This is a genomic window from Paenibacillus elgii NBRC 100335, from assembly GCF_004000865.1.
Classification (GTDB): Bacteria; Bacillota; Bacilli; order Paenibacillales; family NBRC-103111; genus Paenibacillus_G; species Paenibacillus_G elgii.
On sequence record NZ_BIMB01000017.1, the window covers coordinates 57,672 to 114,174 of the forward strand.

A 56,503-nucleotide genomic window follows, 5' to 3' on the forward strand; every position below is an offset into this window, starting at 1 on the left:
GATCGTCTCGCGAACAAGCATGGCCTGTTGTACGAAACGATCTCCGGCAAAGAGGTAGCCGTATCCTACACGACGTCAGACAGCACGGGCTGGAAATACGTTTCGATGATTCCCGCTGAGCTGTTCGACGACAAGATGAAAACGATGAAGCTGCTCATCTATTCCAGCATCGGGCTAAGCCTCGTTATCGGCGGAATCGTGACGTTCTTGTTTTTGCGGAAAAATTACAATCCGATCAGCGTGCTGATCCGCAGCCTTTCCGTAAAATCGGGCATCTCCTTCGACGAAGGATCGAACGAGTATGGGTACTTGGAGGAGGCGCTCAATACGACGTTTGCCGAGAAGGAGAAGATCGACCAGCGGCTTCGCCGGCATCGCGACGCGATTCGTTCCCATTTGTTCCAGAGTCTGCTGAAAGGCCGGCTGGAGCAAAACGTCCCGGTACACGAGTCGCTCGCCGCCCACGATATCCGGCTGGCTTCGCCCTACTTCGGCGTCCTTCTGTTTCACGTCGATCATTACGGCAAGCTTGATTCGTCCGGTTATCCTGATCCCCGGATGGGCAGGCTGCTGCATTTCATCATCATGAACGTGGTGGAGGAAGTGGCGGGCAGCCGCCATCACGCTTTCACGACGGAAATGGACGATATGCTGGCATGCATCGTTAATTTCGGGACGGAGCCCGATGAGGAAGAGCTGCGGCGAATCGCGGAGCAGGTCAAGTCGTTTCTGCTTGATCATTTCCATATCCGCCTCACGGCAGCGATCAGCGGTATCCATCAAGAGCTGTATGGGATTCCGCGAGCGTATCAGGAAACGCTGGAAGCGCTGGAATACCGTCTCGTGATGGGAAGCGGGGAAATTATCCGGTACGGCGATCTGCCCGGTTCGGATACGGCGCGTCCAGCCGGCAGCTACTACTATCCTTTGCATGTGGAGCAGCAGCTGATTAATTTCGTCAAGACGGGCGATCACGAGAAATCGAGCGCGATGATCGACGAAATTATCGGCATGAACGTCTCCGGCGCGTCCCTGTCCGTACCGCTGGCCAAATGTCTCATGTTCGATATGATCGGCACGCTTCTGAAAACGATGGATGAAATCGGCGCGGGCGGCAAACGGGATTTCCTTGAGCGGGTCAATCCGGTGGATCGGTTGACCGGCTGCGAAACGATCATGGAGATGCAGGTGCAGCTCCGCGAGGTGCTGGGCGAGGTATGCCGCTTGATTCAGGAGGAGCGCAGCCAAGAGCAGAGTAGCTTGCTGAGTCAGCAGATCCTCTCTTACATAAGGGATCATTACAACGATGAAAACCTCAACATCTCGATGCTCGGCGAAGCGTTCGGGTTGACCCCGTCTTATTTGTCGAAGCAGTTCAAGGCGCAGACGGGTAAGGCGCTGCTCGACGTGATCAGCATGACCCGGCTGGAGGAAGCGAAGCGGCTGCTTCCGGATGCGAAGCTGTCGGTTGCGGAAATCGCCAGAAAGGTCGGATACGCCGACATTAATACGTTCAACCGGATTTTCAAAAAATTCGAAGGCATTACGCCGGGAAAATACCGAGAGCTCTGACGTTACCGGCCTCGTCCGAAAAAAGCCGTTCAAGCATGCTTGCGCGGCTTTTTTCGTTTTTTGTATAGGGAGTAAGAAAAAGCATGGCGCCATACTGCCGGTTTTAACGGTGGAGTTTCGATTTTGCATATAGCCTTCAAGGTGCGCTTCGTAGCATAATGACGCTAAGGTGCAGCAACCCGGAATGCACACTTTCTTAACTCATAGGGGGATTCGCATGAAACAAAGCTCTGCCGGTAAATCGTTTCGCGCTGCGGCATGCGTCGTCTTGGCTTCCAGCCTAATCGTCGCATGCACCAAACCGAATAGCGGGGATGGTCAGAATACGCCGACAACGCCGGCGTCATCATCCGAAGCTGGCAAGTATCCTATCCAAACGAAGGAATCGTTGACCTCGTGGGAGCTGATCAATACGAACCTGATCACCTTTGTGCCCAACCTGGCCGACTCGCCGTTCGGCAAACAGCTGGAGAAGGAAACCGGCGTGAAAGTCAAGTATGCGCACCCGGCCGACGGACAGGCGAAGGAGCAGTTCAACCTGTTGATCGCGTCGAACAAATTGCCGGACGTCATCGAATACGACTGGAACAGCTCCTATCCCGGAGGAGCGGAGAAGGCGATCGCCGATAAGGTCATCCTGCCGCTCAACGATTATATTGACAAGTATGCGCCCAATCTGAAAAAGCGGCTGCAGCAGGACAAAGAGCTTGACAAGATGGTGAAGACGGACAGCGGCAAATATTATGTATTTCCGATGATCCGACCCGACAACGGGCTTGTATTCCGCGGGCCGATGATCCGCAAAGACTGGCTGGACGAATTGAAGCTGCAGGTGCCGACGACGATCGACGAATGGTACACCGTTTTGAAAGCGTTTAAAGAACAGAAGGGAGCGTCGGCTCCGTTCACCTCGCTGTACAGCAATGAGTTTAATATTCAAGACGCGTTTATCGGCGCCTACCGTACGGCGAACCGGTTCTACATCGACGATCAAGGTAAGGTAAAGTACGGGCCGATTGATCCGCAGTTTAAGGAAGCGCTTGCGCTTCTACGGAAATGGTATGCGGAAGGGTTGATCGATAAGGATTTTGCCTTGAACACGGATTCAAAGACGCTGGACAACAAAATGATAGGCGAAAATTCGGGGGCCACCGTTTCTCTGCTCAGCGGCGGTATGGGCCGTTGGATGGAAACCGGGAAGAAGAAAAATCCGAAATTCCAGCTCGTTGCCGCGCCGTATCCGACCTTGAAAAAAGGGGAGCGGGCTTTCATCGGGCAGCGTGATTTCAAATACAATCCGTCCGCCAGCAAGGCGGTAACCGTCGACACGAAGCATCCCGAGCTGGCCGTCCAATGGCTGGACTACGCTTTCAGCGAGAAGGGCAGTCTGCTGTTCAACTTCGGGATTGAGGGCGAGAGCTATTCGATGAAGGACGGCGCACCGCAGTTCACCGAGAAGATAACGAAAAACGAGAAATACAATCTCCAGCAAATGGTGTCTCAATATACGAAGCCGAACGGACCGTTTCCGGGAGACAGCCGGAAAAGCTTCAACACGTTCCCGGAGCAGGATGAAGCCATAAAGATATGGTCCGAAACCGATGCCGCCAAGCATGTGATGCCGCTGTTCATTACGCCGACGGTCGAGGAGAGCAAGGAAGTAGCCAAGCTGAATACGGCGATTGCGAGCTACAAGGAAGAAATGTTCGTGAAATTTATTATGGGCAAGGAACCGATTGACAAATTCGACGATTACGTGAAGCAGATTCAATCGATGGGAATCGACAAGGTGACGAAAATTTATCAGGAAGCGCTGGACCGGTACAATAAGCGATAAATCGGGCCAGGAAGGGAGAGAGAACATGAGCGCCATGAACCCGGAAACGACGATGGCCGTGATTCCGAAGAAGCGCGCACGCATCGGCTTGCTGGTCGATATCCGGAAAAATAAGCTGCTGTACGTCATGCTGCTTCCGGTGCTGCTCTTTTACGTGATATTCCACTACGCTCCGATGTATGGGGCCGTCATCGCGTTTAAAGATTTTTCGCCCCGGCTTGGCATAGGGGACAGTCCATGGATCGGCTTCGAGCATTTCAAGACGTTTTTCACCGGGGCTTATTTCTGGAGAACGATCAAAAATACGCTGCTGATCAGCTTCTACGAGCTGCTGTTCGGCTTTCCGGCGCCGATCGTGCTTGCTCTGCTGCTTAATGAAGTGAGACATACGCTATTCAAGCGCACGGTGCAGACGGTCACCTATTTGCCGCACTTCATCTCGCTCGTCGTAATCTGTGGCATTGTGAAGGACTTTACAGCCAGCGACGGCGTTATTAACGATATCCTCGTCTACTTGGGGGGAGAACGTCTGTCACTGCTCCTTGAACCGGATATGTTCCGCACGATCTACGTCTCGTCTGGGATATGGCAGCATATTGGCTGGGGAACGATCATCTTTTTGGCCGCCCTGACCGGCATCGATCCCGAGCAGTACGAAGCCGCCAGAATGGACGGCGCCGGACGGTGGAAGCAGATGCTGCATGTCACGATTCCTGGCTTGATGCCGACGATCGTCATTCTGCTTATTTTGAGTATCGGACGGCTAATGAATGTCGGATTCGAAAAGATCATCCTGCTGTACAATCCGAGCACGTACGAGACAGCCGACGTCATCTCGTCGTATGTGTACCGGGTCGGCTTGCAGGATTTCAATTACAGCTTCAGCTCGGCGGTCGGGTTGTTCAACTCCGTCATCAATTTTATGCTTGTGATCTTTTCCAACTGGCTGAGCCGCAAGCTGAACAATACGAGCTTATGGTAGAAAGGAGGAATGGCCAATGCTGAACCGGCCCACCGTTTCGGAAAAATGCTTCGATGCCGGCAACGTCGTCTTTTTGACCTTGCTGATGGTGCTCACCGTATACCCGATCTTGTACGTAGCCTTCGCTTCCGTCAGCGACGCCGCAAGCTTGATGGCGCACAAAGGCATGCTGTGGAAGCCGCTCGGATTTTCACTCGAGGCGTACGCGAGTGTGTTTAACAATCCGATGATTTTGAAGGGCTATGGGAATACGCTGTTCGTCGTCATCGTCGGCCTTGCGTTCAACCTGTCGCTTACGGCCTTCGGGGCGTATGCCTTGTCCCGCAAAAGCTTGCGCTACCGCAAGCCGCTTATGCTGTTCATCGTCTTTACGATGTTCTTCAGCGGAGGACTGATTCCGTTTTATTTTACGGTCAAAGGCATCGGGCTTGCCGACTCGCTCTGGGCGCTTATTATTCCACATGCGATCAACACGTTCAATCTGATCATCATGAAAACGTCGTTTGAGGCGATCCCCGATAGTCTGGAAGAGTCGGCCAAAATCGACGGTGCGAACGATTTCGTCATCCTATTCCGCATCATGCTGCCGCTGTCCATGCCCGTCATCGCGGTCATGATGCTGTATTATGGCGTCAGTCACTGGAACTCTTGGTTCCATGCGATGATCTTCCTGCAGGACCGGTCGCTGTATCCGCTGCAGCTCGTGCTCCGCGAAATTTTGCTGCAGGGCGAAGCGAGTTCGATGGCCGTCGGCGCGACGGAGGGCGATGTGGCGATGCTATCGGTTACGCTGAAATACGCGACGATTATCGTTGCGACGGTACCGATTCTTCTCGTGTATCCGTTCCTGCAAAAGTACTTCGTGAAGGGCGCGCTGGTCGGCGCAATCAAAGGATAAGGAGCGGAACCCGCAGCATGAGTGGAAACGAAACGGAAAATGTTCGCCTGGAGCTCGATTGGGAGCGGTTTATGGCCGATAATGATATGGAATGGGTCGTCAAGCCCGTCAGCTGGGACGAAGGGGCCTTTATCGGCAACGGGCTGATCGGCGCGATGATTTATGGAGAGGAGAATGCGAAAAAGCGGAATGTGCTGCGGTTCGTTGCGGGCCGGACGGACGTGACGGCGACCCGGACGGACGGTCCGGGCTTCCGCCCGCGCGTACCGGTTGGCGAGCTCGATCTGGAGCTGGAAGGGATGATTTATCATCCGACTTCGATGCGGCTGAATTTGTGGAATGCCGAGCTGCGGGCCGTATTGACGACGACCCGCGGAGAGGTTCGGGTCCGGGCATTCGTCCACAGCGAAGCGGAGGTTATGGCCGTCGAGCTTGAGACGACGGAAGGGGAAGAGGGCGCGCATTTGGCGTGGTATGCGAATTCCGAGGTGGATCCGGTGCTCAAGCATGCCGATGGCATCAATACGAACCAGTACATTCCGGAGGAAGAGGTGGACAAAACGACGGGGAAGGACGGCATATCCTTCTCTATCCAGCGGTATGCCCCGAATGAAGGCTGCGTCGCAGCCTGGAAGGAAGTGCGGGCATCCGAAAGCCGCCGCAGCATCTGGTATGTCAGCATCGTCAACGGCCATGATGAGAAGGCGAAGGAACAAGCTGCGGCTGCGGTGAGGAACGCTTCGGAGAGCGATTTCGGCGCGTGGGTCGACGCGCATCGCCGATGGTGGCATCGGTATTACAGGCAAAGCTTCGTTTCGATCCCGGACGGTCGGCTGGAAAGCTTTTACTGGATTCAGATGTATAAGCTGGCCTCGGCCACGCGGGCCGACCGGCCGCTGATCGACAATCAGGGACCGTGGCTTGCCCCGACGCCTTGGCCGGGGATCTGGTTCAACATGAACGTGCAAATGAGCTACTCGCCAGTCTATACGGCGAACCGGCTGGAGATCGGGGAATCGCTCGTACGGGCGCTCGACGAGAACAAGGAGCATTTGATCGGAAACGTGCCTGAGCGGTTCCGGCACGATTCGGCGGGATTGGGCCGAAACAGCAGCTATGATCTGAAAAGTGAAGTGAACGACGAGGTCGGCAACCTCGCCTGGATCTGCCACAACGTTTGGCGGCATTATCGGTACGCTATGGATGACGAGATGCTGAGGAACGTGCTGTATCCGATCTTGCGAAGAAGCATGAATTATTATTTCCACCTTCTGGAGGAAGAGGAAGACGGCAGACTGCATCTGCCGCCGACCATTTCCCCCGAATACGGCTCGTTTATGCGGACGAAGGTACGCGATTGCCATTACGATCTGGCGCTCATCCGCTGGGGCTGCGAAACACTGCTGGCCATAAGCGAACGGTTGGGGGAAGCGGACCCGACATGCTGGAAATGGCTGCACGTTCTTGACCGGCTGGCGCCGCTGCCGGTGGAAGAGACCGGCTTCATGATCGGCCGCGACACGCCGCTTGCGTACGGCCACCGGCATTTCAGCCATCTGCTCGCCGTCTTTCCACTGCACCTGATCGGCTGCGACAGGGAGGAGGACCGGGAGCTGATCGCGACCTCACTTCGCCATTGGATCGGCAAGGAGGGCGATCTGCGCGGCTTCAGCCTGACCGGCGCGGCATCCATCGCCGCTACGCTTGGCTGGGGGAATGAAGCGCTTCGCCTGCTGCAAGCGCTGCTGCTGATCGTCAAGCCGAATACGATGTACAAAGAGGCAGGGCCGGTCATCGAGACGCCGCTTGCGGGAGCGGAGGCGATTCATGACATGCTGCTGCAAAGCTGGGGCGGCACGATCCGCATCTTCCCGGCCGTCCCGGACGAATGGCGGGATGCGACGTTTCACGATTTGCGGGCCGAAGGGGCCTTTCTCGTCAGCGCCGTGCGCAGGGACGGCATTACCCGGTTTATTCGCGTGAGAAGCTTGGCCGGGGAGCCGTGTATTATCCGGACCGGATGGACCGGTGTCGTCCGGTGGCGGAAAGCCGGAACAGCCGCCCCTGAAACATTGGTCGACGTGGGAACGCAGGAAGGGGATATCGCAGTGGATTTGCAAAAGGGAGAGGAAGCGATCCTTTATCCGGACGGCGAGCTTCCGGATCTGCGCATACAGCCGGTATCGCCGTCCGTAAGACCCGTCCGTTATTTCGGCGGGCATAAGCCTTGGCGGCTTTACGGCTTTCCGTTCTGAGAGGCCGGAAATTGAAGATTTTAATGATCTTTTCGGCATTTTGATGATTTCTTTTGCCCCGTTTTTCTATGTAAAATGAAACCGGAGTGCACTCTATAATTAAAAAAACGAAGGAAACGAAGGAGAGATGAAATGATAAGACAAACAAAGCGGTTTTCGGTTTTGGCATGCACTTGCTTGCTTCTTACACTTGTTCCTGACGCACCCGGTTATGCAGCGGATGCCAAGCTGCCGTTTCCGGCATCTGCCGTAACGGCGAGTAAGGACGACGGCAACGTTCCTGCCAATGCGGTAGACGGCAATCTGGCCACACGCTGGTCCGCCAACGGTGACGGGGAATGGATCAAATTCGATCTAGGCGCCAACAAGAAGGTCAGCTATTTGAAAATGGCATTTCTAAACGGAGATTCCAGAACCTCCAAGTTCGATATTCAAACCTCGACCGACAATGTGAGCTTTAAGACGGTTAAGGCGAATGTGACCAGCAGTTTGAATGCGGGCCTGCAAACCTTTGATTTTCCCGATGTCAATGCGGCCCGGTACGTAAGAATTATTGGGCACGGCAACTCGGCTAATGCCTGGAACAGCTACACCGAAGTGGAGATTTATGGGGAGGGTGCCGAAGGTGGCCAAGGTGTGCCGGTTTCCAGCTCTGCCGAGCTGACTGCGGCCATTAGCAAAGCGGTTCCCGGCACGACGATTGTGCTCGCCGACGGTACCTACACGCAGGATGCTCCCTTCGTCGTAAGCGGCAAGAACGGCACGGCGAACAGCCCGATTACGATCAAAGCGGCAAATCCGGGTCAGGCCGTCATTTCCGGCGGGGCATCGCTCAAAATTCAAAAATCGTCCTACGTTACGATTGAGGGCTTGAAGTTTACGAACACCGGCAACACGGCGCTCCTCTTGGACGGCTCCAACAATATCCAGGTGACCCGGAATCGATTCGCTTTGCCGGCAACCGGAAAAGAGTTGTTCTGGCTGCAGGTGAGCGGAGCGAACAGCCATCACAATCAGATTGACCATAATGATTTTGGTCCCAAGAGCGACACTGGCCCGCTCATTGCCTACGAAGGCGACGGCAAGGGGAACATCTCGCAGTACGACGTGATCGAATACAACTACTTCCATGATGTCGGCCCGTGGGTAGACAACGGCAAGGAAACGATACGTCTGGGGCTATCCAAAGTCTCGTTGTCCAACGGGTACAACACCATTCAATACAATCTGTTCGAGAACTGCGACGGCGAGCCCGAAATCGTCTCCGTCAAAAGCAGCGGTAACACGGTCCGCTACAATACCTTCAAAACCTCAAAAGGAGGACTGACTTCGCGGCACGGCCATAACAACGAGTTTTACGGGAACTTCTTCCTTGGCGACGGCGTAGAACCGGAGAAAAAGGGAATGGAGCAATCGGGAATTCGGGTGTATGGCAACGACCATAAAATTTACAACAACTACTTCGAGAAGCTTACCGGGACGGCCATCTATCTCGATAGCGGCAGCTTTGACGGCGGCACCGGCGGGTATCCGCCCAATCCGACGATCGACCAATTGAGAGCGCATTGGAAAATTTACCGCGCCCAAGTCGTCAACAATACGATCGTAGGCAGCAAGGCGGGTATTGTTATCGGGTCGGGGAAGGCATACGCTCCTCAAGACAGCGTCGTGGCAAACAACATCGTGAAAAATTCCACGGGCACGCTTTATAACGAAGCGGCCACCAGCAACACCGTATTCGAAGGCAACCTCGGGTATGGCAGCACGCTGAGCAATAAGTCGAGAACGGCTTCGGAGATTCGCAACGCCGACCCGTTATTTCAAACCGTGAACGGATTGCAAAAATTATCCTCCGCCAGTAAGGCGGCGATTGACACCGCAGTTGGAACGTACAGCTATATCAAGGAGGATATGGATGGGGAGGTCCGCTCATCCGCCCATGATATCGGAGCGGACGAATATTCCACGGCTTCGTCCTTCAAGAATCGCCCGTTGCAGAAGGCCGACGTAGGGCCGAACGCGCCATAACTTAAATTTTACATTTGCCGCAGAAAAAAGGAAAAGTGCCATCCCCGCGGGGAGAGGCACTTTTTCTCATCCAGAGCCGCCTGATGGCGGCCTTACTTCGAGATGTAAAAGGCGTTATTTTCAAACTTTGTCGTTAAGCCTAAGTCCTCGACAGCCAATTTCCAGGTCATTGGGAAATAGGTCACATCATTTAAAACAAGCAGCGGATACGCTTCGGTCGAGTTGTCGAACCAGGCATCGTTTACAAATACGTTGAAATCGGGAAGCTTGGCGTACAGCTTTGCAGGCGGCGTGCCAAGGTCGGGGTTCAGCTTAGCTGCTTTGTTGGCCGTCTTCCGGATCACAAATCCCGTCTCTTTATCCCACTTGGTTTCGAGTCCCAAAGCCTGCGTGTAGCTCCAAGTCATCGGGAAATAGGTAATGTCTTTGTAGGTAATGACCGGATACTGCGCAGAAGCATTGGAAACTTCCTGATTATTTACATAGACCTTAAAAGCGGGCACATTCACCTTGATCATGCCGTCCGGAACTTCTTCTTTTGCCGGGGAAGAGGGAGTCGCCTTCGGCGAGCTTGACTTGCTGCCAGAGTCGCCGCTTGAGGTGCTTCCTCCATTATGATAATGATATTCTCCGTCTTCAAGCCCCCATTTTGCACAATTGGTTCTGCACGTGTGCCCTCCATTTTTATCCGTTCTGCCGGGATGAGCGCTTGCGATCGATGCGATCGACGAGAACGTAAGACTGAACAAAGCAATCCCTAACACAGCTTGTTTTAGTTTCATGAACATGGCCCCCTACTAGTTAGTTCTATCTTCTTGTAATTCTACCATCAATAGGAATATAGGACAATTGCCTCAAGCGAATTTGATCCATGATGATATAGCTTCAATCGCATGGCGGGTTTTCACACATCATTCAACAACAAACTGTGAAAAAGTTATCATTTGCATGAATGTGGTACGATTTAGGAGAAATCAACTTTTTAACCAAAGGATGGTGGATGCTATGAAACTGAATCATATCAATTTGACGGTCACGGACGTGCCGGCCGCTCAACAGTTTTTGGAAACTTATTTCGGACTTAAACCGATGGATACGAGCGGAGATGCGCGCGGCAATTCATTCGCTGTGCTGTTTGACGATAACGGAATGGTGATCACGTTAATGAAAGGAGCCGAGGTTCAGTACCCCAAGACGTTTCATATCGGCTTCATCCAGGGGAGCGAAGAGAAGGTGAATGAGATCAACCAACGGATGAAGGACGACGGATTCGATGTTAAGCCGCCGCAAAGGTCACATGGATGGACGTTCTATGTGAAAGCCCCGGGCGGTTTTACCGTTGAGGTCCTCGCTTAAGTGAAGCCGCGATAAAGGAAAAGCACGAACCGGTTGGAGGCGCAGTCCTTCAGCTGGTTTATTTTTTTGTCGAATAATGTCATGAAATATGTGTCTTTCGTTTCGTTTTTCTCTTGTAGAAACAGGACAATAGGCGGATAGTTTATCGATTTCTAAGTCTATCGGTTCAAATACGTTGGCATAACTTGTCATCGGAATCGTTTGAATGGAATAATGAAAGGGGTGTACCGGGGGCTTCGGACCCTTTGGTAACGGAAATCGGAGAATCACGAACAAGAGGAGCGAACGAAATGACGGAGCTGGAAGACCGATTCGAAGAGGATGGAAACGAACAAGAGGAGCAGGACGATTCCGGCTTTGCCCGGGTTTATATGGTGGAGCTGCTATACAAGTCGAAGCCGGAGCTGTCCCGCGAGGCGCTGTACGAGAAGATGGAAGCTTACACGGGGCAGGTTGACGTTCCGGATGATGAGGATGCCGAGGATGAAGAGGAGAAGGCCGATGTTCCCGGTCTTGCCGTCTGGGAAGCGGAAGATCCGGACCCAAGCAACGATACGTTGATGTTTTTTCATCTTAACTATAAAGTCGCTTATGCGGAAGGTGAACTTCCGGCGCAAACGTGCATATTCCAGACCAATGAGGAGACGAAACCGGAAAAGTACGAAACGGCTTTGCAGCAAGCATGGGATTGGCCCGAAGCCCGCGAGATGGTGGGAGCATGCCGCTATTCCATGCTGCTTACCGATTTCTGCGCCGCAGGCCTTCCTTATAAAGAACGGCTGGAGCTGTTCCAGAATGCGCTGCGGGCTCTGCTGGAGGTTGCTCCGTGCGACGCCCTCTATTGGAGCGCAAGCGACAAAATCGTAGATCCAAGGCAGTATCAGAGTGCTCTGGCGGAAGGGCAGACGCTGTATGGAGCGATGAACGTCAGATTTTATAACGTTCAGGGCAGGGGAGCGGAGCGCCGGGAGTTTTTGATGGATACGGCCGGACTCGCTGCGTTGGGACTGCCGGACCTGCAGTGTCATTTTTACGATATGGAGCCGGGAGAAGTCGCCTCCGTCCTGGGTGATCTCGGCTATTACCTGTATAACCGGGGAGATGTCATCCAAGACGGCGAGACGGTTGGCTGGACGGAGCAGCAGCGCTGGCGCTGCGAGCATCAATACGCCTTGGCGGCGCCGCGCCGTTACGTGCTGGACTTGGACCCGGGCGAGCCTTACTATGCGGGCAGACAGCATCACGACGAAAACCGATAATGCGGGAGGCGAGACGATCAAATGGATAACATGCTGGAAGAGCTCATTAACGAAATGAAGCAAGCCATTGTGCAATGGTTCGAATTCATTGGCGATAAGGATGCGGAACAAATTGTGAAGCGTACCCCGCTGCAGGTCGGGATTCATGATTACGGCCTGCTGGAGTACGCCAAGGGCAGAGTCAGCGTGACGGACACGGAGCTCGATTTCTTGTCACCGGAAGTCAAGACCGGGCTGGGCGAGCCTGCCGAGCTATTGTCGGAGGAACAAGTCCGGGAGCAGATCGTCCCGCGCTTGGCTGCATTCATGCAGCAGCAATTGGACAGCCTTCCGTCCCCGGCTTTAATCGATTATAACTTTTCGTTCTGGGGAAAGTTTCGCGTGCGGGAAGGCGAAGTGACGCTCCCGATTCTCCAGTATATCGACGAGGCGAAGAAGGAACGGCTGCTGAATGCCATCGCTTCTTATATCCAAACGAAGCTCGACGACGGGAAATACCCTACCAAGCCGCTGGAGACGTTCTTTCTCTCCAGACATCTGCTCGATGAGAACTTGTTTCCCGAGCCGGATGCAGGGCGGATCATTTCCGTGTTCGAGAACATTTTGGAGCTGAATAAAGCGAAGAAAGAACGGCTTGCCGAGCATCGTTCGAATATCGTGAGAGCTCTGCGGAATTGGGCGGAGGAGACGTTTCTTCCCCGCTATTTCGAGATTCATAAGGAAGGGTGGAGTCAAGCCGAGTATACGAGAAAAGGCGATATTCAGCTCGAAGATACCGAGCAAGGGCCGATTGAACTGCTGTTATATGCGGCGGTGTCCATCATCAAGTATGAGCCTTCTTATAGCAAAAGCACAGGGCTTGCCTTCCTGGAACGGGCCGTCGAGCTGGGAAGCGCCCGGGCATCCCGCTACATGAAGGAAGGCAGCGGAACGTTGGCCAAGGAAGACGTGCACCTCTGCAATGAGCTTATGGAATGCAAGGCCAATGACGTATTCGCTACCGTAACGATTACTATTAAGCAGGAAGCCGAGGAGAGCTATGCGTGTGCGCTCCGGTTTATTTGCCGCTTGCTGCAGCAAGGGTTCCCCAAAAGCTATCAGATTAAGCTGAAATCCAGCGTTAAGCAGTTTTTGCCCGTCAAGGGATTAGCGAAGTCGGGGACACATCGTTTCTTCGCGAACGCTATGGAATATCCGAAGCTGCACCCGCTGCTTGAGGAATATGCCCGCGCAGCGATGGAAGAGTTCGAATGGTATGCGGATACGGAAGGCGAGAAGTGCTGCATGCCGGGCAGCTATGCCGTCTTCGGCCTCGGATTGGCGGACCGGAGCTATTTTGCGCTGGTAGAGGATTATATGAAGCAAGTAGATGACGAGCACCAGTCCGTGCAAAATGACTTCACGACCGCTTTCATCGAACGGTACGGCGTGAATGCGGAGACCATCCCTACGCTGGTGACGTGCTTGCTGCACAGCACCGACTCGATCAAGCTGAAGATCAAGCCGGCGATGGAAGAGGAAGCCCATGCAAGACTGCTGCTTGACACGGTTAACGGCCTTCAGTCTTATGAAGTGGAGCATATCGTCTATACGATTTGGGGCGGCGTGGAAAAGCTTAAGGCTATCGCTGCCAAGGCCAAAGGGGAAAAGGCAGCTTTGCTGTCAGAGCTTGTGCAGGCCGCATCCTCCAAGAAAAGCCAACGGTAGTCAGTGTTAGAAGAAGGTTAGACGATATAGACAAGGCGAGGGTGCGATGGAAAGAACGTTAACGGATAGAATCAACAACAAAACATGGTCGATTCGACAGACCGGGAATCAAGTTTTCATTTCAAGCAACGGTGGCAAAGCGAAAGAAAAAGGCTTTGATGAGCCGGAGCAAGCGGCAAAGTATGTGCAGAAGGAAACGTGGAGCAGGCTGAAAAAAGGGTTTGTGCTGCATAACCCGCAGGCTGGAGCCGGACAGCCGGTCCTGCACCGTTACATCGGAGGCGGCTACACCGGGTTTATGCCGCTGGCCACGATGGAGGATACGAACGCGTTCTTTTGCGGCTATGTGGTGGGCCAGTTTGAAAAAGTAGAGATTTATCTCGTGGATGATCAAGGGGAGAAACAAACAACTCACGAGCTTCCGGGACAGCAATTCATCTTGGATATGCGGCTTTGTGCCGAACAGAACGTCCTGCTGTTGAATATTGACCATCATATTGCAGGGCTTTCTCTGGGTAATGGCGAGATGGAGCGCTACACTCCGAAGATGCCTGCGAGCACACTGTCGGTATCCGGCTCGGCGGCGCTCTGGTACGACAAGTCCAGCCTTGTCGTCTATGATCTGGGGACGAATACCGTCCGCTATACGAAACAGGTGGAATGCGAGAAGTACGGCGGACATAGTACGCAGCTTTGCGCCGCCTTGTCGCACGACGGCAGTCTGATCGCGTATTGTACGCAAACCGACGAAATCGTAATTGTCGATATGACGACCATGCAAGAGCGCACCATCGCAAAGGACAAAAATGGGATGACGACCAGCATGGCTTTTTCACCGGATGACCGATTGCTGTTCACGCAGGAGCAATATGGTTCATGGTCGCTCAAGTGCTACGACCTGAACACGATGACTGGACACAAGGATTGGATGACGCCGGATATAAAAAGCTTTGCGATCCACGACCGCAGAAGGCTGCTCGCCGTGTACAATTACGGCAAGATTCAGCTGTTCGACCTCCAGACCATGAAACCGACGATGGCGTTCGAGGTCGAGCATGTTGTCAAAAATTGCGCCCTTGCTTTTACACAGGATTACCTCGCTGTCTATACGGATTATGGCTGTGTGAGCCTCTATGCTCTTGCATAACACTAAAAAACAAGCCGGGGCGCAATTTCGGTTGCACTCTGGGCTTGTTTTTCATTTGCTTTATAGCTGATCCGCATTTGAAGACGGCTTGCCGTAGGGATCGAGATTTTCATCCCCGATGAGATCCACATAATCTTTGGCGCCTTCGGGAACAGTCAATAGATCTGCCGCTTCCGCCGTAGTCTCCAGATTTTCAATGCCTGCCTGAGTTTCTTTATCCATCGTTACCTCCTGTATTTATTCAAGCGAGTATCCTTCCAATTTTTCACGATCCCCGATTTCTTGGGTGTCATCCGTTCGAAATCCGTCACGTTCGTGTGATGCAAGGTCCTCATAGACCGTTTCGGGATTTCCGTCCGTTTCTTTTTCCAGCTTGTCTTGCGGCATGGCTTCATCTCCTTTACAATGGATATCATTTACAGCAAGCGGCCTAATTATTCTAAATAAAAAAGACCGCCAAGCTTGGCGGCCGAGTGTTGAGAAACCCGAGAAGTAAAAATTCTCAGACAAATAGAGGTGGGGTTATCCCGCAAGAGTTTACGTCCGCCTTTGAAATCCGTGAAAATACCGCTAGTTGTAATCAAGTTCACGGGTTTCAAGAGCGGCTGGAGGGATATACCCCACCGGCGTATGCAGAGAGAATTTTCTAAGCGAAGCGGGTTTCTTAACAAGTCCACCAATCGGCGGCTTAGTTATCCCGTGTCCGGTAGACAACCAGGATCGTGCTTCTTTGATATTCCCCTTTGTCGGGTTTGCTTTTGATAATCGACCCGTAGCTTATACTTACAATTTGATCTTCCGCCAATGTGGCCAGAAATTCGTTGCAGCTTTTCTCGGCAAGCCTGACGTCGGAATCAAGAAACTCTTTCACTTGAATCATGCGTTTCACCTTTCTTGGCTTATGATTTTGACCCATCAACCATTAAATGTAAAAAACCGCTTTCATGCAGTAAGGCATCCCGCCCGATAGAGTGGAATGCCTTACCAATTGACCATAGCATAGAACAACTATGGAGTCAAACTTGCTAGATTTTGACGATGAATACTATCCTATTGTGGAAATGAAATTTTGAATTGGTTATGATAGAGGGAAGCCATACATACAAGAGCCGGACCGAGGAGAGGGCGTTTATCCAAATGAGATATAACGGCATTCGTGAGATCATCGGCAGAGAGCCTTCGAAGCATCAATTTGAACAAATATCGGAAGCAGAACTGGAAAAAGAAATCATCGACGGGATTCCGCAAGATTTTGTTGATTTTTTGAAAGAAATCGGACAGGGAACTTTGGATGATGAATTTTTTCAATTTTTCGGCTGTTTAGTGCAGGCTGACGAGTTTTACGATGAGTTTATTCGTGAAGAAGACCATGAAGAGCTCAAAGATGTCCTACTATTCGGACGTAAATGTACCGGCGATGCGGCAGGTTTTTGGACAACGGAGGATTGGTCTATTGTCGAGGTATGGCACGACGATGATCTATCCTTACATCCCGTAGAAGAAGCGACTTTTGAGGAATATATCAATCAATTGTTTGCACCCAAAGGAGAACAGTAATGGATGAGAAATTGCTTAAAAAAATTGTAATGAACGTCCCTTTTTCCTACCCGCTGGCGGAAGGAACCACGATTCAAAAAAATGCCAACGATCCGAAGCTGCAAGTGAAGTGCTGTTATCTTACCGTCGTAAATAAAAGCGATGATACGGGAATCGAGGTCTTTATTAAGCCGGACACCTATTTCTTGGTTACGAAGGCCACTTATAATTATGACACCTTTGAAATGACTGTGGTCAGGCAGCTGGAGAATATTTCCGTTCACTATAGTGAACTTCCGGATTATATCGGACAAGAAAATATGAGCCTGATTGACGATCGGCTGACTTATTATTTATTTAAATCCCTGTAGCAGGTGAAAATACATTTTTCATGATGAGGATCATGTTGAATGTATTTTTCGTATTGGCGAAAAAAGGTAATTTTAATGGGAGAGTGGGGAGCTCATGGCTTGGACACTGGATAATGCCGTCGACCGTCATAAAGAAGCGCCCTATACTTTCTATACTCCGAGCGCTGAAGTCTTGGACAGGCTGCAGGCGGGCGACTTGGTCAAGCTCATCTTTATGGCGGAGGAAACGCTGGATAACGGCTGTGGAGCCGAAAGAATGTGGGTGAAAATCGTCGAGCGGCATGCTTCCGATTTCCGTGGGGAACTGGTCAATCATCCGGTATACTTACAATCTCCACAATATGGAGATATGATTCGTTTCAACTCGGTACATATTTGCAGTACGCAATTAGACGACCCGCGCGCGAAGGAAATGGATTATTATTTTGACTACAAGGTCATCGTGAGTAATGACGTTCTGGAACGAGAACAATTTAATTTTATGATGAAGGATGAGCCGAACAACGAACAGGACACGGGATGGATGTTTTTCAGCGGGTACGAGGATGACGATTATAATGCGGACAGCACAAATTTTCAAGTCGTTTCCTTGGGAGTCGTATTAAATATGGACGATTCGATCATACCTTATTTGGATGCCGAGCCTCGGAGCGCCTATGAAAGAGACTTGGAATCCGGCAAGTTTGTATTCGTCGAAGATTATGATTGGGACGCGTACGATGATGAATAGTTAGGCTTCGAAGTTTAGGAATAATGCTTGCCAAAGGGGGTTATAAAAAATGGTAGAATGTCCACACTGCGCGAAGCCTACAGCGTTTCAAAGGTACTGTTCCCATTGCGGAACCATTATACAGCATACGGTCGAAGAGAAGTTCGAGCTGCTAAGCGAGGCTGTCGAGAAGGCGCTCAAGAAAGAACGCCAAAAGCGGAAAAAGAAGAGGCGGGTAAAAATACTTATTGGCATAGTTATCATTTTATTGGCCGTCTATGTTGGAGTGAAAAGCGTCGGAACGTAAAAACAATGGAGGGCGGAAATCCGTGAAAAAAGATGAGTTTGGAAACCGGATGAAAGAGTATGAGCATGCGTTCCGGCACAGCTTGCCGCGCCGTCTCCCGATTATTGTCAGAATCGACGGCTGTCATTTTCATTCTTTTACCCGTGGCATGAAGAAGCCCTTTGACGAGACGTTGACCCATGCCTTGTGGGAAACGTGCAAGTACCTTGCGCAAAATATTATGGGATGTAAAATTGTTTATCATCAAAGTGACGAGATTTCCTTATTGCTTACCAATTATGATAAGTTAACGACCCAGTCATGGTTCGAAAACAATATTCAAAAGATCGTTTCCGTATCCGCCTCCATGGCGACGGCCAAGTTTAACGAAGAGATGCGAAGGATCGATCCGGATAAGCCTTTGGCGATCTTCGATAGCAGGGCATGGGTGCTTCCGCACGATGAAGTCGCCAATTATTTTGTATGGAGACAGCAAGACGCTACGAAAAATAGCATATCGATGGTGGCCCAGGCCCATTTTCCGCATAAGGAACTGCAAGGACTCGATGGAAAGCAGCTTCAAGATAAGCTCTTTCTGGAGAAAGGGATCAATTGGAATGATCTGCCCGTATGGCAGAAGCGCGGAGTATGCATCACCAAGCAGTCGTACTATAAAGGCGAAGCCTTAAGAAGCAAATGGGAAGTGGATGACGAGACGCCGATCTTCTCGCAGCATAGGGAATACGTGAATCAATATGTTTATTTGGACAAGGGGGAGTAGGCTTGGAGTGCGTCCTGTTCATTGGCATTCAGGCTTCCGGTAAATCGACCTTTTACAAAGAAAAGTTTTTTAAAACGCACATCCGAATTAACTTGGATATGCTGAAAACAAGACACAGAGAAGACATCTACGTGGCTGCCTCCATCGAAGCGAAGCAGCCGTTCGTCGTCGACAATACGAATCCCACACCCGAGGAGCGAAAAAAGTATATTGAGGCCGCGAAGCGGGGGAGGTTCAAGGTGACCGGCTATTATTTCGAGCCGGATTATGCGGAGTCCATGAAGCGAAATGAACTCAGGGCAGGGATCGAAAAGATTCCGGAGATCGGCATCAAAAGCGTCCTTAAGAAATTGACCCCGCCCGACGCCGATGAAGGATTCGACGAATTGTATAAAGTGATTACGCAGAACGGCAAATTTATCGTATCAGAGCTATAACGCTATAAAAGGAGAGTGCGACATGTCCGATTTAACCAAAGCGATTCTCATCGCCACTGCCGCTCATCAAGGCCAGTTGGATAAAGGCAACCAGCCTTACATTCTTCATCCGTTACGTTTGATGCTGAAAGCGCCGGATAACGACTCAAGAATCGTTGCCGTTCTGCACGATGTCATCGAGGATACGGACGTAACGATTGAATCTCTCAGGCAAGAAGGCTTTGCAGAGCGTTTCCTGGAGGCTCTCGATTGTCTCACGCGCAGAGATTACGAGACCTATGAGGAATTTCTTCAGCGAATCAAGCCAAACGCTTTAGCCAGATACGTGAAGCTCTTGGATCTGGAAGACAACCGGGATGTTCGAAGAATAAAGAATCTTTCGGAAAAAGATTTTGAGCGCCTGCAAAGGTACGAGAAAGCCGTAAATTATCTGCTTTCCAGAAGCCCGTAACTCTTTAATTTACCGTAATTTTTCGTAGCGCCGTTAACGTTCGCAGTCCGGCGATCAGATGTCTTCGTTCGGACTCGTTCATCATGAATTTCACGCCGTAATGATAGAGCGCGTTCGTAGATTGCAGCTGCCAGCGAATCGAACCGTTGAGCTTCAAAAGCTCTTCTTGCAGCTGCACATGCAGAATGATCTGCAGCTTGTTGCTGGCCGCGTTCAAATTTAAGGGAGTCACGATTTTGCATCCCGAGTTGCTGATATCCATCAAGGTTGCCTTTACCGGTGTGCTCGACGTTGAATTGCCGTTAATATTCGTGACTTCGAAATAGCAGACGATTGGGGTATTTAAATTATATCGAAAAGCATCGTTTCGCTTGTTATGATACATGACGCACCGCCTTCAATAGGATTGGATAGCTGACCCCACAATTGGTATCGTTTATACATATATCGGTAATTATGATTATTTATTTAATCTTTTTGTTCCCTGATATGTCAGCTTTACAAATCTATAAAAATAGATATAATGATGCGTATGGATCCTTTATTGATATATAAAGCATTGTCTAACGAAACCCGTCGTCAAATTATGGTGTGGTTAAAAGACCCGGAGCAACATTTCGATAAAACCCCCTATATCGAACACGGGATCGATTTCCGCATCGGCGTGTGTGTATCGGATATTCAAGCGAAAGCGGAGCTTGCCCAATCGGTCGTGTCCAACTATTTGTTAACGATGCAAAAAGCCGGCTTGTTGGAAGCGGAGCGGTATGGGAAGTGGACGTTTTATCGTCGGAACGAAAAGACCATTCAGCAATTTGCCGAGTATATTCGGACCGAACTTTAGAAAGAAAGGAGGGACGCTCTTTTTTTTATTTTTTTTGCATATTCATATCTATATATATGTATTTGAAGATTACACATGGAATGGAGATTTGTGAGAAATGAACAAGATTAACCCTTTGCTTATCCTAGTTCTTGCATTAGGCGTATTTGGAATTATTACGACGGAAATGGGAATTGTCGGGGTGCTGCCCCAGGTTACACAGAAATTCAACATCTCTGCCTCGCAGGCCGGATGGCTGGTCAGCATATTTGCTTTGGTCGTTGCAATCTCAGGCCCGTTCCTGACGCTGCTCGCCTCCGGCATGAACCGTAAGTTCATTCTACTAACCGCAGTGCTGTTGTTTGCGATTTCCAATATCGTGTATGCTTTTACGACGAGATTTGACGTCATGCTCGCTTTCCGCATTATTCCGGCTATTGTTCATCCCGCTTTCTTTTCTGTTGCGCTTGTCACGGCAGCATCGCTCGTATCTCCGGAGAAAAGCGGCCAGGCCGTCACCAAGGTTTTTGCCGGTATTACGGTCGGGTTCGCCTTCGGCGTGCCGTTGACTTCCTATCTGGCGGAGAAGGTCTCGCTGGAAGCCGCTTTCCTGTTCGGGGCCATCGTTAGCCTCGTGGCTTTTTTCGGGATTTTGGCCTGGCTTCCCTCGATGCCGGTTCAAACAAAGCTGTCTTATGGCGCACAGCTCGGTATTTTACGCAAGCCGGCGTTGTGGCTAAATATTGCTGCAGTGACAAGTATATTCGCCGCGATGTTCTCGGTGTACAGCTACTTCGCCGAATATCTTGGGCAAGTCACCCATATGAACGGCTCCTGGATCAGTATGATGCTGATGGTCTTTGGAGTGATCATGATTTTGGGCAACTTCTTATTCGGGAGCTTTTTGCAAAAGAGCGTTCTTCGAACGACGGTCCTTTTTCCAGTAGTTTATATTGCCGCTTACCTGCTGATTTATTATACGGGAGAATATTTCATGCCCATGATCGTAATGATCCTGCTGTGGGGGATCGTGCATTCCGGCGGTCTTATTGTCAGCCAAAGCTGGCTCATGACCGAGGCGCAGGCGGCTCCTGAGTTCGGCAACAGCCTGTTTGTCTCCTTCACGAATCTCGGCATAACGATCGGAGCGTCGGTCGGCGGCTGGGTTATCGGGCAGTTGGGAATCCATCAGTTGATGTGGAGCGGGATCGGATTTGCCCTGCTGGCTTTCCTGCTCATTACCGTAAAAATAAAACGGTACAGCACGAAAGCTGTGGTCAAGGAGCGGGGAGCTGCGACACCGTAGCTGGTCACGTTTTAGCCGCAGCATTTTATGGCAAGTTTTTTCTTTCTTCCAGGTATGCTAAACTTAATAACGTAAGGAATGACCTCTAGGACCAAACTCGGAAGAAAGGAGCGCTACCGATGCAAATTTCCGATTTTCTGTTCCCCAAGGACAAAGTGTCCTATATTATCTCGTCCGCTACGATGCAGGAGGCCTTGGACAAGCTGGAACAAAGTCAATACACGGCCATTCCCGTAATTGATGGGGAGGGGAAATACATTGGCACCCTCTCGGAAGGGGATCTATTCTGGAAAATGAAGAAGACCCCCGGATTGAACTTTCAAAACCTGGATACCATTAAAGTTCATGAAATTAAGCGCCGTATTCATAATGAGAGCGTTTCGATCAATGCGCACCTGGACGATATGCTTCATCTGGCTGCCGATCAGAACTTCGTTCCCGTCGTAGACGACAACCGAATCTTTATCGGGATCATCCGGCGCAAAGATATCATCGAGTACTATACGAACAATATTACGGATTAACCCGTTAGGGCAAGCCGGGTTTTAAACTGGCATATTACAATCAAGCGTCTGGGTGAGGGAACGATGAATTATACCATTTTACCGTTTTCGCGAATCAAGCATTTGCTTCCGGCAGACAGCTGGGTCTATACCTATAATGAGCGTAACCATGGAGAGTTCGAAGACAACCCCGTCGTTTTTTTTCAAGGGAATACCCGGCTTGAGAACCTGAATCTGGACAGGCCGTTCGACGAGGAGCACGTCTTTCTTGTCCTCGTGGACGGCAATCTTGCAGTCGATACCTATGTTTATAACGAAGAAATCAGCGGCGCGACATGTCTTATCGTCAAAGGCGATCTGTACGCGCAAAATATGGTAGTCGGCGGTCAGGAAATTTATGTAACCGGCAATCTGGAAGTCACGGAGTTGTTCTGGGGAGAGTATAATCACGGCGATTTGACCGTGGCCGGAAATGCTTCCGCTTCGCTATTTATGGATACGGAGGAGTATCATGTCTCGGTGAGAGGCGAGCAGCAGTTTTCCCTGCGAATCAGCAACTGGGACGAGCTGGGGGACTGGAATGACTTGGACGAGGACTTGCTCAAAGGGGTATTTGTGCAAGACTGCGTTATGGAATTGGGCGAGGAGCCGACGCTGGACCGGGAGAAGCTGCTGGAATATTTTAAAGCCGGCCGTTCTGTGCTCATCCCGGACAAGATCAAACCGGCGGAAGAGCCGGACATTCCTTTTCCGTTCGACAACTCCGAAATCAGCGTCGGGAACCTGATCCGGTTGGCAGACTCCGTTTTGATGCCGTTTGAAGCCAAGGAATCCGGGGGGAAATATGAGTTTTGGCGGGATGACGAGTTTTATCGCGTAATCCGTTCATCCAGCGAAGCGGAATATCGGGCGGTTTACCTGCAGGAGGATCGATGCGCCGTAATTGTGGAAACGAAGGAGGACGAACGAAACGGAATCCCGTACGTGAGTCTGCATTACAGAGGGCGTTACATTGAAGGGGAGGATACGGAGTGGCACCCGTTCGACGCTACTTCTCCCGAGCCGTTTCGTCTTTTGGTGCAGCGCGGCTGGCCTGCACTGCTGGCTGCCGTATCCCGGTTCGAATATTACCGCAGCTATGTTAGGCCTGAGCAAATTAGCGAGATTCTCTCCCTGCCTGTGGTAGAAGCGTATGACGATTTCTATGACGAGGACAAGAGCGGACTCTGGTGCGGCAGCGTATATGCCGGATTCCGGCAGCCTGGCGTAGTGCGGGACGGAGAGGAAAAACCTCCTTGCGTGATCGTCGCCAGAGAACAAGGGGAGGACATGGAAATTTATCATTTTTCAGTGGAAAAATGTGTGAACGGCTCCGAAACCGTCAAAATCCTTTATCAGGCCAGCAACGGGTATGAGCATCGGGCGCTGCCCGTGTGGGATGAGGAAAAGCTACAAATCGCCTGCCGGCTATTTCGTATTGCGGAGAAAAAGCTTTTTTCGCTCAATCAAAAATTGCTCGCCGGACACATTCCTCATTCGGCAGAATCCTTTTCTATCAAATATTGGAAGGAAAAGGGTTACCTGAGAGCCGAACGATGAATAGTCTAAGAGCGCACTCATAGAGAGCATTATATATTGGAAATCCGGAAAGTCCCCTCCAAGCTCACTCTTAAAGAGTGAGCTTGGAGGGGATTTTTCTATGGCGAAAAAGCGACATCTTACAACGGCTACATCATGAATATAGTAAATTAGTAGTTAAAAATTTGTAAATTAGTAGAATAATGTTGATATATTGGTAATATTATGCTATTTTGGGTTTAGTATATTGTGCACATTATACTAAACTATCATTAAGGAGTGACTTTATGAAAAAGCTTTTGATTTCCGCTATGGTTACACTCACCTTGATGGCTCCTACAAACATTTTTGCAGCTTCGCCCGATTCTGTTGCTTCCATTGCAGCGGCTGAAAATAGCGGCTCTGCTTGGGTTGCGAGATTTCCCGGTTCCAAAAGTGTCGATGATCTGAACGACCCGTTCAAAAGCAATGTCAAAAGCTTCATAGCCGCACTTCAAGCGGCAGGCATTTCGACAAGCATCGAGTCTACTTATAGACCGGAAGAACGGGCTTATTTGATGCATTGGTCGTGGAAGATTGTAAATAAGAAGGTAAGTCCGAAGGATGTTCCTGCCAAGGCCGGCGTCAATATCAAATGGGTACACGATAATGATGATGCCAATTACAGCAAATCGATCGCCGGAGCAAAAGAAATGGTCAACGGCTACGGGATTTCGAACTTGAACGTCGCACCGGCGCTGAATTCGAACCATACCGCAAGAAACGCGATTGATCTTGGTACGTCTTGGTCGAAGTCCAGCGTTGTGATCACGGATGCGAACGGCAAAAAAGTAACGATCGATTCCGGCGCCAAAAATAGTACTAACGCAACGTTGATTTCCGTAGCGAAAACGTATGGCCTGGTCCATTATACGCCTGTAAATGACGATAAAAACCATTTTTCTCCTAACGGGCACTAATTCCATTCGAGAGTCGAATTTATTCGGCTCTTTTTTTTGTATATAGAACTTGACATATCGACAAATTGCGATATTATAATGTGTATGGAACCGATTGAAATTTTCAAAGCACTGTCCAATGAGTCCAGGTTGCAAATTTTGCATTGGTTGAAGGATCCCGAAAAACATTTTACGCCCCACGAAGGGATTGATATGAGGAAAATCGGGGTATGTGTGAGTCAAGTCACGGAAAAGCTGAAGATGACACAGTCCACAGCTTCCCAATATTTAGCGATACTCGAGCGAGCAGGTCTGATCACGACCGAACGTATCGGCAAGTACACGTACTACAAACGAAACGAGGATACGATACGCGATATCGGTGCATTTTTTAACAACGAAATCTAACCATGACAAAACTGAATGCTCTCCGGAGGATTCGGTTTATGTCTGGTCTATATATCGATATATTATAATATATCGATATTTTTAATCACAACACATCGATAATTTATAATATATAGATGTGAATAAAATAAGGAGTGGTAATTTAATGTCGAGCACTTGGAAAATTTATTTTTTGGCCATTGTCAGTTTTTTGGTAGGGACATCCGAGTATGTCATTTCGGGTATTCTGGATAAGATCTCGGATACGATGGGGATCTCGATTACTTCGGCGGGGCAGCTCGTGACCATTTTCTCATTTGTATATGCTGTTTGTACCCCCATATTGATGGCATTGACGGCAAAAATAGAGCGGCAAAAGCTGCTCGTTGGTGCGCTCGGAATTTTCGTGGCAGCGAATATTTTGTCTTTTGTTTTGCCGGGATTCGGACTTTTCGTATTGGCGCGCGTTCTTATGGCTTTAGGTGCAGGAATGGTTGTTGTCACCGCCCTGGATATAGCAGCGAAAATCGCGCCTGAAGGCAAACAGGCCAGTTCCATTGCCACTGTGGTGATGGGCTTCACGACGTCATTAATTATCGGAGTTCCTCTCGGACGCATGATCGCTGCGGCATACGGCTGGAAGTCGGTGTTCGGTTTCATCGCTATAATTGGGGTTCTGGCCATCTTTGTTCTATACAAAACGATCCCGCGAGTGAAAGGGGATGCTCCCGTACCTTTATCCAAGCAGCTTGCTCTTCTCAAAAGCAGAAAAGTGGCTCTTGGACTCTCGATCACTTTCCTCTGGCTGGGCGGCTACTCGATAGCATATACTTACATTTCTCCTTATCTTCTCAAGATTGCCGGCTTGAACGAAGAAGTGCTGAGCGGAGCTTTATTGGCGTTCGGCGTGGCCAGCTTAATCGGCTCCAAATTTGGCGGCTACAGTACGGATAAATGGGGAGTTTCTTCCACGTTAATCGGGGGAATGTTCCTTCACATCGCGGCTCTCCTTTTACTGTCTGTTACAGTCGCTCTAACGAATTCATGGTGGCTCGTTATCGCCGTGCTTGTCTTATGGTCCTTTGCAGCGTGGTCATCCGGTCCTACGCAGCAATATAATTTGATCCGAATCGAGCCGAATTATTCGGGAGTCATGCTCGGACTCAACCAATCCACGATGCAATTATCGATGGCAGCAGGAGCGGGGATTGGCGGCCTAGCCGTCGATCAGGTATCGTTATCATCCATACCGTGGTTCGGCACGATCGGTGTAGCGATTGCAGTTGCGGCTTCATTCGTATTATTTTCATGGATAAAAGGGGAGGCCGGAAAAGCAAGCAAACCTCGGACTGATTCGGATATTCAGGTGCTCCCTGAATGATCAATCGGCAAACCAGAGGGAGGTTTTCATCTATGGTGGTGGCTGCGAGGCCATGTGGGAGTAGACTGAGATAGCAAGTTATAGACTGGCGCGCCGGCAACGGTGGCCGGGAAACACGGCTGCAGCCGGGCAAACAAATAAGCCCATAACCGTATTTTGGAAATAAATTAATTTTCCAATTTATAAGGAAATGGGCTCTCCCTGGAGTTCGAAAGCTTTAAAATTAGCGGGCTCTTTAATCTTACTTTATCGCCTTCTAAAGTAACGCCCATTTTACCGGAATGTTTGAAAGGATCAAACGGTTCATTGTTTTTATGCAAGAGTAGAATACAGGGCGATTTTACCACAATTCAATAAGCCACGTTTGCCTTTCAGTTAAGTGCGGTATGTTAAATGCCAAAGTATTCGGTAATAACTCTGCTAAACCGTGATGCGTATAATATAAAGATTGCGGCTTATATAACCGCAAATTATGTTTAATTAAAGATTAAAGTTTTCTTGCTTTAAAAACGAAGGACAAGGGAAACATTTTCGCGTTGAAAGCAGAATGATATTTCTGTTCAACTTTACTCTCACTTTCAAGAGTTTGTTTATCAGTTTCTTCTATCATTTCCTCAATAAAAAATCCTGCTTTAGATAAAGCGCTAATATACGTTGAAATTTTCCTTTTGCTGAGTGAAATATCAAAGCCGTATTTTTCAAACGTAAAAAGATTTTCATCGTAATAAGAGCTTTTAACTACAAGATTATCTTTTTCAATTTCCATACATCTCATAACAGGGTGATCCCAGCTAAATATAAAAGTACCACCTTTTTTTAAATAGGATGCGATTAAATTAAATGTTTTTTGTAAATCGGTAGTCCAGCCAATTGCATATATTGAATAAACAATATCAAAATAACCCATCGGTAAACCTGGATTCACTTCCATGGGACTATTGAATAAATGTGCTTCATACCCGCAATCTTTTAAATAACGGGTTGCATTTTCAATTTGCTGTGTTGACATATCAAGTCCCCAAAGTTCTGATGCATTATGGTCACCATGATATTTAAGAGAGTGTCCACTTCCACAACCAATTTCAAGAACTTTTTTACCAGACACATCACCAAACAAATGTAAATCTTCTTCGGATGGTATCAAGCATCCGAGTTCCGGGAGTGCAGTTACACCGAACCATTTGTCAGCAGTATTATCCCAAAACTTTTTATTTTGTTCTAAAACCCCATTATTATCAAGAGTGTTTTTTCTTGAACTTAATAATATATTGCTCATTTTAAACATCTCCTTAATTCTTGGTTTCGAATGTTACCTATCGTAAAATATAATATCTTTTTTTACAAACCTCAAAAACGCATGTTCGCTATTTTGCATAGATTTACACATTCGCATTACAATGCCTAAATTTAGGATTTTCAGAAAATAATAACTCTGTTTATCTCTAAAAACCTTAGACTTCCTCATCTTTCCTCTGTTAGTACATTGAGCTAAACTGCCCGTCCTTCGGTTCAATAGAAAGGAGTTCCCGCGTCTTCACTTGGGCCACTAGAACTAAGAAAACATTTTTTGGGACACCCATGTCTATCCGATGTGGGTTTCTCTTTATTTTGGCGTCTTGCAGATAGAGGATACTCGCAAAAGCAAAGCGAATATTAAAGAGATGTAGAGGTGATCCGGATTAGATAAAAAAATTTTGAAGCGCATTCCAAAAACATTAAGCGGGACTTAGGGGTTAACCCGATCGTAGTGTTTGGGGAGGATGTTTAATTTGTTGCAGTTGCAGATCTAGATAAGATCGGAACTTTGGCACATGAAGTCCGGCATAGTTGGCAGTATCAAAATAAAGATACGGAAGGATTTAAATTCAAAATTAGTTCAGAACAAGATTTCATGCGTACTGGAGTAAAGGGAGGTTTCATTTTGAAAGTTGAGCCAAATTTTCCTGATACGGTCGTGGTGTTGGTGAAACATGAAGGAAAATATACGTGGTATGTGAGTGAAAAAGAATTATGGATTATGGATTTATTGGAATTAGATAATGCCTTCCGCAGAAAGTTCAATCAACCTGAAGTAACTGAAACAGAGGCTGATTATGAAGAGCGGGAAGGATGCGAGATACTATCTGAAAAAAATATAGCGCAGTTTCAGGAAGCTATGAAAGAGTATAAAGTAAGCTACACAGAATTGACTGACTATTTTAATCTATATTCCGAGGTTTACTTGGATGGAGTGAGTTCAGCTGTTGAAACTTCTTTTTATTTGGATTTTGATAATAAAATTTTCTACTCCTTTTTTAAAGAACCTGGATCTTATGAACAGTTTGTTCCAACTGGCTGGAGGGGGATTTTTGAAGAGGACGTCCAAAAAGTAATTCCGGAAAATGCCAAACGGACCGAGTGCGTACATGCAGATAAATCTGATTATGATTCGATATGAACAAATCGAACAATAAAAAATCTACTTCGAGGACGTATACAAAATGAAAAATAAAACAATTTCCATAGCTACTATTTTATTCGTACTAGTCATTTTATATTTTAACAAAGGTTGGATTTTAACGAATCTTTCAACACCGGCAAGCAACGAAGCTGAAAACGCAGTTGTACTGAATTTTCCATCGGATCGTTTTCCGGAAACTGGCGCCCACATAAAAGCGGCGATCGAGCGTGGGAAATCCTCCATCTGTACAATCAATAGAAAAGGAGCTGAAGCCAATCGAAAAGAATCTTTAAGAGGCGTGCCCGTCAAGCCTAATTTGGATCGAGACGAGTTCCCCATGGCCATGTGCGCAGAAGGCGGCAAAGGAGCCGATATCATGTATATCAGTCCTTCCGACAATCGAGGAGCGGGATCTTGGGTGAGCAATCAATTGGAAAAGTATCCCGATGGGACGCGAGTGAAGATTGTTGTGAAATGAAGTATTTCTATGTATCTGCTCATGTATGGCGAGAGTGCCAATGGCTCAAGTCCATTGGCACCCGCATAAAAGTAACAAATGAAAGCTCTTACTATTCATTTATTTTGCTAATCGCTATGGTGTTTGTTAACTTATGAATAGAGTAACCATTCAACATAAATTGAACAATACTGTCGTTAAATTTCACTTCAGAGCCTTCTTCGAATGTAAACTTATAAGCTTCCAAAGGATTGTCGGTATGTTTAAGATTGCGCATTAGCTCGAATATGGCATGAACCGGGTCAACAAATAAGTAGCCGCGATCAGGATGATGCAGTAAATAATTCACGCTTTGCTCAATAATCTTATGCATTTGTACTCACTCGCTCCAATCAATATGCAATTTATTTTTTGCGGTAAGAATGAAAGCACAAAAAGTATATCACAATTTTTGGAATTGGTCATTAGACATTTTGATGATTATTACATTAGTACGCAATAAATTCATCTTTCACGAAAATAAATATGAGTTTTTCTTGGCATCTGTAACAAACAAGCCGTAGTATTTTAATAAATTCGTATTTTATTCGGACATATATTCAATCAGACATTTTGCAATGAATTCCTTGTAATTGGGTAATTCTTCGCATAGCCACACTTTCCCTAATTCTGACGGCACATACATGGTATTCTGGAGTTTGGAAAAATAAGCCACCCAATTAAGGATATCCTCCGAATTCTCATATCCCAAGTAGTAAACCGGCTCGATTGCTTTCTTTAATAGCGGTTCGATTAATGTTGGTTTGTATTTTGCAATCGAAGAAAGAAACGAGAAGTACCCTTCTGCGGCCGATTCACAATTGTAGCTGGGAATCCAAGAAATAAATTTTTCAACAAGATCGGCATCAGCCATAGAAGTATCTCCGTCTTCAATCCTTCGTTGAATCAGTTCCATTTCGCGATATGTTGGCATGAATTTATCTCTCCTAATTAAATGCAAAAGTAACATCGGATGTTAATCAATCGGTGTTCATTATATCACTATAAATGGAAATATATTGGTCCAATAAGCTGAATTTACTATCGTCAGCTTCAGTTATTCCTTTCCATCCAAATAAGCGATCAAAATATATACTTCCTTGCACGGAACTAAAAACAAATTCAAATGCACGTTTAATACTTATCACCAAATTCTGATCCAATTCAATTTTTGTTACAATGGCATCATGTGGAATTGGTTGAGTGTAATGAATAATATGAGTATTTCGAAATATAAAAGGATTCTCAGCTAAAACTAAATTTCTAGCATCCTGAAAGATTGCTGCAGCATCGCACAATTCGCTTAATACTGAATTCACTGCTTCTTTATGCGAATTCACAATGATTCCTCTTGTTTGCTGAAGTATTCCGGCTAAGTAAAGTTCAACAACAGACCAAAGATGAGTAAGAGAAAAACGCTCCTGCAAAGCAACCGTTTTATTTCCCAAATCCGAAATTGTTCTTAGTTCTGTATTCTTAGATATAATTATGGTTCGATAAAAAGGAACCAGCTCCTCTGCATTTTCACCGGTATCTGGATCAATTCCGAAGCGGAGTGGCTGTAAAATAACTTGGCAATGTTCTGTTTACTGGCACTTAAATATGCGGGTGGACTTATTATTGCTCCATCTAAATAGCCACATTCTAAAGATGATAGAATTTGATTGTATGAAGTAAATAACCTAAAAGTAAAAGATATGCCCAGATATTGTGAAAATAGTTGTCCCAGTTTTGTGAAAATTTTATCTGTTTCCATCGTTTCAATTAAACATAGGCCGAACACAATTTTATTAGGGTTATATGTAATATCAATGTTACCGTCAGTTCTAAAATTCAAATGATAATTTTTCAAGAAACCGATCCCCTCTATAACGTTTCATTTATACCAATCGACGAAGTTATCGTACTGCCCTTCGCCTCGAATCAACCTTCATTTCGATTTCCCTATCATTATAATCGACAACCTCTGGGTTCGTTGAGAAAAAAAAATGTTCATTTTTTGTTTAGATCGCCCTTGTATATTAATTTAGGTCTTAAATATACAGGAGGAGGCAAAAGATGTATCCGTCAGGGAAGAAATATGCGGCCGAATTCATCGGAACTTTGGTACTGGTGTTGATCGGTTGCGGAAGTGCAGCCACGGCAGGGGGCGAGCTGGGTTATCTTGGAATCGCCTTCGCATTTGGCCTGTCCATCGTTGCGATGGCTTATGTGATCGGTCCGATCTCAGGATGCCATATTAATCCTGCCGTTTCGCTGGCAATGCTCATACGCGGGAGGATGCCCCGAAAGGAATTCCTGGGCTATGTGATTGCTCAGACAGCCGGAGCCGTTATGGGTGCGGCGCTGCTATCCGCGATTATCCAATCCACAGGCAAGCCCGTAGCCAGTCTGGGGCAGAACGGATTCGGCGAAGGATACGGGATCGGGATAAGCGGCACGATGGCATTCATCGTGGAAATCGTTTTAACGTTAATCTTCATTTACACCATTCTGGGAGTCACGTCCGATGCTGCTAACAGTCATATTGCAGGTCTTGTTATCGGCTTATCGCTAGTGCTGGTTCACATTCTGGGCATCGGCCTCACCGGCACTTCCGTTAATCCGGCCAGAAGCTTCGGACCGGCAGTCCTATTGGGCGGAGAAGCGTTGGCGGAACTATGGGTATTTATTGTGGCTCCTCTGATCGGAGCGGTACTGGCCGCTTTTGTGTACAGGCGGTTGAATGTAAACAAAGAAGCGTGATTCGGCTTGTATAATTGATTCGACGAACGCTGAGGCGCTGAGTAAAATCGGCGCCTCGATTTCTTTTCTTGAACTAAGGCTTACCTAAACCCCCTCCGATACAGGGCCGGGGGAATTTGGCGTTCCCTTTGTACCATTGACATTGTTGTGTATATTGTATATGCTGTGTATGTAATAGATACACAGTTGTGATTTGTGGAGGCCACATGAAAATTATTATTTCCAATGCGTCCGACCCGCCGATCTATCAGCAAATTAAAGATCAAATCAAGGATGCCATTATTCGCGGTGAATTATCGGAAGGGGAAATGCTGCCTTCGATACGTGCGTTGGCCAACGATCTGCGTGTCAGCGTCCTTACGACTCGAAGAGTATATGACGAGCTTGAAGCGGAAGGATTTATTACGACCAAAGCAGGCAAAGGGTCGTTTGTCGCCAAGGAAAACTTTGAGCTGCTATTGGAATCGAAACGGCATATGGTTGAAGTTAAGCTCACGGAAGCGTGGAAAACTGCTCGTTCGTTAGGCATCAGCAAAAGCGAATTATATGCCATGATGGATTTGCTGTTTGAGGAGGGGGAAGAATGAAGCCCATTTTAGAGGTAACAGGACTGAAGAAAGACTTGGGGAATTTCCGGCTGGACGATGTCGGTTTTTCTTTGATCGAGGGCTGTATTACCGGATTCATTGGGGTGAACGGCGCCGGAAAAACGACAACCATCAAACTAATCCTCGGATTAATGCTGAAGGACGCAGGAGAGATACAATTTTTCGGAAAAGATGTTCAAAAAAACGAACGGGAATTCAAAAACCGTATTGGGATTGTTCTGGACGAAGGTTATTTCTATGACGAGCTAACTATGCTAGAGATGAAAAGCATTGTCGCCCCGTCCTATTCCAATTGGGATAACGCCTTGTTTAACCGGCATATGGAACGATTCGGGTTACCGCTGAATCAAAAAATAGGGACCCTTTCCAAAGGCATGCGAATGAAATATGCCATCGCATTGGCGATTTCCCATCAGGCGGACTTACTAATAATGGATGAACCGACGAGCGGACTCGATCCGCAGGTGAGATTGGAGTTAATGGACATCCTGCTTGACTATGTGAAGGACGGAAAAAGTGTCTTTTTATCTTCCCACATCACTTCGGATTTGGATAAGGTAGCCGACGCGCTAATTTTAATTGATAACGGTCGAATCGTCTTTAGTGAAGAGAAAGACATTTTGCTAGACAGACATGGATTTGTGAAAGGAGATCCTAACGAGCTGAATGAGGCTACAAGAAAACTGTTTTTAACCTTGCACGAAACAGAGTATGGTTTTTCCGGCGTGACGAACGATAAGGCGGCGGTACGTCAGCAGATGAAACATGCGCTTATTGAAAGGCCGACCATTGAAGATATTATGTTAGGCTACATTAGGAGGTGACCTCGATGCTTTTACATCTTATGAAAAAGGATTTCCTGCTCGCAAAAAAATATTGGATCATCATGCTGCTTGCAGCAATGGTGCTGCCGGTCTTTATGCATACGAAGCTCGACTTTATTGCAGGGGAGTTCCTGCCTTTTTTTCTGAGCACGCTGTATATTATTTTTTTGCTGTACAGCACGGTTTCCATGATGGAATACAAATACAAAGGCGCATCGCTTCTTTGTGCAACCCCATATACAAGAAAGACGATCGTGATGTCAAAGTATTTTTTTGTCGCTGCCATTTTTATCGGCTGCTGCGGCTTGTACACCGTTGCGGCTCTGATCAGTCCGGTGAAAGTCGGGTTGCTCGCTCTATCTGAGGTAGGCCGAACATTTTTCTTGATCAGTGTCATTTTCGGAGTCATGATCCCGGTTCAATATCGTTTCGGTTACGAAAAATCGAGATATATATTCTTTTTTCTGATCTTCCTGACGCCTTTCGTATTGCCGAACCTCATGAAAATATTACAACATAACGGAGCCGTGTTTCCGGTCTCGCTGCCTTTTTCACCATTTGTGCTGGACTTGCTCTTTGTTTTGCTGGCTTTCGTTATCGGGGGAATATCGATGATCCTGTCCATTCGGATTTTTTCTAACAAAAATCTGTGATACTCTAGGGGAGCATAGCGATGAACTTCAACCGAAAAAAAATGGTTTATTGTTTGTTAGGGACGATTCTTGCGGTGAGCGCTTTGAGCCAAATTATAAATAAGAGTTACCTTGCCATATTTCCGATCTTCGGTTCCGTTGCTTTTTTTGTGAATGCTTGGCGTGCGAATAATAAGTAATTTATACTAAATCATATGTATACTTACCTGAAGGGAGAGTGCAGCTTGTGCGCGATACCTGCGTTCCGTCTGGCGTGAAACTCAAAGACACCGGCTTTGGATATACGTTGTCCTTAATCGACGGTAAATATAAAATCATTATTATCTACTGGCTGGCTGAAAATAAGGTGATGCGGCATAACGAGCTGAAGCGAAGTATCGGTACCATTTCCTTTAAAACGTTAAGCATCATGTTAAAAGAGCTGGAGGCCGATGGTCTGATCATACGCAAAGAGTTTCCCCAAGTACCTCCAAAAGTTGAATATTCATTATCTGAACGCGGTCTTTCTCTCGTTCCCTTGTTAAATATGATGTGCGAGTGGGGAGAGAAAAACAGTTTGTCGGCTCAGGAGGTTTAAAGCACAAGAAGTATCTCCGTAATAAGGAAATACTTCTTTTTTTAGCTTAATCAAGCTGCCGCTTACAGGCTGTCGATAAAATTCACGTAATCTTGTGCGCTCTTTTCCAATTCGCTCGCAGAGGACTCGATTTCTTCACCGGGTACATTTTCGCCAGACTCGCTTTCCTTACCGTAAAATGCAAAGAACGAACGATAATCTGCTTTACAGTACCGGAAAGACGTTTCAAAAGGAGATAATAAATGGTCAAGCGTATAGCGATATCTACCGGCTTCACTATAATCTTCTTTTCTAATTCCGGCCGATACGGCTAAAGCCGCTTTGCGATTTTTTAATTTGTCGCCTTTCGAACCATAAGCCCAGCCATAAGCGAACACATCGTCAAGCCACTTTTTCAGGAGAGGCGGACAATTGAACCAATAAATAGGGAACTGTAAAACAAGATTGCCATGCGATTCGATGAGCTGCTGTTCTTTTTCCACATCGATGTTTCCGTCGGGGTACACCTTATGCAATTCGTGGACCGTATACTTTTCGGGATATTTGTTGAGTTCTTCGACCCACCGCTTATTGATGACGGACGTTTCCAGGCTCGGGTGTGTTACGATAACTAGAGTTTTCACAGCTTTGTCCTCCTTGAGTATGATTTACTTCTTGAGTATAAAGTGCTCGCTGCAAATATGTAAGTATGCACTTTTAGTACAGGTACTTACAAAAAGGAGAGTGTCAGACGATAAAGCAGATTTTGCAGGTGAACCAGTGAAAAGAAAATTTGTTTATATCCAATAATTCTACGGATCTTGCCGGCTAGTACTATATAATGGAACTTAACTAACTTATAATGAATGGACTGATATAAAGTGAATTACATCGTGATTGATTTAGAGGCTACTTGTTGGGAAAATGACCGAACGAAACAAAACGAAATTATTGAAATTGGTGCCGTTAAAATCAATGAACAGCTTGAAATTGTCGATGAATTTCAAACGTTTGTTAAGCCGATATTAAATCCCTGGTTATCTGATTTTTGCAAGAAATTAACTTCCATTACGCAAGAGGATGTTAATCAAGCAGACTATTTCCCGCAAGCCATTCAACAATTTCAAGATTGGATTGGTAAGGAAGATTACTTCTTATGTTCTTGGGGCTTTTACGATAAAAGTCAACTAACGAAGGATTGTGAACTAAATCGATTAGGTACGGAATGGCTTGCTAATCATATCAGCATAAAACATCAACACGGCAAATTGATTGGCAAAGAGCGGGGAGTAGGTATGGCAAGGGCGCTTGACATGCTTAAGCTGCCGCTGGAAGGCACACACCATCGGGGAATTGACGATGCCCGGAATATTGCTAAGATCTTTGTAAGGATTTTTGATAAGCTGGAATTCTGACTTGTTTGTTTCCTAAAGTAAAGCTTATAGGAGCGTGGAGACTTGATGAAATGGAAATTAGATCGTGCAGATGACCTTCATAAAGAATCGCCATATACATTTTATCTTCCGAGTGACTATGTTTTGAACCAACTAAAGGCAGGCGATCTCGTGAAGCTAATTTTTATGGCTGAAGAAACGTTGGATAACGGATATGAAGGAGAAAGAATGTGGGTTGAAATACTTGAAAGAAACGGTTCTGAATTTCGCGGCAAGTTAATGAACAAACCACACTATCTTGAATCCCTTCATTATGGAGATTTGATTCATTTCAATCTGGTACATATATGTGATACTCAGCTGGATGACCCGTATGCAATGGATATGGATTACTATTTGGAACAAAAAGTTACGGTAAGTAGTGACGTGCTGTCAAGAAATGAATTTAACTTGATGCTGAGATTTGAACCCTACGACGACAGTGATTTAGGATGGGTCTTCTTCAGTGGTCACGAAGAAGATGGTTTCAATGCTGATGCGGATCATTTTCAATTCATTTCTGTTGGGAGGATGCTGAACATCGATGATTCAATCTTGGCGTTTATAAATGACACTGTGCCTTGTGCATATGAGAGAGAGCGTGAAACCGCGAAATTTGTTAGAATCGAGAATTATGATTGGAGTATTCATGCGTAATTTAAAATTAATGCAGCTCCTAAAAAGTTTGGTCAATTTGTAATTGAAGTTTAATGATATGACGTTTAGATTCCAGATCTAAGCGTCTTTTTGTTTTTTTGTGATTAAACAAATGGTAGCCAGCTTTCGACAAATTTCTTGCAGGATGATGCCTGTTATATGCCAGATATTCTATTTTAATCCTTTTCCCCTTATGTTGAATGTATGATTAGAGCTAAGGAGGTGTAAAACAAGCAGATCATAAAGCAGAAAATACGATTCACCATTTTGGCTTGTAATCACCTATAAAGTAAATACAAATTAAATTTGGAGAGTGAACATTAATGAAAATTGGTAAACTGTTGTTGTCGGCTGGTCTGTTAGCTTCCCTGATTGCACCTTTGTCTGCACATAATGCACAAGCAGCTCCTCAAGAAAGTATCACAACTCCGCAGTCTCAAGCTCTTAAAGCTAGCGTCCATAGGGAATATGTAACATTAAGTGTGAGTGGAAATAATGGTGAACGTAGTTATAAAATTTATAACGGATCTGTATCTGTAGAAGATGGTAGCGAATATATCGATGTAACATCTAATCGCAAAAGTGGTTATACTCTAGTCAAAGCAGTAAAAAAGGGGAAGGCATTAATTCGTGATACCGACAATAATGTAATTTATGAATTTGAGATTCTTAAGTAAGCATTTGGGGCAGACAAAAGTCTGCCCCTTCTTATGTACATTTTAAGCGAGTTATTCCAACAAGCCGCTATGAAATAGTGGCTTTTTCGATTTTGTTTAATAAACATGAATCAGACCGAGCGACTAAAGATTTGTTTCTCTTTAAAAGGACGGAGCGAGAGAAACGGAGTGGGCCTTTTTTATTGAATTGCAGCTTTTTAAATCGTTTGGAAGATAACAGCAGACAGAAGCAATTCGAGAAAATCGTCTTGCAAATGAAAGAGCATATGCAGCGTCCCACTTTGACACTTTATATCACCCAAAAAGAAAAGCTCATCGAGGTACGGCAATTTCATCATCGTGCTGATGATTGCAACATGGGAACAGGTAGATGAAATTGCGATTGAAGGGAATTTATAATTTATCAAAAAAACGGTGAATTACTGTTCCATCTAGCGGGGGGAGGAGATACAATATATTCATGGATAAAAATTTTATCAAAGGAAAAATAAGGAGGCAAATAATTGAGAAACCTACTCAACCTGCTTGTTACATTTCTTGTTTTCTGGTGTGGGAATCATTACTTTAACCAGTATATATCCATATCAGATACCAAAACGTTAATCATCGCAACAGTGCTTATGTTTGTCATCAGTTTCATTTATGGCTTTCTATTGACGATTTCCTTTATTTCAATTGTCGTTGGGATTGGGTGTTTAACAACGCCGTTATTAATCGTGGCTTCACTTGTGTTAACACCGATTAAGTTATGGTTACTCGATCGATATCTCACTGGATTTGAAATTCATGGTTTTTGGACATATGTGATTCTAACCATCGTATTAAGCGTGTTTACGGTAAAAGTAAACGACAAAAAAAGGGATCGAAAGGTGTAGCCTCGATAGATTTAAAAAAATAATAAAGATATAGGTCGATCAAACGCCGCGTAAATCGCGGTTTTTTTATTTTGTCGGAACAAATTTTTGTCAAAACGCTGTATCAAGAACCTAGATCGTTAGCATGGTCTGGAGAGGGCAGGGGGCGGTTGAGTCAGTCCCTATACCGTTTCGCTCCATCATGTCCAGTCATGTTACCAAAAAAAGAGAAAAATGTTAACAATTTTGAAATATATTTGCCGATTTTATATCAAAAAATATGATAATATGTTAATATATTCAAAAATAATATTTAAATGAAAAAAGGAGGAAAATTATGAAAAAAACGATTCCTGTACTGTCTTCTTTGACTGCTGTGCTGCTGCTTTCCGCTCAAGTTGCTTTGGCCCATGAATCACTTCCCGAAGCCTCAAGTCAGGTGCCTGTCAAAAATGCAGAGGTCAAGGTCACCAATCTGCTCAGCCAAAACAAAAACGTGGATGGGAAAAATTCGCTTTCCACACTTCAACCATTGGCAAGCCTTGTTCCTCCAGCGCTCCAAAAAGGCACGACATTCAACTTCTCGCAGCGCGATTTCGGCGAATCCGTCGTGCAGACGAGCGACGGCGGCTATGTGTTCGTAGGCTCTACCACAGTTAATGGAAACGAGGATATCCTGTTTGCCAAGACGGACGCATCTCTTGTACTTCAATGGGCATATGCCCTGGGCGGGGCCGCAGAAGAAACGGGTGCCGAGGTTCGGCAAACGAGCGACGGCGGGTATATCATCGCCGGGACAAGCAACGCAAGTGGCTCTAAAGATATCTACTTGGCGAAGACAGATGCTAACGGAGCGGTACAATGGGCAAAAACATACGGCGGGCCGGGCCAAGAAGAGGCAGCAGCGATGGAAATCGGGCATGACGGTGGCTACGTCATTGTCGGTGCCAAGGGAGACAGCCAGTTTACGACCGATGCTTTCATGCTTAAAGTGGATGCCAACGGTAATGTTCAATGGAGCCGGACATACGGTCAGGAGAATCTGGAAGACCGCTTTTACGGCGTGAGCGTAACACCGGACGGCGGCTATGTAGGCGCCGGATATAAAACTATCAAGCAAACCATTCCAGGGGGGACGGAACAAGCGATGTACGGGCTGATGGCAAAAGTATCCGGCTCCGGAGCGACGGTATTCGAATCTACGCTGGACAAATATTCTATGCTAAAAGGTGTTGCCGCAACGAGCAGCGGCTATGTGGCTGCAGGGTCCATCAACAACCTTGGTCAACCGAACAGTTCTCAGGGGTATAACATCTTTGTAACCAAGGTCAGCACTTCGGGAGGCAAGTTGTGGACGAACCAGTTTCATTCCACGAATGGCGATTTTGCCAATGATGTCAAAGCGGCCAAGGACGGCAATTATATCGTGACCGGGTTGACAAGTCCGCAAGTGGGTAAAGAAGATTTGGTGCTGATGAAAATCAACAACGCGGGAAATGCATTATGGTCGAATACGTATGATTTTGGCAATACAGGTGAAATAGGCAAGCGTGTGGCAACGACCAATGACGGCGGTTACGTGGTTACAGGTTCGTTCCAAGCGGATAGCTCCAACGGCAATTATGACGTCCTTCTGGCGAAATTTACGAGCGACTAAGCATCCGCGAGACAGTTTTGGAATAAAGGAGCTGTCCCAAACTAAGATGGCCTGATGGCCACCATGAATGAAAATGTAATTGGCCTGTGAAACTGTATGTTCCATAGTGGAACTGCAGGTCACAGGCCAATGCTTTTTTGGTAGGGGCAAATATTGTGAGTCCCCATGCTGAAGAAGGTTACCGTAACTGGAAAAGTGGAATTTACATCGAATTTTGTCGTATTATGAGATATGTAGTTCACTACTAAAGGAATAGGCGTGATTCTCAATGAAAAAGAAAGTGTTGGCTTTATCTCTAGTCTTAATGCTTTCCGTAAGTCAAATGACTGCATTTGCCGCGACTACTTCAGGCAGGAGTAGTACAAGTACGCCATCATCTTCGACGAAGTCATCAACGAGCACAGCACCGTCAACATCATCGCGATCAGGCTCGTTCACCACTCCTTCGTCAACGAATTCAAGCACAAATTCAAGTTCAAGTAAGCCATCAACTAGTACTTCAACCAGTCCTTCAAGCGGTTTTAGCGGAGGATCAAGCAGTAAACAGAGTCCGGCCGGTACAAGTTCTCAGACCAATTCGAATGCAGGCACTTCAACGCCGGCACAAAGCAGTACAGCGGGTTCCGGGTTTAGCGGAGGCGCTTCAAACAAAACCAATGTGCCGAGCACCCCAAGTACGTCCAATAGCACGGTTACCAAAGACGGAACGACCTACAGTACAGGGAATCAAAAACCGTCGTCCAACGTTTCTGGAGCCTCACAGACACCGCCAATTAACGGTTCAAATACCAATCCAAACACAGGAAAAGCGTATTATGGCGGAGGGACCTATTACAATTCTTTGCCGGCAGGCCAAAAACAAAGCAGCAGTATTTGGCCAATGGTAGGAGCGTTTGCAGCGGGAACATTTTTAGGATCGATGCTTCATCCATCGGGGGGGTACTATCCTACCGCCGGAGGGGGATATGTTCATCAGCCGTTCTCATTCATGGGTCTAATCTTGGACTTGGCCATTGCAGCTTTGGTTATTTGGCTTGTGGTAGTTATTTTTAGATCTCTGAGAGGAAGAAGAGCATGAAAATTCAATTTGACGAACAAGACATCATCGATTCCGTTTGTGTAGCCATTGCAGCCAGAGTCAATAGAGGGCAAGTTGAAGGTAGTGAGCCACAACATGTAAATGATATTAGTTTATTTTTTGAAGAAACAAAAGGCTTCTCAGCTCGCGGAAGATTGCATTATCAAGAGTACTTTTTGAACCAGCAAGAACTTATTGATGCGGTCGCACTTTATTTGTCCGCTTATTATTCATTCAATGCAGGAAGGCTGCTCATTAATTTATCATGGGACGAAGTCACGAAAAAGTTTAGCGGAGAGATTACGGTAGAACGATAAAATGGAAGGAGTAAGCCGCTATGCGTGAAAACGCGTAGCGGCTTATCTTTTGAGAACGGCAAAAGCAACGCGCGTTTTGTCAATTCTGAGCTTTTTCACTACGCTCATCATGTTGACATGGTTCATTTGAAATATGGTATACTGACAAAGTTAAGGGGGTGCTTTACTGATGGAGAATCTCTTGAGATTGTCTGTGACTACTTTCACTCATGCAAAGCCAATATTGGAGAAGCGTTACTTTGCATGGGGCGAAATGATTTCAAACGCTGAATAATTTTTCTTCAATAGTTGGCTTTGCACCTTATTTCCAAAATAAGGAGTGAAGCGAATTGAAATATACGAATGCCAAAAAAATATTACCCGAAATGCTAATTATAGAGATTCAAAAATATGTCCAGGGAGAGAGTATTTACATTCCTAGGCAGGAGAAGGAACATAAACATTGGGGAAGCTTAAGTGGTGGAAGACAGTGGTTAGATCACCGAAATGCGGCTATTAGACACGCTTTTAAGAATAATAGCAGTATTGAACAGCTTGCTAAGGACTATTTTCTGTCCATTGAAACCATTAAGAAAATTGTTTATTCGAGAAATAAAAGTAGCGAACGGCACTGATGAAGGTTTCTTCATCAGTGTTTTTTTTATGTCGAAAACAATTCTAAGTTATGGTTTACATTTTAATTGCTTATTGCGTTCTTTAGAATATGAGTAGACGTAAAAACCGATGCCGCAGGAGTAAAGTGTACCTTTTGAAATCGATCGAAAAGGGGAATACTGGTCCCATCATTATTCGATTTCGGAGAGAGCGGCAACTGAATGGAAATGATCAAGAAAGTGAGGAAACAGTAGCTATGAAAGAACAAAAAGGTAGAAGCAGGCATCTGATCGATCAGGAGATTATTAGTGCAATTGATTTAATACCGACAAGCGATCTTTCCGAGAATACGCTCATGGAATCACGGGAAAATCAAGCAAAAATGTTGCCGCAAATCGATGTAACGCAGCTGTTTCCTGTTACATTCGAAGAAAGGGCGGTGCCAAGTTATTTTGGCGGTCCAGAACTTCGCATAGAAATTATTAAACCCCGCCAACCAAAGTACGATAAGATGCCCTTATATTATTCGATTCACGGTGGGGGAATGGTTTTGGGCAGTCCGGTTGTTGATCGCCAAGGGAATGCAGCGCTGGCTGCGCAACATGGTTTTTGCTGCGTATCTGTGTACTATCGCCTAGCGCCGGAACATATTCAGCCAAGTCAGTTGCAGGATTGTTATTCGGGCTTGAAATGGTGCATTGAACATGCCGATGAATTAGCGATAGATACCCAGAAAGTCGCTGTTGCGGGCAGCAGCGCCGGCGCCGGATTAGCGGCGGGTCTAGCCATATACGTTCGCGATCAGAAGGAATTCGACATCCATCATCTAAGACTGCGCAGCCCAATGCTTGATGACCGTACAAGTATTTCACCAGAGCATCCATATGCTGGCGAGTATGTTTGGACAAAAAGAAGCAATTATTTCGGCTGGAAATCGGTATTAGGGCATGAACCCGGTCAAGAGGAGACAAGCGAGTATTACGTGCCTGCGCGTGCAAAATCGCTGGCCGGTTTACCACCCACTTATGTAAGCATTGGCAGCATTGATTTGTTCATAGATGAAGCCTTATTGTTTGCAAAACAACTAGCCTTTGACGGTGTTTTGGTTGAATTACATGTATACCCTGGATATCACCATTTGGCTCCAATGTTTCCGAATGCGCATTTTTCTCAAGAAGGCGCCAAATCAAGTGAATACGCCTTACTGAAAGCCCTGGAGCTGCTTTGATTTTAAGACTGATTTAGAAGTGGCGTAGGAGTCAAGACATTAGTTGGCAAACGGTAATCCCTTTAGTAAGATTTTGATCTCCTGGAACGGGCTGATGATCATGGTGCTGGAGAACGAAGCTTCGTTCGATCATTCGCTGATGCGCTGACGATTCTAGATCCGGTTGGAGTACTGAGGCGGAAGAGGACGGGCGCTTGATCCCGCTCGTATAGGACAAGCGGCCGATCAGCGGATGTGCGACGGCTTACGTCTGCGAGAATTATGCCCAATAGTCGCCCGTGAGCGACGAGAGTGATTTTTAATAAAGCAGAGAGGTGGTAAAATAGAGGTAACTGACAAAAAGGACTGACTCTCATGCAAGATCTAAAAAGGATTGTACATAAGCTCAACCAAGCGGTAGAGCAAAACAAACATATTATAGGCGCAGCCGTCGGCTGCGGCCTTTTTGCCAAATATGCCGAAATCGGCGGCGCGGACCTCATCCTGGTCCTGAATGCGGGGCGATTTCGCTTAATGGGGTATAGCTCGACGGCCAGCCTGCTTCCTTTCGGCAACAGTAACGAGATGGTCATGGAGACGGGCATCCAGGAGGTGCTTCGCAATGTAAGCTCCATTCCGTGTATTTTTGGCTTATGCGCCACCGATCCGGGGATTGTGCTGGACGATTACTTGGACGAGATCCGTGACGCGGGCTTCTCAGGAATTACCAATTATCCAACGGTCGGACTGATCGACGGTGTGTTTGGCGAAGCGCTTCAGGAAGCGGGAATATCCTTCGATAGGGAAGTCGCCGCGATACATAAAGCCAGCGAGAAGGGCCTGTTCACCATTGCGTTCGTTTTTAATGAAGAACAGGCTGCTCAGATGGCCGCTGCCGGGGCACATATCATTTGCGCACATCTTGGATTTACCAAAGGCGGAAGCTCGGGAGTCAAGCTCGCTATAAGCTTGGAAGAGAGCGTAGCTTTATCCGACAAAATCTTTAAAGCCGCGGAGACGGTTAATCCAGATATTTTCAAGCTGGTGTACGGCGGGCCTGTCAATTCCCCGGAAAATGCGGAGTACATATACAACCATACGGAAGCGATGGGCTATATCGGCGGGTCCAGCTTCGAAAGAATTCCGACAGAGACAAGCATCATTCGGGTGACGGAGCTGTTCAAAAAATACCAGGAAGTCAAGTCGGAAAACAAACAGCTCAGACAGCAGTTGGATTTGCATACGGCGATCAAGCAAGCCGACTATGTCCGATATATCACCTCGTATGTGACCATGCACCTTCATGAGCCGATCACGTTCGATCATTTGTCCAAAGAGCTTCATCTGAACCGCAACTATTTGAGCCAGCTTTTCAGAAAGAAGATGGGGATCAGCTTCTCCGAATGGCTGATTCAGACGCGAGTCGGCACCGCCAAAGATTTGTTGAAAAAAGAACACAGCAGTATTCAAGATATCGCCCGGCAGGTCGGCTATGAGGATGCGTCATATTTTAGCAGGCTGTTCAAAAAGGAAACCGGCATGACGCCAAGCGAGTGGAAAGAAATCTCCCATAAAAATAACAATATCCCAAGGAATTGATCCTTGGGATATTGCTGTTTCTTAATTTCTGCGCAAGCTGACAAAACGCTGCGTTTGCTCGCGAATCGCACGTTCGGTGGGCAAACGTTCCATGGAGCTTGCTCCGTAAAACCCGTGAATTTCCGGACATTTTTCCAATACGTAGGCGGCATCCTCCGGCTCGGCAATCGGACCGCCATGGCACAGAATGAGAATGTCCGGTCTTACTTGGATAGCCGCAGCCGCAATGGAGCGAATCTCTTCGACACATTGGTCCAGCGTCTTCGCGGTTTGAGCCCCGATCGTTCCCGAGGTCGTCAAGCCCAAATGAATGACAAGAATATCCGCGCCGGCATTCGTCATTTTGATCGCATCCTGCTCGGAAAACACATAAGGCGTCGTCAGCAAATCCTCTTCATGCGCCAGACGAATCATCTCGACTTCTTTATCGTAGCCCATATTCGTTTCTTCCAGATTCATGCGGAAGTTCCCGTCGATCAGCCCGACCGTAGGGAAGTTTTGGACGCCCACGAAGCCTTCGTCTTTGATCTGTTTCAAGAACCGGCTCATGAGCCGCATCGGGTCTGTACCACATACCCCCGCAATAACCGGCGTTTTCTTCACAACCGGCAGCACTTCGCTTGCCATTTCCATTACGATCGAGTTGGCATCCCCATACGGCATAAGACCGGCTAAAGAACCGTGTCCGGCCATCCGGAACCTTCCCGAGTTATAAATGACGATCAGATCGATACCGCCGTCTTCTTCGAACTTGGCGCTAATTCCGGTACCTGCGCCGCCGCCGATAATGTATCCGCCTTGCTTGACCTTTTCCTGAAGGGCTGCCAGTATACGTTGTCTTGTCGAAAGCATGATATCGTCTCCATTTCTCAAGATAAGTATGAGTCCGTACTGACAGTATGGCCGAATCCGCTGCGCGAAACCATAGATTATTGTAATTTCAATTAGTATTATGGTAGGGTCTAAACGAAAACCATATCATAATCCTACTTGATGTTACCTAAATCTATTCTTTTGTCCGCCCGATTCTGCGATAGTAGAGATATGAAAGCGCCGCCAATCACACATATAATATGATAGAGGAGGCACATCGATGAAGGGGAAAATTGTCATTATCGGTACCCTTGATACGAAGGGAAAAGAAATTTTATTTATTAAAAATATCATCGAAGGCACAGGTGTATCCACGATTGTCATGAACACGGGAGTCATCGGCAGCACAAGCTGGGATGCCGATATCTCCAACGAGACAGTCGCTTGTGCAGGAGGGGCCTCGCTTCAGGAGCTGGTTGCGAAGGATGACCGGGGCTATGCGATGGATGTGATGATGAAAGGCGCTGCGGCTCTTGTGGCAGAGCTGTACCGCAACAAGGAAGTTGCCGGTGTGATCAGTTTGGGAGGATCGGCGGGCACGACGATCGGCACGTATGCGATGCAAGCGCTCCCGGTCGGTGTTCCGAAGCTCATGGTATCCACGGTTGCGTCCGGGAATACGAGGCCCTATGTCGGGGAAAAAGATATTACGATGATGTACTCGGTCGTCGATATTTCGGGCATCAACCGGTTGTCCGCCAACATCCTTGCCAACGCCGCTTATGCCATTGCCGGAATGGCGAAGGGCGTTCCGCCGCAATTGGAAAACAAACCTTTGATCGCGGCGACCATGTTCGGGGTGACGACGCCTTGCGTGAATCAAGCAAGAGAATACCTGGAGCAGCAAGGATATGAAGTGCTGGTTTTCCATGCAACAGGCAGCGGTGGCATGGCAATGGAGGCGTTGATTGAAAGCGGGTTTATCGAAGGGGTATTGGATGTCACCACAACGGAGTGGTGCGACGAGCTGGCCGGCGGAGTGCTTTCGGCCGGATCGAGCCGTTTGGACGCTGCGGCCAAGGCAGGCATTCCTCAAGTCGTATCGACCGGCGCTTTGGATATGGTGAATTTCGGAGCGATGGATACGGTACCCGAGAAGTACGCAGGCCGAAATCTATATAAACATAACGCGACCATTACGCTCATGAGAACAAATGTGGAAGAAAACCGACAATTAGGCCAAATTATTGCCTCCAAACTGAACCGGTCTGTCGGTCCCTGCGCACTATTCCTGCCTTTAAAAGGAGTTTCGCTGATCGATAACGAGGGTCAGCCCTTTTATGGACCGGAAGAGGACGCAGCATTGTTTGACGCCCTAAGAACGAATCTTGACCGGGAACGTGTCGAATTGATTGAGCTGGAGCACAACGTCAATGACGAAGCCTTTGCTTTGGCCATGGCGAAAAAATTAATCGAATTGATGAAAAAATAAAGTTGGATAAGCGAAAAAGTTTAGAAGCGGTGTTTTCCAGAGGCTCCAGGCCCGGAAAAGGCCGCTTTTTATATTGCGATCAACCGCAGCCGTTTGCTCGGATCGCATGACATAGTTCTCATAGGACATGGCGCAGGAGCATGGTACGGCTTCTTACTTTGCTGGCACAGTTATCCAAAACTTGCGTGAAAGTCTGGACGGAAATGGATATTGCATGTATAATCATTTACTGATAATGATTATCAGTATCATGGTGCACGAGGCAACAACCTCTTCATTCCAGCAAAGATAAGGATGGTTCTCATGAGCGTACATACGGAGGCTGCGCCCCAATCCACTCCGAAGCTGCGGTCCCGGCCGGTAACGGCAACGATTGTTTTGTTTGCGGGACTTGCTGTTTTGTTAATGGGGCTGGCCTTGTCGATTTCCGTCGGTGCGGCGGATATCCAGCTTTCCACCGTATGGGAAGCCGTGTTTCAGTTTAATCCGGACATTACCCAGCATCAGATCATTCAGGAGCTGCGCCTTCCGCGGGCACTTGCCGGAGCGCTGGTCGGAGCCTGCTTCGCCGTGGCAGGAGCGATTATGCAGGGGATGACCCGCAATCCGCTGGCCGATTCGGGGCTGCTCGGCCTGAATGCGGGGGCGGGGTTTGTGCTTGCTCTCTGTTTCGCCTTTTTGCCGGGGCTGCCGTTTATGCAGTTGATTCTGTACTCGTTCCTCGGCGCTGCGGTCGGGGCGATTATGGTATACGGGGTCGGCTCGATGTCCAAAAACGGTCTGACGCCGGTCCGGCTCGCTCTGGCTGGCGCTGCGGTCACTGCTCTTCTTGTTGCGGTCAGCGAGGGCGTCGCGATTTATTTCAACATCGGGCAAGATCTCGCTTTCTGGTATGCCGGCGGGGTAGCCGGGACGAAGTGGGTGCAGCTCAAAATCATGACTCCATGGGTCGTTGCCGCCCTAATCGCGGCATTGCTGCTTTCCCGGTCCATTACGCTGCTGAGTCTTGGCGACGAAGTGGCGACGGGTCTCGGCCAGCGTACGGGCTGGGTGAAGCTGGCTTGCGCCATTGTCGTGCTGGTGCTTGCAGGCACGGCCGTTTCCGCGGTCGGCGCGATCGGCTTCGTTGGACTCGTCATTCCGCATATTGCCCGGTCGCTGGTCGGCGTCGATTACCGCTGGATTATTCCGTGCTCGGCGGTACTCGGCAGCTTGCTTATGGTCATTGCCGACATCGGGGCGAGAATGATCAATCCGCCGTATGAGACACCGATTGGCACATTGATCGCCTTGATCGGGGTTCCGTTCTTCCTTTACTTGGCGCGCAAGCAGAGGAGGGAGCTGTAGATGGAAGCAGTGAAAATGGGAGCGACGGAACGCCGCAAAAAAATTCAGGCCGTCACGGTTTTATCTATTCTGGGCGTGTTGATTGTGCTTGCTTTTCTCGTTAGCATGAACACCGGATACACACGTCTGTCGCCGCTCGATGTTATCCGAACGCTGTTCGGTGGGGGGACGGCGAAGCAGGAACTCATTTTGTTCGATTTCCGGCTGCCCCGCATCGTTATCTCGGTGCTGATCGGAGCGGGCTTGGCCGTTTCGGGGTGCATTTTGCAGGGACTGTCCCGCAATCCGCTGGCCGATCCGGGCATTCTGGGAATCAATGCCGGCGCAGGCTTGATGGTCGTGCTTTTCATCTCGTTTTTCCCGTCAAAGACGGCGGCGCCGGTTTTATTATTACCGATTCTCGCTTTCGTCGGGGCGGGCGTCACCGCAGCGATCATCTACGGACTGGCTTACAAGAAGCACGAAGGCTTGTCGCCAACTAGTATGGTTCTTACCGGGATTGCCGTCGCAGCTGGCATTAGTGCCTTAATGGTGGTGCTGACGCTGCGGTTGAACCCGCAAAATTACCAGTTCGTCGCCGTCTGGCTGGCGGGCAGCATCTGGGGTTCGAACTGGAAGTTTGTCGTCTCTCTGCTGCCGTGGTTGATCGTGCTGCTGCCTTATGTGTTTTACAAAGCCAGAGTCCTTAATGTAATCAATCTCGGGGAGCAAATGGCGACCGGCTTGGGCGCTCCCGTTGAGAAGGAACGGCTTGGTCTGCTTGCCGCTTCCGTCGGGATTGCCGGCGCTTGCGTCGCGGTTGGGGGAGGCATCGGCTTCGTAGGCTTGATCGGTCCACATCTTGCCCGGCGTCTGATCGGTCCGAAGCACGAAACCCTGCTTCCGGCCTCAGCCTTAGTCGGCGGCTTACTGATGATTGTCGCCGATACGATCGCACGAGTCATCATCCAGCCTACAGAAATTCCGACAGGAATTGTCGTCGCCGTCATCGGCGCGCCGTATTTTCTTTATTTGCTTGCCAGAGCAAGATAAATCAAAAGTGTTCGAATAGTGGTTCGGAGGGGAGTCATTAAAATGAAAAAATCAAAAATTTCCTACATTGCTATATTTTTGCTGATCCTGGTGGTGATTGCGGGCTGCGGGTCCAATTCGTCCGACCCTAAGCAGGCCGCTTCCGCTGACAGCTCCGGCGCGAAGCCGGCGTCGGAGCGCGTCTACAAGCACGCGATGGGCGAAGCGAAAATCCCCGTCAAGCCGGAAAAGGTCGTCACGCTCCAATACGTCAGCCAGCTCCTGTCCATTGGTGTCAAGCCGCTCGGCGGCCCGTCCAATCTTCTTAAGGATCTGGCAGAGAAATCGGGAGGGATTGAAAATATCGGCGAAGCGGGAAGGTACAATTACGAAAAAATATTGGAGCTCCAGCCGGAGTTGATCATCGCCGGGGATGTCGACCAGGAGACGTACGATAAATTATCCAAAATCGCTCCGACGGTCGTTGTTCCATGGAACGAATACGACGTGTTCGGTCATGTCAAGGTCATGGGCGACATCATGAACCGCCAGAGCGAAGCCGAAGCTTGGAGCACGGCGTTCCGGGCCAAATTCCAAGCGGTGCGCGAGCAGATTCAAAGCGTCATCGAACCGGGAAAAACAGCGGCGATCTATAACATTCGGCCGAAGGAAATCTACGTGTATGGTGTACGAAACTTCGGCTTTACCATCTATAAAGCACTGGAGCTGACGCCTCCGGCACCGGTGAAGAAGGAAATTGAGAAGAATCCGAATTTCTGGGCTGTCCCGGTGTCTCTGGAGCTGCTTCCGGAGTACGCTTCCGATTATTTGTTCGTGTCGGTATTTGGCGATGACGATTCCAAGAAGCGGTTGGATGAAATTTCGAAAACCGCACTATGGGCGAACCTGCCTGCCGTCAAAAACAACCGGGTATACATGTTGAATCTCGATACATGGTTCGGCTACACGCCGCATGATATCGAGAAGCAGCTGCAGGAGATTGTGACGATGCTCAAGAAGTCTTAAGTCTTATCTCATAGAAAAGACCGCTGAACGATCAAGTTCAGCGGTCTTTTGCGTATTTATTTCTGCTGGATCATCGTATTCCATAATTCCTTCGTATCGTAGCCGAGACGCCAAGCGGCCACGCCGGCCAATTCGTACTTTTTGGCGATATCGATCCGCGCTTTGACGGTTTCTTCGTTTTCCAGCCAGAAGACATTCTTGAAGCCGTCCTGCTCGTACTCGACCTTGTATTGATTGAACCGGCTGTCCCAACTTAAATTCGCTTGCTTGGAGGAGATGAGGCCGGTCAGGTCCTTCATCAGCAGCGCCCGGTTGCTGTCCAGCTTGCCGGATTTGTCGACCTTCCACTCCCGCACATAGAACGGAATTCCCATGATCAGCTTGTCACGCGGAATGCCGTAGGACAGAAATTCCTGCACGCCTTGTTCAACCCAAGGCAGACCGGCTACGGAACCCGGTTCGGTGCTGCCTTTCCAATATTGGTCGTAAGTCATCGTGATGACGTAGTCGACGATCTGGCCGAGCTTCTCGTGCTCGAACGCGGTTTTCGCATTCCAAGCGGCGCTTCCTCTTGGCAGATCGACCGAGATGGCAAGTCCTTTTTGATGGGCTGCATCCGTGATTTCCTTCATGAACGTCGTGAAGGCGGAGCGGTCCGTGCCTGCGACGCTCTCGAAGTCGATGTTCAGCCCGTCCGCCCCGATGGCAACCGCTTTATCGACCAGCGCGGAAATGAACTTGCTGCGGGCCTGCGCCGAGGCGAGAAATTGCGTCGTCATCGCTGTGTCGAACTGGTTGTTGACAAGCGGATGGACGGAATACCCCTGCTTCTTCAGCCAAGCGACGGTTTCTTTGTTCGAGCTGTCGGTCACATTGCCCGAGCTATCGGCGAGCTGAAAGTAGGTGGGGGAGACGACATCCAGCCCCGAGGTGCTGCTCACCTGACTGCGGATCGTGGTGTCGCTGGAGCTTCCGTTCCAGCCCCAGAACTGAAGACCGCGAAGGTTGTTCCAGATACTGGACCCGTCATCGTACAGCCGAATGGAGGTGTTGGAATAGCCCATGGCATACGATAAGGCGCCGCCAATCGTAGAGAAGTCCGCAATCCATTTGTCTTTTTGAAACACTTGATAATAAGGATAATTATTCCATATGACGCGCGCGGTGCCGTCAAGTCCCGCCGCTTCGTCATCGGTGATCCGGGTATGATCGAACTGCTTGGCGTAGGCAATCGCCTCGTCAATGCTTAGGAACGAATTCAGCAGCGCATCGAACTGGTACACTTTATACGGTTTGACGTTGGAGTATACGACCTTGCCCGTTTCGGTGTTCACAATCTTCGTATTGCCCCAATTGAGCGATTCGTTCACGGCATCCTCTAAGTATGCAAACTTCCAATTCTCAGCGGAATATGTACCTTGATAAATTTGATAAATTTTGCTGCCGCTGCGCAGCTCCGTCTTGCGGCTGGCCGGAATGTTGTCCCACACCCAGCGGTGCGTGCTGAGCTCGACGATATGGGCGTTGCCCCATTTTTTCGCTTCGGCGATCGCTTGGTTCAACGTTTCGAAGTTCCAGGAATCCATCGTAATGTCGTCGCCTTGGTAGACGCGGTACTTCGGGTAATTGCTCCATACCCAGCCGCCGGATTGCAGGTCGCGTATGCTGGCATGTCCCCAATTGGACGCTTCGCGTATCGCTTGATCCAAGCTGGCATATTCCCATTTGGACGAGCTGTAGCCGTTTTGGTATACCTTGTAGCGGGGGTAGTTATGCCATACCCATTTACGGGTGCCGATCTCTTCGACGTGGCTGTCCGCGAACTGTCTAGCATAATTTTCGGCAGACTTGTAATCGGACGTCTCCAGCAGCATGGTGGTGTCCTGGTAGACGCGGTACTTAGATGTCTTGTCGGCTGCCATAACGGAGCCCGCGGAGGAGAGGAAGAGCGTCATTACGGACAACGTCAGCAGGGTGTTGCGCTTCAACATGCATCAGCCTCTTTCTGGTCAGTCTACTCTATTAAACGTTAAAAGAGGCCTCGAAGTTGCGAGGAAAATAATAGAATCCTGAATGGGACGGCCACTGGAGACAAAAAACAACCCTCCAAGCCATCGCTTGAAGGGTTGTTCGGAAGGTCAGCCGATATCGGCGACGATTTCGTCTTCCAGCACGAGCTGGATTTGATCCCGGAACACGCGAATATTTTGCTCCTTGAGCAGGTAGCGCTCGATCGCTTCCAGCATGTTGGCGGCGATCAGGATCTGGCTGCGGCCTTCGGCGTGTACTTCGGCGGAGAAGCCATGGTCCTCGTCCCACATGAGCTCCACTTCGACCTGCGTCGGATGAATTTGCTTTCGTTCGGCGATATTCAGGCATATCGCATTAATAATATCTTGCTCCGATAGTCGCATATCCTGGTAACCTCTTTATCCTCGAATTTAGAAACGTTTCGGTTCTTCCTTGAACTTTTTGCGGTCACGGAAGTAGACGAAAATTTTGCGGATGACAACGAACAATACGACAACCGCAAGTACGTTCACCATCAGACCCAGCAAGTCACCAAGGAAGCCCATGCCGCCGAACAGGCTTCCGAAGAGAAGACCCGCCAAACCGCCGATCATCAAGCCTTTCATCAGTCCGCCGCTGAAAAAGCCCGGTTTCTTTGCCGGCGTTGCCGCTGTGCCGGCCGGCGATTTGGAAGCGGCGGGCTCGGTTTTATTGATGCCGTTGTTCGGCGTTTGCGTGGTGTTGGAACTGCTGGGCGTGTAGCTTTTTTTCGAAGACTTGTACCCTTTGGCGTCGACCATACCGGGTGCGGTGAACGAAAACACCAGCATACAAGCCATCAAAATGAGAGACAACTTTTTCAACATCTTTCTACATCCTCCATTGAATAGAATATACTTCCTGTCTTAGCTTACTACGTATAATGTGGGCGACGGTTTCAGAATTTAAACGAACTTGATACAATAGAAGATGAAAAGATCATTTTTTATGAACAGAGGGACATTTGCGATGCCTAACTATACCGAAGCGTATATTCAATATTTGGTGCACTTCCATGCGGAGCGCGATTATTTCGAATGCCATGAGGTGATGGAAGAATATTGGAAGGAGCATCCGGAAGATCCTTGCAGCGAGGCTTGCGTCGGGTTGATTCAAGTGGCCGTTTCGCTCTACCACCAGCGGCGGGGCAATTGGGCCGGGGCAGTCAAAATGCTTGCGAGCTCGCTCCAGCGGTTCAAGGACGAGCAGTTGGAGCAGCTCGGCATTGACGCGGCCGAATTCCGGCTGCGTTTGCAATCGCGTCTGCGAGAACTGGATAACGCCGATTTCGTCTATACCGATCTGGACATTCCGCTGAAGGACGAGGCGCTGACCGGCTTATGCCGGGATGCTGCCGCTCAAGTGCAAGCCGAGTGGGGACAGCCGAGCAATTTGAACGATACGTATCTCATTCATAAGCATACGCTTCGCGACCGCAGCGGCGTCGTAGCGGAGCGGGAGCTGCAGAAGCAGCGCAGGATAGAACGCAGGGCGACGAGGGACGGCGTATGAGCCGGATGCCCGTAGGCGGCGAGCCGCAAAAAATTATGGTTGTGGACGACGAGCCGCATATCGTCGAGGTCATTCGGCTTTATCTGGAGCATGCGGGCTATGTTCCTATTCTTCACTTCCGGGGCGGAGAGGTGCTGGAGCGAGTGAAGACTGAAGCGCCCGACCTTGTGCTGCTGGACGTCATGCTGCCCGACGTATCTGGCTTTGAGCTGTGCAGCCAGATTCGCAAGCTGCCGGGAGCAGAAGGCGCGACGCCGATTATTTTCCTGACCGCCAAGGGTGAGTCGATCGATAAGCTGCGCGGCTTTAACCTCGGGGTGGACGATTACATCGTCAAGCCTTTCGACCCGAACGAAATGGTCGCGCGGATCAAGGCCGTCCTGCGGCGGGCCGGGCAGCAGGGAACCGCTCCGGCGGCACCCGCGGAGCATGCCTCGAAGCCGCTGGAGGTCGGCAATTTAAGCATCGAACTGGATCAATACAAAGTATGTTTGGACGGGAGCAGAGTCGACCTGACGCCCAAGGAGATCGAGCTGCTGCATTTTTTGGCGGCCAGCCCCGGCAGGGTGTACACTCGCGAGGATCTGCTCGGGTACGTGTGGAACTTCGATTTCAGCGGCGGCTCGCGAACCGTGGACGCCCATGTGAAAAATTTGCGCAAGAAGCTCGGCTCCCATGAGGCCTGGACGATTCAGACGCTGTGGGGCATCGGGTACTCGTTCGAGGTGCGCGGCACATGATCAGGCGGTGGCTGCGCAGCCTGTATATTCAAATCTTTCTTTCCTTTCTCGCCACCTGCGTACTCGTGTTCGTAGGCTTGGCCGTATTTTGGAATTCTTACTTTACGGATTTTTTCTATAAGGACAAAAAAGAGCTGCTGCGCTCGCGCTCCGCCGAAGTCGTCAAGCTGCTGCCTACGGTTCAAGAGGGGGCGCTTTCCACAAGAGAGCTGCGGCTCGGCAGCCGGATCATCGGCCGCAGCATCAACGGCTCGGTATGGCTGGTCGATGCGAAAGGCGCGGTGTTGAACGGCTCGTCGGACCGGGAGGGGACGATCATTCCGAAGCCGCTCGAACCACTGCTAGCCGAAGGGCTTAGAGGCGGGAGCGGGTACTCGGCAGGGCAGTACAAGGTCGACCCGTACGGCGGGGAAGGGCTGCTGGCCTATTACACGCCCGCGGAGCTGAACGGTCAGCCGATCGTCATCATGATGCTTGTTCCTGCGCTGGAAAGCAGCGAGGCGCTCAAGGCTATCCGCTGGAATATTTTCGTCCCGCTGCTGTTCTCTTTGGTCGCCGTTGGGGTCATTCTTTTCGTCTTGTCACGCAAGCTGGCCGGTCCTCTTCAACAGATGAACCATGCGGCGCTTGAAGTGGCGAACGGCGACTTTTCAACGAGAGTACCGGTCTCGTCCGACGACGAGATCGGCGAGCTGGCGCGCAGCTTTAACTTCATGGTCGATCAGCTGGAGCAGTGGGACGACAACCGTCAGGAGTTTCTGGCCAACGTATCGCATGAGCTGCGGTCGCCGCTAACGTCGCTTCGCGGGCTGATCGTCGCGATGAACGACCGGGTCATTCCGCCCGAGAAATTCTCGCATTATTTGAAAATATGCGATCATGAGGTGCAGCGGCTGCAGCGGCTCGTAGACGACCTCCTCGACCTCGCCCGCATTCAGAACGGAACGGACGTATTCCGTACGCGGCCCGTTGCGCTGCCGGCCAAGGTGAGCGAGGTGCTGGAGCTGGTGCAGAGCGCCGCTTCCGACAAAGGGCTGCAGATGCACATGATCGGCCCGATGCCGGGAACGCCGCCGCTGCGGTGCGAGCTTGATCCGGACCGGTTTGCGCAAATTTTGCTCAACCTGTTGTATAACGCAATCCGGTTCACGCCGTCAGGGGGAACGATTACCGTTGAGCTTGCAGCCGAGGGAGGGGAGGCCGTCATCGCTGTGCGCGATACGGGAATCGGCATGAGCGAAAGCGAGCTGCTTCGGATCTGGGACCGGTTCTACAAGGCCGAACCGTCGCGTTCCGGCGATTCGGACGGCACCGGGCTCGGTCTGACCATCGTCAAGCATCTTGTGACGGGGATGAAAGGGTCGATTGCGGTAGCAAGCGAGCTCGGGAAAGGCACGGAATTCCGGATCGCGTTCCCGCTCCTCGCTCCGGAGCGATATGGCAGTTGATGGGACCGCTGGAAACCAGTATCTTGTGAAATAGCGAAAAAAAAGATAAGATTTAAAAAAACGTCAGCCTATTTTTTAGAACAGGAAGGATGAAGTGCGAATGCCGAATTTACTATCCCAGATCATGGAGTACAACCGCTCG

General features: G+C 48.4%; 62 protein-coding genes (2 of these 62 only partly in view). 48 read left to right on the forward strand and 14 right to left on the reverse strand.

Annotated features, from left to right (window positions below; translation table 11 throughout):
- The 6 genes from PEL01S_RS14835 to PEL01S_RS14860 all read left to right on the forward strand — a co-directional run.
- Positions 1-1,572, forward strand: partial view of a helix-turn-helix domain-containing protein gene (locus PEL01S_RS14835; RefSeq protein ID WP_127460840.1) — the 3' portion only. 741 nt of this gene lie to the left of the window's left edge; 1,572 of the gene's 2,313 nt are visible here — the last part of the coding sequence; its start codon lies off the left edge, out of view; its stop codon occupies positions 1,570-1,572.
- Between the two features lie 217 nt (positions 1,573-1,789).
- On the forward strand, positions 1,790-3,409 hold the full coding sequence (locus tag PEL01S_RS14840; protein ID WP_063178701.1) for an extracellular solute-binding protein: 1,620 nt from the start codon (positions 1,790-1,792) through the stop codon (positions 3,407-3,409).
- 25 nt (positions 3,410-3,434) lie between these two features.
- The gene (locus PEL01S_RS14845) at positions 3,435-4,391 is read left to right on the forward strand and encodes an ABC transporter permease (RefSeq protein ID WP_127460841.1); all 957 of its coding nucleotides are present in this window, start codon (positions 3,435-3,437) and stop codon (positions 4,389-4,391) included.
- Positions 4,392-4,407: 16 nt separating this feature from the next.
- A complete protein-coding gene (locus tag PEL01S_RS14850; protein WP_063178705.1) occupies positions 4,408-5,289 on the forward strand; it encodes a carbohydrate ABC transporter permease in 882 nt (293 codons plus the stop codon).
- A gap of 17 nt (positions 5,290-5,306) precedes the next feature.
- Complete coding sequence (locus PEL01S_RS14855) at positions 5,307-7,544, forward strand: glycosyl hydrolase family 95 catalytic domain-containing protein (protein WP_127460842.1); 2,238 nt, start codon at positions 5,307-5,309, stop codon at positions 7,542-7,544.
- A 132-nt stretch (positions 7,545-7,676) separates the two neighbouring features.
- Complete coding sequence (locus PEL01S_RS14860; protein WP_127460843.1) at positions 7,677-9,572, forward strand: chondroitinase-B domain-containing protein; 1,896 nt, start codon at positions 7,677-7,679, stop codon at positions 9,570-9,572.
- 92 nt (positions 9,573-9,664) lie between these two features.
- Here PEL01S_RS14860 and PEL01S_RS14865 read toward each other — a convergent pair whose 3' ends face one another.
- On the reverse strand, positions 9,665-10,354 hold the full coding sequence (locus PEL01S_RS14865) for a YHYH domain-containing protein (protein ID WP_127460844.1): 690 nt from the start codon (positions 10,352-10,354) through the stop codon (positions 9,665-9,667).
- 223 nt (positions 10,355-10,577) lie between these two features.
- Here PEL01S_RS14865 and PEL01S_RS14870 point away from each other — a divergent pair, with 223 nt between their 5' ends.
- The 4 genes from PEL01S_RS14870 (at position 10,578) to PEL01S_RS14885 (ending at position 15,041) form a co-directional block, all read left to right on the forward strand.
- Complete coding sequence (locus PEL01S_RS14870) at positions 10,578-10,928, forward strand: VOC family protein (protein WP_063178712.1); 351 nt, start codon at positions 10,578-10,580, stop codon at positions 10,926-10,928.
- A gap of 290 nt (positions 10,929-11,218) precedes the next feature.
- The gene (locus tag PEL01S_RS14875) at positions 11,219-12,187 is read left to right on the forward strand and encodes a DUF4261 domain-containing protein (RefSeq protein WP_127460845.1); all 969 of its coding nucleotides are present in this window, start codon (positions 11,219-11,221) and stop codon (positions 12,185-12,187) included.
- Between the two features lie 21 nt (positions 12,188-12,208).
- Positions 12,209-13,894: a DUF6138 family protein gene (locus tag PEL01S_RS14880; protein WP_127460846.1), complete on the forward strand. Its 1,686-nt coding sequence runs from the start codon at positions 12,209-12,211 to the stop codon at positions 13,892-13,894.
- Positions 13,895-13,940: 46 nt separating this feature from the next.
- Positions 13,941-15,041: a WD40 repeat domain-containing protein gene (locus tag PEL01S_RS14885; RefSeq protein ID WP_127460847.1), complete on the forward strand. Its 1,101-nt coding sequence runs from the start codon at positions 13,941-13,943 to the stop codon at positions 15,039-15,041.
- Between the two features lie 60 nt (positions 15,042-15,101).
- Here the strand turns inward: PEL01S_RS14885 and PEL01S_RS34505 are convergent, their stop codons facing one another.
- From PEL01S_RS34505 to PEL01S_RS14890, 3 genes are all read right to left on the reverse strand, one after another.
- Complete coding sequence (locus PEL01S_RS34505) at positions 15,102-15,263, reverse strand: hypothetical protein (protein ID WP_164824282.1); 162 nt, start codon at positions 15,261-15,263, stop codon at positions 15,102-15,104.
- A gap of 15 nt (positions 15,264-15,278) precedes the next feature.
- Positions 15,279-15,428: a hypothetical protein gene (locus tag PEL01S_RS34510; protein ID WP_163767682.1), complete on the reverse strand. Its 150-nt coding sequence runs from the start codon at positions 15,426-15,428 to the stop codon at positions 15,279-15,281.
- Between the two features lie 301 nt (positions 15,429-15,729).
- A complete protein-coding gene (locus PEL01S_RS14890; protein ID WP_010499403.1) occupies positions 15,730-15,921 on the reverse strand; it encodes a sporulation protein Cse60 in 192 nt (63 codons plus the stop codon).
- A gap of 257 nt (positions 15,922-16,178) precedes the next feature.
- Between PEL01S_RS14890 and PEL01S_RS14895 the strand changes: the two genes are divergently transcribed.
- The 7 genes from PEL01S_RS14895 (at position 16,179) to PEL01S_RS14925 (ending at position 19,612) form a co-directional block, all read left to right on the forward strand.
- Entirely contained in the window at positions 16,179-16,598 is a 420-nt protein-coding gene (locus PEL01S_RS14895) for an SMI1/KNR4 family protein (protein ID WP_127460848.1), read from the forward strand.
- Entirely contained in the window at positions 16,598-16,948 is a 351-nt protein-coding gene (locus tag PEL01S_RS14900; RefSeq protein ID WP_063186134.1) for a hypothetical protein, read from the forward strand. Before PEL01S_RS14895 ends, PEL01S_RS14900 begins: the two co-directional genes overlap by 1 nt.
- A gap of 94 nt (positions 16,949-17,042) precedes the next feature.
- Complete coding sequence (locus PEL01S_RS14905) at positions 17,043-17,678, forward strand: immunity protein Imm33 domain-containing protein (protein WP_127460849.1); 636 nt, start codon at positions 17,043-17,045, stop codon at positions 17,676-17,678.
- 49 nt (positions 17,679-17,727) lie between these two features.
- Positions 17,728-17,964 (forward strand): DUF2116 family Zn-ribbon domain-containing protein, encoded by a 237-nt coding sequence (locus PEL01S_RS14910; protein ID WP_127460850.1) that lies wholly within the window; start codon positions 17,728-17,730, stop codon positions 17,962-17,964.
- A gap of 22 nt (positions 17,965-17,986) precedes the next feature.
- On the forward strand, positions 17,987-18,724 hold the full coding sequence (locus PEL01S_RS14915) for a tRNA(His) guanylyltransferase Thg1 family protein (RefSeq protein ID WP_063186129.1): 738 nt from the start codon (positions 17,987-17,989) through the stop codon (positions 18,722-18,724).
- A gap of 2 nt (positions 18,725-18,726) precedes the next feature.
- Complete coding sequence (locus PEL01S_RS14920; protein WP_063186128.1) at positions 18,727-19,161, forward strand: AAA family ATPase; 435 nt, start codon at positions 18,727-18,729, stop codon at positions 19,159-19,161.
- A gap of 22 nt (positions 19,162-19,183) precedes the next feature.
- Positions 19,184-19,612, forward strand: a complete 429-nt coding sequence (locus tag PEL01S_RS14925; protein WP_127460851.1) for a GTP pyrophosphokinase — start codon at positions 19,184-19,186, stop codon at positions 19,610-19,612.
- Positions 19,613-19,616: 4 nt separating this feature from the next.
- Here PEL01S_RS14925 and PEL01S_RS14930 read toward each other — a convergent pair whose 3' ends face one another.
- On the reverse strand, positions 19,617-19,997 hold the full coding sequence (locus PEL01S_RS14930; RefSeq protein ID WP_127460852.1) for a PilZ domain-containing protein: 381 nt from the start codon (positions 19,995-19,997) through the stop codon (positions 19,617-19,619).
- A gap of 147 nt (positions 19,998-20,144) precedes the next feature.
- Here PEL01S_RS14930 and PEL01S_RS14935 point away from each other — a divergent pair, with 147 nt between their 5' ends.
- The 7 genes from PEL01S_RS14935 (at position 20,145) to PEL01S_RS14965 (ending at position 26,528) form a co-directional block, all read left to right on the forward strand.
- Positions 20,145-20,456, forward strand: a complete 312-nt coding sequence (locus tag PEL01S_RS14935) for an ArsR/SmtB family transcription factor (RefSeq protein ID WP_063186122.1) — start codon at positions 20,145-20,147, stop codon at positions 20,454-20,456.
- 97 nt (positions 20,457-20,553) lie between these two features.
- A complete protein-coding gene (locus tag PEL01S_RS14940; protein WP_127460853.1) occupies positions 20,554-21,741 on the forward strand; it encodes an MFS transporter in 1,188 nt (395 codons plus the stop codon).
- A 119-nt stretch (positions 21,742-21,860) separates the two neighbouring features.
- Positions 21,861-22,265 carry a CBS domain-containing protein gene (locus tag PEL01S_RS14945; protein WP_063186118.1) on the forward strand — a complete coding sequence of 135 codons (405 nt, stop codon included), beginning with the start codon at positions 21,861-21,863 and terminating at the stop codon, positions 22,263-22,265.
- Positions 22,266-22,328: 63 nt separating this feature from the next.
- Positions 22,329-23,843, forward strand: coding sequence for a hypothetical protein (locus PEL01S_RS14950; RefSeq protein ID WP_127460854.1), 1,515 nt, complete (start codon positions 22,329-22,331; stop codon positions 23,841-23,843).
- Between the two features lie 266 nt (positions 23,844-24,109).
- Positions 24,110-24,781, forward strand: coding sequence for a peptidoglycan-binding domain-containing protein (locus PEL01S_RS14955; RefSeq protein ID WP_127460855.1), 672 nt, complete (start codon positions 24,110-24,112; stop codon positions 24,779-24,781).
- Between the two features lie 84 nt (positions 24,782-24,865).
- Entirely contained in the window at positions 24,866-25,168 is a 303-nt protein-coding gene (locus PEL01S_RS14960) for an ArsR/SmtB family transcription factor (protein ID WP_127460856.1), read from the forward strand.
- Between the two features lie 145 nt (positions 25,169-25,313).
- Positions 25,314-26,528, forward strand: coding sequence for an MFS transporter (locus PEL01S_RS14965; protein ID WP_174806949.1), 1,215 nt, complete (start codon positions 25,314-25,316; stop codon positions 26,526-26,528).
- 487 nt (positions 26,529-27,015) lie between these two features.
- On the opposite strand, the gene PEL01S_RS14975 is transcribed toward PEL01S_RS14965, so the two are convergent.
- Positions 27,016-27,804, reverse strand: coding sequence for a class I SAM-dependent methyltransferase (locus PEL01S_RS14975; protein WP_127460857.1), 789 nt, complete (start codon positions 27,802-27,804; stop codon positions 27,016-27,018).
- Positions 27,805-28,332: 528 nt separating this feature from the next.
- On the opposite strand from PEL01S_RS14975, the gene PEL01S_RS14980 reads away from it, so the two are divergent.
- A complete protein-coding gene (locus tag PEL01S_RS14980) occupies positions 28,333-28,965 on the forward strand; it encodes a hypothetical protein (RefSeq protein WP_127460858.1) in 633 nt (210 codons plus the stop codon).
- Between the two features lie 43 nt (positions 28,966-29,008).
- Entirely contained in the window at positions 29,009-29,446 is a 438-nt protein-coding gene (locus PEL01S_RS14985; protein WP_127460859.1) for a NucA/NucB deoxyribonuclease domain-containing protein, read from the forward strand.
- Between the two features lie 91 nt (positions 29,447-29,537).
- Here the strand turns inward: PEL01S_RS14985 and PEL01S_RS14990 are convergent, their stop codons facing one another.
- The 3 genes from PEL01S_RS14990 to PEL01S_RS15000 form a co-directional block, all read right to left on the reverse strand.
- Positions 29,538-29,798 carry a hypothetical protein gene (locus tag PEL01S_RS14990; RefSeq protein ID WP_054975508.1) on the reverse strand — a complete coding sequence of 87 codons (261 nt, stop codon included), beginning with the start codon at positions 29,796-29,798 and terminating at the stop codon, positions 29,538-29,540.
- A 210-nt stretch (positions 29,799-30,008) separates the two neighbouring features.
- Complete coding sequence (locus PEL01S_RS14995; protein ID WP_127460860.1) at positions 30,009-30,398, reverse strand: hypothetical protein; 390 nt, start codon at positions 30,396-30,398, stop codon at positions 30,009-30,011.
- A gap of 46 nt (positions 30,399-30,444) precedes the next feature.
- Complete coding sequence (locus PEL01S_RS15000; RefSeq protein WP_127460861.1) at positions 30,445-31,032, reverse strand: phosphate/phosphite/phosphonate ABC transporter substrate-binding protein; 588 nt, start codon at positions 31,030-31,032, stop codon at positions 30,445-30,447.
- A gap of 490 nt (positions 31,033-31,522) precedes the next feature.
- Between PEL01S_RS15000 and PEL01S_RS15005 the strand changes: the two genes are divergently transcribed.
- The 5 genes from PEL01S_RS15005 (at position 31,523) to PEL01S_RS15025 (ending at position 34,871) form a co-directional block, all read left to right on the forward strand.
- Positions 31,523-32,209 carry an MIP family channel protein gene (locus PEL01S_RS15005; protein WP_127460862.1) on the forward strand — a complete coding sequence of 229 codons (687 nt, stop codon included), beginning with the start codon at positions 31,523-31,525 and terminating at the stop codon, positions 32,207-32,209.
- A 206-nt stretch (positions 32,210-32,415) separates the two neighbouring features.
- Positions 32,416-32,796, forward strand: coding sequence for a GntR family transcriptional regulator (locus tag PEL01S_RS15010; RefSeq protein ID WP_010499367.1), 381 nt, complete (start codon positions 32,416-32,418; stop codon positions 32,794-32,796).
- A complete protein-coding gene (locus tag PEL01S_RS15015; protein WP_127460863.1) occupies positions 32,793-33,641 on the forward strand; it encodes an ABC transporter ATP-binding protein in 849 nt (282 codons plus the stop codon). The genes PEL01S_RS15010 and PEL01S_RS15015 overlap by 4 nt, the downstream gene beginning before the upstream one ends.
- Positions 33,642-33,646: 5 nt before the next feature.
- On the forward strand, positions 33,647-34,294 hold the full coding sequence (locus PEL01S_RS15020; RefSeq protein ID WP_127460864.1) for an ABC-2 transporter permease: 648 nt from the start codon (positions 33,647-33,649) through the stop codon (positions 34,292-34,294).
- Between the two features lie 226 nt (positions 34,295-34,520).
- Entirely contained in the window at positions 34,521-34,871 is a 351-nt protein-coding gene (locus PEL01S_RS15025; RefSeq protein ID WP_127460865.1) for a winged helix-turn-helix transcriptional regulator, read from the forward strand.
- 62 nt (positions 34,872-34,933) lie between these two features.
- Here the strand turns inward: PEL01S_RS15025 and PEL01S_RS15030 are convergent, their stop codons facing one another.
- Positions 34,934-35,494, reverse strand: a complete 561-nt coding sequence (locus PEL01S_RS15030; protein WP_127460866.1) for an NAD(P)H-dependent oxidoreductase — start codon at positions 35,492-35,494, stop codon at positions 34,934-34,936.
- A gap of 237 nt (positions 35,495-35,731) precedes the next feature.
- Here PEL01S_RS15030 and PEL01S_RS15035 point away from each other — a divergent pair, with 237 nt between their 5' ends.
- From PEL01S_RS15035 to PEL01S_RS15075, 9 genes are all read left to right on the forward strand, one after another.
- A complete protein-coding gene (locus PEL01S_RS15035; RefSeq protein ID WP_127460867.1) occupies positions 35,732-36,265 on the forward strand; it encodes a 3'-5' exonuclease in 534 nt (177 codons plus the stop codon).
- 45 nt (positions 36,266-36,310) lie between these two features.
- Positions 36,311-36,940 (forward strand): immunity protein Imm33 domain-containing protein, encoded by a 630-nt coding sequence (locus PEL01S_RS15040; protein ID WP_127460887.1) that lies wholly within the window; start codon positions 36,311-36,313, stop codon positions 36,938-36,940.
- Positions 36,941-37,263: 323 nt separating this feature from the next.
- Positions 37,264-37,617: a hypothetical protein gene (locus PEL01S_RS15045; protein ID WP_063180343.1), complete on the forward strand. Its 354-nt coding sequence runs from the start codon at positions 37,264-37,266 to the stop codon at positions 37,615-37,617.
- Positions 37,618-38,120: 503 nt separating this feature from the next.
- Positions 38,121-38,492 (forward strand): phage holin family protein, encoded by a 372-nt coding sequence (locus PEL01S_RS35705; RefSeq protein ID WP_010499355.1) that lies wholly within the window; start codon positions 38,121-38,123, stop codon positions 38,490-38,492.
- Between the two features lie 316 nt (positions 38,493-38,808).
- Positions 38,809-40,128, forward strand: coding sequence for a hypothetical protein (locus tag PEL01S_RS15055; RefSeq protein WP_127460868.1), 1,320 nt, complete (start codon positions 38,809-38,811; stop codon positions 40,126-40,128).
- A gap of 1,074 nt (positions 40,129-41,202) precedes the next feature.
- The gene (locus tag PEL01S_RS15060; RefSeq protein WP_063180354.1) at positions 41,203-41,523 is read left to right on the forward strand and encodes a DUF2653 family protein; all 321 of its coding nucleotides are present in this window, start codon (positions 41,203-41,205) and stop codon (positions 41,521-41,523) included.
- A gap of 329 nt (positions 41,524-41,852) precedes the next feature.
- A complete protein-coding gene (locus PEL01S_RS15065; protein WP_063180356.1) occupies positions 41,853-42,137 on the forward strand; it encodes a CD3324 family protein in 285 nt (94 codons plus the stop codon).
- Positions 42,138-42,373: 236 nt separating this feature from the next.
- Positions 42,374-43,345 (forward strand): alpha/beta hydrolase fold domain-containing protein, encoded by a 972-nt coding sequence (locus tag PEL01S_RS15070; RefSeq protein ID WP_127460888.1) that lies wholly within the window; start codon positions 42,374-42,376, stop codon positions 43,343-43,345.
- 354 nt (positions 43,346-43,699) lie between these two features.
- Complete coding sequence (locus PEL01S_RS15075; RefSeq protein WP_127460869.1) at positions 43,700-44,923, forward strand: phosphoenolpyruvate hydrolase family protein; 1,224 nt, start codon at positions 43,700-43,702, stop codon at positions 44,921-44,923.
- Between the two features lie 21 nt (positions 44,924-44,944).
- Here the strand turns inward: PEL01S_RS15075 and PEL01S_RS15080 are convergent, their stop codons facing one another.
- Positions 44,945-45,775 carry a phosphoenolpyruvate hydrolase family protein gene (locus PEL01S_RS15080; RefSeq protein WP_063180360.1) on the reverse strand — a complete coding sequence of 277 codons (831 nt, stop codon included), beginning with the start codon at positions 45,773-45,775 and terminating at the stop codon, positions 44,945-44,947.
- A 241-nt stretch (positions 45,776-46,016) separates the two neighbouring features.
- On the opposite strand from PEL01S_RS15080, the gene PEL01S_RS15085 reads away from it, so the two are divergent.
- From PEL01S_RS15085 to PEL01S_RS15100, 4 genes are all read left to right on the forward strand, one after another.
- Positions 46,017-47,228: a Tm-1-like ATP-binding domain-containing protein gene (locus PEL01S_RS15085; RefSeq protein ID WP_063180363.1), complete on the forward strand. Its 1,212-nt coding sequence runs from the start codon at positions 46,017-46,019 to the stop codon at positions 47,226-47,228.
- 303 nt (positions 47,229-47,531) lie between these two features.
- On the forward strand, positions 47,532-48,575 hold the full coding sequence (locus PEL01S_RS15090) for a FecCD family ABC transporter permease (protein ID WP_127460870.1): 1,044 nt from the start codon (positions 47,532-47,534) through the stop codon (positions 48,573-48,575).
- Complete coding sequence (locus tag PEL01S_RS15095) at positions 48,576-49,607, forward strand: FecCD family ABC transporter permease (protein ID WP_063180369.1); 1,032 nt, start codon at positions 48,576-48,578, stop codon at positions 49,605-49,607.
- A 42-nt stretch (positions 49,608-49,649) separates the two neighbouring features.
- The gene (locus tag PEL01S_RS15100; protein WP_063180844.1) at positions 49,650-50,612 is read left to right on the forward strand and encodes an ABC transporter substrate-binding protein; all 963 of its coding nucleotides are present in this window, start codon (positions 49,650-49,652) and stop codon (positions 50,610-50,612) included.
- 56 nt (positions 50,613-50,668) lie between these two features.
- On the opposite strand, the gene PEL01S_RS15105 is transcribed toward PEL01S_RS15100, so the two are convergent.
- From PEL01S_RS15105 to PEL01S_RS15115, 3 genes are all read right to left on the reverse strand, one after another.
- On the reverse strand, positions 50,669-52,603 hold the full coding sequence (locus tag PEL01S_RS15105) for a glycosyl hydrolase family 18 protein (RefSeq protein WP_174806950.1): 1,935 nt from the start codon (positions 52,601-52,603) through the stop codon (positions 50,669-50,671).
- Between the two features lie 147 nt (positions 52,604-52,750).
- On the reverse strand, positions 52,751-53,026 hold the full coding sequence (locus tag PEL01S_RS15110) for a YxcD family protein (RefSeq protein WP_036685355.1): 276 nt from the start codon (positions 53,024-53,026) through the stop codon (positions 52,751-52,753).
- 27 nt (positions 53,027-53,053) lie between these two features.
- A complete protein-coding gene (locus PEL01S_RS15115) occupies positions 53,054-53,488 on the reverse strand; it encodes a hypothetical protein (RefSeq protein ID WP_010499337.1) in 435 nt (144 codons plus the stop codon).
- A gap of 142 nt (positions 53,489-53,630) precedes the next feature.
- Here PEL01S_RS15115 and PEL01S_RS15120 point away from each other — a divergent pair, with 142 nt between their 5' ends.
- From PEL01S_RS15120 to PEL01S_RS15135, 4 genes are all read left to right on the forward strand, one after another.
- Positions 53,631-54,173, forward strand: coding sequence for a DUF309 domain-containing protein (locus PEL01S_RS15120; protein ID WP_127460871.1), 543 nt, complete (start codon positions 53,631-53,633; stop codon positions 54,171-54,173).
- The gene (locus PEL01S_RS15125) at positions 54,170-54,913 is read left to right on the forward strand and encodes a response regulator transcription factor (RefSeq protein WP_127460872.1); all 744 of its coding nucleotides are present in this window, start codon (positions 54,170-54,172) and stop codon (positions 54,911-54,913) included. Before PEL01S_RS15120 ends, PEL01S_RS15125 begins: the two co-directional genes overlap by 4 nt.
- Entirely contained in the window at positions 54,910-56,361 is a 1,452-nt protein-coding gene (locus tag PEL01S_RS15130; RefSeq protein WP_127460873.1) for a sensor histidine kinase, read from the forward strand. Before PEL01S_RS15125 ends, PEL01S_RS15130 begins: the two co-directional genes overlap by 4 nt.
- A gap of 100 nt (positions 56,362-56,461) precedes the next feature.
- Positions 56,462-56,503: the 5' portion of a beta-class carbonic anhydrase gene (locus PEL01S_RS15135; RefSeq protein ID WP_063180382.1), read on the forward strand. Its footprint extends 516 nt past the window's final position; only the first 42 of its 558 coding nucleotides appear in the window; its start codon is at positions 56,462-56,464; its stop codon lies beyond the right edge, outside the window.

Bases quoted from the DNA above. Each gene is read 5' to 3' on its own strand.
- PEL01S_RS14840 (WP_063178701.1), top strand. From the start codon at position 1,790: ATGAAACAAAGCTCTGCCGGTAAATCGTTTCGCGCTGCGGCATGCGTC.
- PEL01S_RS14845 (WP_127460841.1), top strand. From the start codon at position 3,435: ATGAGCGCCATGAACCCGGAAACGACGATGGCCGTGATTCCGAAGAAG.
- PEL01S_RS14850 (WP_063178705.1), top strand. From the start codon at position 4,408: ATGCTGAACCGGCCCACCGTTTCGGAAAAATGCTTCGATGCCGGCAAC.
- PEL01S_RS14855 (WP_127460842.1), top strand. From the start codon at position 5,307: ATGAGTGGAAACGAAACGGAAAATGTTCGCCTGGAGCTCGATTGGGAG.
- PEL01S_RS14860 (WP_127460843.1), top strand. From the start codon at position 7,677: ATGATAAGACAAACAAAGCGGTTTTCGGTTTTGGCATGCACTTGCTTG.
- PEL01S_RS14865 (WP_127460844.1), bottom strand. From the start codon at position 10,354: ATGAAACTAAAACAAGCTGTGTTAGGGATTGCTTTGTTCAGTCTTACG.
- PEL01S_RS14870 (WP_063178712.1), top strand. From the start codon at position 10,578: ATGAAACTGAATCATATCAATTTGACGGTCACGGACGTGCCGGCCGCT.
- PEL01S_RS14875 (WP_127460845.1), top strand. From the start codon at position 11,219: ATGACGGAGCTGGAAGACCGATTCGAAGAGGATGGAAACGAACAAGAG.
- PEL01S_RS14880 (WP_127460846.1), top strand. From the start codon at position 12,209: ATGGATAACATGCTGGAAGAGCTCATTAACGAAATGAAGCAAGCCATT.
- PEL01S_RS14885 (WP_127460847.1), top strand. From the start codon at position 13,941: ATGGAAAGAACGTTAACGGATAGAATCAACAACAAAACATGGTCGATT.
- PEL01S_RS34505 (WP_164824282.1), bottom strand. From the start codon at position 15,263: ATGGATAAAGAAACTCAGGCAGGCATTGAAAATCTGGAGACTACGGCG.
- PEL01S_RS34510 (WP_163767682.1), bottom strand. From the start codon at position 15,428: ATGCCGCAAGACAAGCTGGAAAAAGAAACGGACGGAAATCCCGAAACG.
- PEL01S_RS14890 (WP_010499403.1), bottom strand. From the start codon at position 15,921: ATGATTCAAGTGAAAGAGTTTCTTGATTCCGACGTCAGGCTTGCCGAG.
- PEL01S_RS14895 (WP_127460848.1), top strand. From the start codon at position 16,179: ATGAGATATAACGGCATTCGTGAGATCATCGGCAGAGAGCCTTCGAAG.
- PEL01S_RS14900 (WP_063186134.1), top strand. From the start codon at position 16,598: ATGGATGAGAAATTGCTTAAAAAAATTGTAATGAACGTCCCTTTTTCC.
- PEL01S_RS14905 (WP_127460849.1), top strand. From the start codon at position 17,043: ATGGCTTGGACACTGGATAATGCCGTCGACCGTCATAAAGAAGCGCCC.
- PEL01S_RS14910 (WP_127460850.1), top strand. From the start codon at position 17,728: ATGGTAGAATGTCCACACTGCGCGAAGCCTACAGCGTTTCAAAGGTAC.
- PEL01S_RS14925 (WP_127460851.1), top strand. From the start codon at position 19,184: ATGTCCGATTTAACCAAAGCGATTCTCATCGCCACTGCCGCTCATCAA.
- PEL01S_RS14930 (WP_127460852.1), bottom strand. From the start codon at position 19,997: ATGTATCATAACAAGCGAAACGATGCTTTTCGATATAATTTAAATACC.
- PEL01S_RS14935 (WP_063186122.1), top strand. From the start codon at position 20,145: ATGGATCCTTTATTGATATATAAAGCATTGTCTAACGAAACCCGTCGT.
- PEL01S_RS14940 (WP_127460853.1), top strand. From the start codon at position 20,554: ATGAACAAGATTAACCCTTTGCTTATCCTAGTTCTTGCATTAGGCGTA.
- PEL01S_RS14945 (WP_063186118.1), top strand. From the start codon at position 21,861: ATGCAAATTTCCGATTTTCTGTTCCCCAAGGACAAAGTGTCCTATATT.
- PEL01S_RS14950 (WP_127460854.1), top strand. From the start codon at position 22,329: ATGAATTATACCATTTTACCGTTTTCGCGAATCAAGCATTTGCTTCCG.
- PEL01S_RS14955 (WP_127460855.1), top strand. From the start codon at position 24,110: ATGAAAAAGCTTTTGATTTCCGCTATGGTTACACTCACCTTGATGGCT.
- PEL01S_RS14960 (WP_127460856.1), top strand. From the start codon at position 24,866: ATGGAACCGATTGAAATTTTCAAAGCACTGTCCAATGAGTCCAGGTTG.
- PEL01S_RS14965 (WP_174806949.1), top strand. From the start codon at position 25,314: ATGTCGAGCACTTGGAAAATTTATTTTTTGGCCATTGTCAGTTTTTTG.
- PEL01S_RS14975 (WP_127460857.1), bottom strand. From the start codon at position 27,804: ATGAGCAATATATTATTAAGTTCAAGAAAAAACACTCTTGATAATAAT.
- PEL01S_RS14985 (WP_127460859.1), top strand. From the start codon at position 29,009: ATGAAAAATAAAACAATTTCCATAGCTACTATTTTATTCGTACTAGTC.
- PEL01S_RS14990 (WP_054975508.1), bottom strand. From the start codon at position 29,798: ATGCATAAGATTATTGAGCAAAGCGTGAATTATTTACTGCATCATCCT.
- PEL01S_RS14995 (WP_127460860.1), bottom strand. From the start codon at position 30,398: ATGCCAACATATCGCGAAATGGAACTGATTCAACGAAGGATTGAAGAC.
- PEL01S_RS15005 (WP_127460862.1), top strand. From the start codon at position 31,523: ATGTATCCGTCAGGGAAGAAATATGCGGCCGAATTCATCGGAACTTTG.
- PEL01S_RS15010 (WP_010499367.1), top strand. From the start codon at position 32,416: ATGAAAATTATTATTTCCAATGCGTCCGACCCGCCGATCTATCAGCAA.
- PEL01S_RS15015 (WP_127460863.1), top strand. From the start codon at position 32,793: ATGAAGCCCATTTTAGAGGTAACAGGACTGAAGAAAGACTTGGGGAAT.
- PEL01S_RS15020 (WP_127460864.1), top strand. From the start codon at position 33,647: ATGCTTTTACATCTTATGAAAAAGGATTTCCTGCTCGCAAAAAAATAT.
- PEL01S_RS15040 (WP_127460887.1), top strand. From the start codon at position 36,311: ATGAAATGGAAATTAGATCGTGCAGATGACCTTCATAAAGAATCGCCA.
- PEL01S_RS15045 (WP_063180343.1), top strand. From the start codon at position 37,264: ATGAAAATTGGTAAACTGTTGTTGTCGGCTGGTCTGTTAGCTTCCCTG.
- PEL01S_RS15055 (WP_127460868.1), top strand. From the start codon at position 38,809: ATGAAAAAAACGATTCCTGTACTGTCTTCTTTGACTGCTGTGCTGCTG.
- PEL01S_RS15060 (WP_063180354.1), top strand. From the start codon at position 41,203: ATGAAAATTCAATTTGACGAACAAGACATCATCGATTCCGTTTGTGTA.
- PEL01S_RS15070 (WP_127460888.1), top strand. From the start codon at position 42,374: ATGAAAGAACAAAAAGGTAGAAGCAGGCATCTGATCGATCAGGAGATT.
- PEL01S_RS15075 (WP_127460869.1), top strand. From the start codon at position 43,700: ATGCAAGATCTAAAAAGGATTGTACATAAGCTCAACCAAGCGGTAGAG.
- PEL01S_RS15080 (WP_063180360.1), bottom strand. From the start codon at position 45,775: ATGCTTTCGACAAGACAACGTATACTGGCAGCCCTTCAGGAAAAGGTC.
- PEL01S_RS15085 (WP_063180363.1), top strand. From the start codon at position 46,017: ATGAAGGGGAAAATTGTCATTATCGGTACCCTTGATACGAAGGGAAAA.
- PEL01S_RS15090 (WP_127460870.1), top strand. From the start codon at position 47,532: ATGAGCGTACATACGGAGGCTGCGCCCCAATCCACTCCGAAGCTGCGG.
- PEL01S_RS15095 (WP_063180369.1), top strand. From the start codon at position 48,576: ATGGAAGCAGTGAAAATGGGAGCGACGGAACGCCGCAAAAAAATTCAG.
- PEL01S_RS15100 (WP_063180844.1), top strand. From the start codon at position 49,650: ATGAAAAAATCAAAAATTTCCTACATTGCTATATTTTTGCTGATCCTG.
- PEL01S_RS15105 (WP_174806950.1), bottom strand. From the start codon at position 52,603: ATGTTGAAGCGCAACACCCTGCTGACGTTGTCCGTAATGACGCTCTTC.
- PEL01S_RS15110 (WP_036685355.1), bottom strand. From the start codon at position 53,026: ATGCGACTATCGGAGCAAGATATTATTAATGCGATATGCCTGAATATC.
- PEL01S_RS15115 (WP_010499337.1), bottom strand. From the start codon at position 53,488: ATGTTGAAAAAGTTGTCTCTCATTTTGATGGCTTGTATGCTGGTGTTT.
- PEL01S_RS15120 (WP_127460871.1), top strand. From the start codon at position 53,631: ATGCCTAACTATACCGAAGCGTATATTCAATATTTGGTGCACTTCCAT.
- PEL01S_RS15125 (WP_127460872.1), top strand. From the start codon at position 54,170: ATGAGCCGGATGCCCGTAGGCGGCGAGCCGCAAAAAATTATGGTTGTG.
- PEL01S_RS15130 (WP_127460873.1), top strand. From the start codon at position 54,910: ATGATCAGGCGGTGGCTGCGCAGCCTGTATATTCAAATCTTTCTTTCC.